At 64.2% G+C, this 53,637-nt stretch carries 36 protein-coding genes and 1 pseudogene; 29 read left to right on the plus strand and 8 right to left on the minus strand.

Translation table 11 applies throughout. The features are described 5' to 3' along the window. Nucleotides 1-59 precede the first annotated feature (59 nt). The 3 genes and pseudogenes from rpmG to trxB all read right to left on the minus strand — a co-directional run. Nucleotides 60-173, minus strand: a pseudogene (gene rpmG, locus Q7J58_RS00785) (50S ribosomal protein L33); the annotation flags it as partial. Nucleotides 174-185: 12 nt separating this feature from the next. Next, the gene (rpmB, locus tag Q7J58_RS00790) at nt 186-419 is read right to left on the minus strand and encodes a 50S ribosomal protein L28 (protein WP_056269541.1); all 234 of its coding nucleotides are present in this window, start codon (nt 417-419) and stop codon (nt 186-188) included. Between the two features lie 215 nt (nt 420-634). After that, nucleotides 635-1,582: a thioredoxin-disulfide reductase gene (gene trxB / locus Q7J58_RS00795; protein ID WP_304822026.1), complete on the minus strand. Its 948-nt coding sequence runs from the start codon at nt 1,580-1,582 to the stop codon at nt 635-637. 158 nt (nt 1,583-1,740) lie between these two features. Between trxB and Q7J58_RS00800 the strand changes: the two genes are divergently transcribed. From Q7J58_RS00800 to lysS, 9 genes are all read left to right on the plus strand, one after another. Further along, a complete protein-coding gene (locus Q7J58_RS00800) occupies nt 1,741-2,415 on the plus strand; it encodes a Crp/Fnr family transcriptional regulator (protein WP_304822029.1) in 675 nt (224 codons plus the stop codon). A gap of 114 nt (nt 2,416-2,529) precedes the next feature. Next, a complete protein-coding gene (locus tag Q7J58_RS00805) occupies nt 2,530-4,890 on the plus strand; it encodes a DNA translocase FtsK (RefSeq protein WP_304822032.1) in 2,361 nt (786 codons plus the stop codon). Between the two features lie 43 nt (nt 4,891-4,933). Then, nucleotides 4,934-5,572, plus strand: a complete 639-nt coding sequence (gene lolA, locus Q7J58_RS00810) for an outer membrane lipoprotein chaperone LolA (protein WP_304822035.1) — start codon at nt 4,934-4,936, stop codon at nt 5,570-5,572. 25 nt (nt 5,573-5,597) lie between these two features. Beyond that, nucleotides 5,598-6,893, plus strand: coding sequence for a replication-associated recombination protein A (locus Q7J58_RS00815; protein ID WP_304822037.1), 1,296 nt, complete (start codon nt 5,598-5,600; stop codon nt 6,891-6,893). Between the two features lie 229 nt (nt 6,894-7,122). Next, the gene (locus Q7J58_RS00820) at nt 7,123-8,052 is read left to right on the plus strand and encodes a branched-chain amino acid ABC transporter permease (RefSeq protein WP_304822040.1); all 930 of its coding nucleotides are present in this window, start codon (nt 7,123-7,125) and stop codon (nt 8,050-8,052) included. A gap of 13 nt (nt 8,053-8,065) precedes the next feature. Then, complete coding sequence (locus tag Q7J58_RS00825) at nt 8,066-9,151, plus strand: ABC transporter ATP-binding protein (protein ID WP_304822042.1); 1,086 nt, start codon at nt 8,066-8,068, stop codon at nt 9,149-9,151. 14 nt (nt 9,152-9,165) lie between these two features. Next, nucleotides 9,166-9,936 (plus strand): ABC transporter ATP-binding protein, encoded by a 771-nt coding sequence (locus Q7J58_RS00830; protein ID WP_304822046.1) that lies wholly within the window; start codon nt 9,166-9,168, stop codon nt 9,934-9,936. A gap of 12 nt (nt 9,937-9,948) precedes the next feature. Continuing rightward, entirely contained in the window at nt 9,949-10,665 is a 717-nt protein-coding gene (locus tag Q7J58_RS00835; protein ID WP_304822049.1) for an ABC transporter ATP-binding protein, read from the plus strand. Between the two features lie 146 nt (nt 10,666-10,811). Continuing rightward, a complete protein-coding gene (lysS, locus tag Q7J58_RS00840; protein WP_304822052.1) occupies nt 10,812-12,389 on the plus strand; it encodes a lysine--tRNA ligase in 1,578 nt (525 codons plus the stop codon). Nucleotides 12,390-12,402: 13 nt separating this feature from the next. Here lysS and Q7J58_RS00845 read toward each other — a convergent pair whose 3' ends face one another. Next, nucleotides 12,403-14,058 (minus strand): 7TM diverse intracellular signaling domain-containing protein, encoded by a 1,656-nt coding sequence (locus Q7J58_RS00845; protein WP_304822055.1) that lies wholly within the window; start codon nt 14,056-14,058, stop codon nt 12,403-12,405. 308 nt (nt 14,059-14,366) lie between these two features. Next, a complete protein-coding gene (gene rpoH / locus Q7J58_RS00850) occupies nt 14,367-15,323 on the minus strand; it encodes an RNA polymerase sigma factor RpoH (RefSeq protein WP_304822058.1) in 957 nt (318 codons plus the stop codon). Between the two features lie 293 nt (nt 15,324-15,616). Here rpoH and Q7J58_RS00855 point away from each other — a divergent pair, with 293 nt between their 5' ends. From Q7J58_RS00855 to Q7J58_RS00880, 6 genes are all read left to right on the plus strand, one after another. After that, complete coding sequence (locus Q7J58_RS00855; RefSeq protein ID WP_304822061.1) at nt 15,617-21,508, plus strand: DUF4011 domain-containing protein; 5,892 nt, start codon at nt 15,617-15,619, stop codon at nt 21,506-21,508. 272 nt (nt 21,509-21,780) lie between these two features. Then, nucleotides 21,781-23,925, plus strand: a complete 2,145-nt coding sequence (locus Q7J58_RS00860) for a diguanylate cyclase (protein WP_304822064.1) — start codon at nt 21,781-21,783, stop codon at nt 23,923-23,925. Then, nucleotides 23,922-25,016, plus strand: a complete 1,095-nt coding sequence (locus tag Q7J58_RS00865; RefSeq protein WP_304822067.1) for an ABC transporter substrate-binding protein — start codon at nt 23,922-23,924, stop codon at nt 25,014-25,016. The genes Q7J58_RS00860 and Q7J58_RS00865 overlap by 4 nt, the downstream gene beginning before the upstream one ends. Next, a complete protein-coding gene (locus Q7J58_RS00870) occupies nt 25,013-27,391 on the plus strand; it encodes a PAS domain-containing sensor histidine kinase (protein ID WP_304822070.1) in 2,379 nt (792 codons plus the stop codon). Before Q7J58_RS00865 ends, Q7J58_RS00870 begins: the two co-directional genes overlap by 4 nt. Before the next feature lie 109 nt (nt 27,392-27,500). Next, nucleotides 27,501-27,803 (plus strand): hypothetical protein, encoded by a 303-nt coding sequence (locus Q7J58_RS00875; RefSeq protein WP_304822073.1) that lies wholly within the window; start codon nt 27,501-27,503, stop codon nt 27,801-27,803. Continuing rightward, nucleotides 27,800-31,189 (plus strand): EAL domain-containing protein, encoded by a 3,390-nt coding sequence (locus Q7J58_RS00880; RefSeq protein WP_304822076.1) that lies wholly within the window; start codon nt 27,800-27,802, stop codon nt 31,187-31,189. The genes Q7J58_RS00875 and Q7J58_RS00880 overlap by 4 nt, the downstream gene beginning before the upstream one ends. A 79-nt stretch (nt 31,190-31,268) precedes the next feature. Here the strand turns inward: Q7J58_RS00880 and Q7J58_RS00885 are convergent, their stop codons facing one another. Both Q7J58_RS00885 and Q7J58_RS00890 read right to left on the minus strand, forming a co-directional pair. Continuing rightward, the gene (locus tag Q7J58_RS00885; protein ID WP_304822079.1) at nt 31,269-33,974 is read right to left on the minus strand and encodes a GGDEF and EAL domain-containing protein; all 2,706 of its coding nucleotides are present in this window, start codon (nt 33,972-33,974) and stop codon (nt 31,269-31,271) included. An 11-nt stretch (nt 33,975-33,985) separates the two neighbouring features. Continuing rightward, nucleotides 33,986-37,030 (minus strand): CheR family methyltransferase, encoded by a 3,045-nt coding sequence (locus Q7J58_RS00890; protein ID WP_304822081.1) that lies wholly within the window; start codon nt 37,028-37,030, stop codon nt 33,986-33,988. Between the two features lie 539 nt (nt 37,031-37,569). Here Q7J58_RS00890 and Q7J58_RS00895 point away from each other — a divergent pair. From Q7J58_RS00895 to Q7J58_RS00935, 9 genes are read left to right on the plus strand one after another with little or no spacing between them, the layout of a single operon-like run. Then, nucleotides 37,570-39,168 (plus strand): AAA family ATPase, encoded by a 1,599-nt coding sequence (locus Q7J58_RS00895; RefSeq protein WP_304822084.1) that lies wholly within the window; start codon nt 37,570-37,572, stop codon nt 39,166-39,168. Continuing rightward, on the plus strand, nt 39,165-41,045 hold the full coding sequence (locus Q7J58_RS00900) for a type II and III secretion system protein (protein ID WP_304822087.1): 1,881 nt from the start codon (nt 39,165-39,167) through the stop codon (nt 41,043-41,045). The genes Q7J58_RS00895 and Q7J58_RS00900 overlap by 4 nt, the downstream gene beginning before the upstream one ends. Continuing rightward, nucleotides 41,042-42,406 (plus strand): tetratricopeptide repeat protein, encoded by a 1,365-nt coding sequence (locus Q7J58_RS00905; protein ID WP_304822089.1) that lies wholly within the window; start codon nt 41,042-41,044, stop codon nt 42,404-42,406. The genes Q7J58_RS00900 and Q7J58_RS00905 overlap by 4 nt, the downstream gene beginning before the upstream one ends. Continuing rightward, nucleotides 42,403-44,145 (plus strand): type II/IV secretion system protein, encoded by a 1,743-nt coding sequence (locus Q7J58_RS00910; RefSeq protein WP_304822092.1) that lies wholly within the window; start codon nt 42,403-42,405, stop codon nt 44,143-44,145. The genes Q7J58_RS00905 and Q7J58_RS00910 overlap by 4 nt, the downstream gene beginning before the upstream one ends. A 13-nt stretch (nt 44,146-44,158) precedes the next feature. Then, complete coding sequence (locus tag Q7J58_RS00915; RefSeq protein WP_304822095.1) at nt 44,159-45,358, plus strand: type II secretion system F family protein; 1,200 nt, start codon at nt 44,159-44,161, stop codon at nt 45,356-45,358. A gap of 7 nt (nt 45,359-45,365) precedes the next feature. Then, nucleotides 45,366-46,865, plus strand: coding sequence for a hypothetical protein (locus Q7J58_RS00920; RefSeq protein ID WP_304822098.1), 1,500 nt, complete (start codon nt 45,366-45,368; stop codon nt 46,863-46,865). Further along, entirely contained in the window at nt 46,862-47,467 is a 606-nt protein-coding gene (locus Q7J58_RS00925; protein ID WP_304822100.1) for a hypothetical protein, read from the plus strand. Before Q7J58_RS00920 ends, Q7J58_RS00925 begins: the two co-directional genes overlap by 4 nt. 10 nt (nt 47,468-47,477) lie before the next feature. After that, entirely contained in the window at nt 47,478-47,984 is a 507-nt protein-coding gene (locus Q7J58_RS00930) for a hypothetical protein (RefSeq protein ID WP_304822103.1), read from the plus strand. A 49-nt stretch (nt 47,985-48,033) separates the two neighbouring features. Beyond that, the gene (locus Q7J58_RS00935) at nt 48,034-48,984 is read left to right on the plus strand and encodes a prepilin-type N-terminal cleavage/methylation domain-containing protein (protein ID WP_304822106.1); all 951 of its coding nucleotides are present in this window, start codon (nt 48,034-48,036) and stop codon (nt 48,982-48,984) included. Nucleotides 48,985-49,754: 770 nt separating this feature from the next. Here Q7J58_RS00935 and Q7J58_RS00940 read toward each other — a convergent pair. Beyond that, nucleotides 49,755-49,883 (minus strand): hypothetical protein, encoded by a 129-nt coding sequence (locus Q7J58_RS00940; RefSeq protein WP_304822108.1) that lies wholly within the window; start codon nt 49,881-49,883, stop codon nt 49,755-49,757. Between the two features lie 8 nt (nt 49,884-49,891). Between Q7J58_RS00940 and Q7J58_RS00945 the strand changes: the two genes are divergently transcribed. From Q7J58_RS00945 to Q7J58_RS00965, 5 genes are all read left to right on the plus strand, one after another. Beyond that, a complete protein-coding gene (locus tag Q7J58_RS00945) occupies nt 49,892-50,416 on the plus strand; it encodes a hypothetical protein (RefSeq protein WP_304822110.1) in 525 nt (174 codons plus the stop codon). Between the two features lie 67 nt (nt 50,417-50,483). Continuing rightward, nucleotides 50,484-50,750 carry a hypothetical protein gene (locus Q7J58_RS00950; RefSeq protein WP_304822112.1) on the plus strand — a complete coding sequence of 89 codons (267 nt, stop codon included), beginning with the start codon at nt 50,484-50,486 and terminating at the stop codon, nt 50,748-50,750. Then, the gene (locus Q7J58_RS00955) at nt 50,737-51,432 is read left to right on the plus strand and encodes a response regulator (protein WP_304822115.1); all 696 of its coding nucleotides are present in this window, start codon (nt 50,737-50,739) and stop codon (nt 51,430-51,432) included. Before Q7J58_RS00950 ends, Q7J58_RS00955 begins: the two co-directional genes overlap by 14 nt. Next, nucleotides 51,429-52,643 (plus strand): ATP-binding protein, encoded by a 1,215-nt coding sequence (locus Q7J58_RS00960; protein ID WP_304822117.1) that lies wholly within the window; start codon nt 51,429-51,431, stop codon nt 52,641-52,643. Before Q7J58_RS00955 ends, Q7J58_RS00960 begins: the two co-directional genes overlap by 4 nt. 82 nt (nt 52,644-52,725) lie before the next feature. Further along, nucleotides 52,726-53,430 carry a prepilin-type N-terminal cleavage/methylation domain-containing protein gene (locus Q7J58_RS00965; RefSeq protein WP_304822120.1) on the plus strand — a complete coding sequence of 235 codons (705 nt, stop codon included), beginning with the start codon at nt 52,726-52,728 and terminating at the stop codon, nt 53,428-53,430. The last annotated feature ends 207 nt before the right edge of the window (nt 53,431-53,637 follow it).

Here is a 53,637-nt window from a genome sequence, read left to right on the forward strand (position 1 = left end):
AATTACTTCAGCTTGATTTCTTTGTAGTCCACGTGCTTGCGAGCTTTTGGATCAAACTATTTGATCAGCATCTTTTCGGGCGTGGTCTTTTTGTTGTTGGTGGTGGTGTAGAACTGGCCGGTTCCAGCGGTGGATTCCAGCTTGATTTTCTCGCGTGCGCCGTTGGTTGCCATGGTCGGTTCTCCTTAAGCCTGGCCGCGTGCGCGCAGGTCTGCGAGCACGGCATCGATGCCGTTTTTGTCGATCAGGCGCAGAGCTGCACCGGAGACGCGAAGACGCACCCAGCGGTTTTCGCTCTCAACCCAGAAACGGCGGTATTGCAGGTTCGGCAGGAACCGGCGCTTGGTTTTGTTGTTGGCGTGGGAAACGTTGTTCCCAACCATGGGCTTCTTGCCCGTTACGTCGCAGACGCGTGCCATGAGGACACTCCAATCATTTTCTAACAGCTGTTTGCCGTGGACCTGCCACCGTGTGTCGGCAGGCCGTGTCTGGCATTTCAGCCTCACCTCGCCAGAATAGGGTGGCGGTAACCCGGGTCTTGCTGCACAGAGCGAAGCCAAAGCCCAACGTCTGGGAAATTGCAGCAAAGCCTTGAATTATAGCCTTGGGTTGCAAACCACCCAAGCACGCGCTCTTACAGATTGTTTTGTTCGAGGTAGCGCTGGGCATCCAGAGCCGCCATGCAGCCGGTGCATGCGCTGGTGATGGCTTGGCGGTAGATGTGGTCTTGCACGTCGCCTGCAGCGAATACGCCAGGCACGCTGGTCATGGTGGCCATGCCTTTGAGGCCCGACTGGGTGACGATGTAGCCGTCTTGCATCTCCAGTTGGCCTTTGAAAATATCGGTGTTGGGGCTGTGGCCGATGGCGATGAAACAACCCTTGACGGTCACGTCTTCGGTGGCGCCAGTTTGCACGTTTTTCAAGCGAATGCCGGTGACGCCGGTGTTGTCGCCCAGCACTTCGTCCAGGGTGCTGTGCAGTTTGAGTTCGATCTTGCCTGCGGCCACTTTTTCCATCAGTTTGTCGATCATGATGGCTTCGGCCTTGAACGTGTCTCGGCGGTGGATCAGGTACACCTTGCTGGCGATGTTGGAGAGGTACAGTGCCTCTTCCACGGCGGTGTTGCCGCCGCCCACCACGCTACAGATTTCGTTGCGGTAGAAAAAGCCGTCGCAAGTAGCGCAGCCCGAAACACCCTTGCCCATGAACGCTTCTTCAGACGGCAAGCCCAGGTATTTGGCCGAGGCGCCGGTGGCGATGATCAAGGCGTCGCAGCTGTACTCGCCGCTGTCGCCTTTGAGGACAAAGGGACGCTGTGAAAAGTCGACGGTGTGGATGTGATCGAACACGATCTCGGTTTTGAAGCGCTCGGCATGCGCCAGGAAGCGTTGCATGAGATCGGGGCCTTGCACGCCGTCCACGTCAGCTGGCCAGTTGTCTACTTCGGTGGTGGTCATGAGCTGGCCGCCTTGGGCGATGCCGGTGATCAACACAGGGTTCAAATTCGCGCGTGCCGCATACACGGCTGCCGTGTAACCTGCCGGGCCTGATCCAAGAATGAGAACTTTAGTGTGCTTCATGATGCAAAACCCGGCGTTTATTCGGGTTCATTGGGTTAGAGTAATAGGATAAAAGATTGCTGGCAACGCCATTCAAGCCATTCCTTTGGGCATGGGGTGGTCTGTATGGCATTGTATGAAACAGCGCTGCTGATGCAGTCTGACCAGAGGAAAAACGCATGTCCATTCTCTCCAATCTGGATTTGATCCGCCGGGTTCCCTTGTTTTCAACCCTCACCCAGGCTCAGGCAGAGTCTGTCGCTGCGGCCGTGGTCAAGCGCCGCCTCAAGCGCGGTGAGTGCATCGTGGAGCAGGACAAAAAATCCAACTTTTTGGCTATTGTGCTGACAGGGCGCGCCCGTGTGGTGACCACCGATGCCCGTGGCCGAGAGGTGATTCTCGCCACCCTGAAGCCCGGCGACTACGTGGGTGAAATGAGCTTGATCGACAACCAGCCGCACTCGGCCACGGTGCGTGCCGAGGTGCAGACCGATGTGTTGATTTTGGGGCGCCCCGAGTTCGCCCGTTGCCTGCCAGAGAACTCATCGATGGCTTATGCGGTGATGAAAGGCTTGGTGCAGCGCCTGCGCCATGCCGACCGCAAGATCGAATCGCTGGCGCTGATGGATGTGTACGGCCGTGTGGCGCGCGCCCTGCTGGAGTTTGCGCAGCCTGGCAAAGACGGTCAGTTGACGATCCGCGATCGTGTGTCGCGCCAGGATGTGGCCAAGATGATCGGTGCCTCACGTGAAATGGTCAGCCGTGTGATGAAGGACCTGGAAGACCGCGGATTCATTGAGTTGGCCGAAGACGGCAGCACGATCATCAAGGACCGTCTCAATACACTGGGTTGATATCTGGTGAGGGTGGGTTTCGTCGTTCGACGCTTTATGGCTTTGGGCCCACGTGTGCCTCAGAGACGGTCCAAAGCCTTGGGTTAAGCTTGCTTCAGGAAGATTCTGAAGCATATGACCTATTCATTGAATACGCTCAACGCCGACCGCGCCAGCGCTGCACCGGTGGGGGTGGCCCGTTTTGCCCAGGAAATCGGGTTGGTGCTCGGAGCGGCTGCGTTGGCATTTTGGCTGTTGGCACTGCTCAGCCATTCGCTTGCTGATCCGGCCTGGAGCACAACCGGTACGCAGTTGGAGGCGGGCAACTGGGGCGGGCGTCTGGGGGCGTTGCTGGCCGACGGTAGCTATTACATGCTGGGTTTCTCGGTGTGGTGGTGCTTTTTCGCTGGTCTGCGCGCCTGGTTGTCCTCACTGGCTCGCTGGATTCGCGGGCAACAGGGCCGTGATGGTGGAGACGACGGTGCTGCCGTGGCCTTGGTCACGCGATGGGGCCGATTCTGGAGTCGCCGGAGCGCTTTCTGGATGGGGCTGGTGGTGGTGGTGGTGGCCAGCGCGGTGCTGGAGTGGACCCGCATGTACCGCCTGGAAAGTGTGTTGCCTAGCCATGCTGGTGGTGTGATCGGTTACACGTTGGGACCGCTGGCGATGCGCTGGCTTGGGTTTACCGGTTCGGCGTTGGCCATGCTCGCGTTGCTGGTTTTGTTTTTGCCTCGGGTGTTTCGATTCTCGTGGGGTCATTGGGCTGAGCGGGTCGGCTCCACGCTCGATGGTTGGTTTGAGTCCCGACGTGAGAAGCGCGAGGCGGTGGAAGACCAGCGCATTGGCGAGCGTGCCGCCCGCGAGCGTGAAGAGGTGGTGGCTGTGGAGCGGGTGGAGATCGAAGTTCATCACCCCATGCCGGTGGTGATTGAACCCACGCCGGTGGCCGTGCCCAAGAGCGAGCGTGTGGCCAAGGAGCGGCAAAAACCGCTGTTCCAAGAAATCACCGACAGCAAGTTGCCGCAGGTGGACTTGTTGGACAGTGCGCCGCTGAACCAACCCGGTGTGGACAGCCAGACGCTGGAGATGACCAGCCGCCTGATCGAGAAAAAGCTCAAGGATTTTGGCGTCGAAGTGCGTGTCGTGGCGGCAGCACCTGGTCCGGTGATCACACGTTATGAGATCGAGCCCGCCACGGGTGTGAAGGGCTCGCAGATCGTGAACCTGGGCCGTGACCTGGCGCGCTCGTTGTCGCTGGTGTCCATTCGGGTGATCGAGACCATTCCCGGCAAAAATCTGATGGCACTGGAGTTGCCCAATGCCAAACGGCAGATGATCAAGCTGAGCGAAATTCTGGGCTCGGTGGTGTACAACGACGCCAAGTCGCTGCTGACCATGGGGCTGGGCAAGGACATTGGTGGCCAGCCGATCGTGGCCGATCTGGCCAAGATGCCGCACTGTCTGGTGGCCGGCACCACCGGCTCGGGCAAGTCGGTGGGCATCAACGCCATGATTTTGTCGTTGCTGTACAAAGCCGACGCCAAAGACGTGCGCCTGCTGCTGATCGACCCGAAGATGCTGGAGATGAGCGTTTACGAGGGCATTCCGCACCTGCTGGCGCCTGTGGTCACCGACATGAAGCACGCCGCCAACGGCCTGAATTGGTGCGTGGCCGAAATGGAGAAGCGCTACAAGCTCATGAGCAAGATGGGTGTGCGCAACCTGGCGGGCTACAACGCCAAGCTTGACGAAGCCAAGGCCCGCGGTGAGATCATTGGCAACCCGTTCAGCCTCACGCCCGAGCAACCCGAGCCGCTGGAGCGCCTGCCCTACATCGTGGTGGTGATCGACGAGCTGGCCGACCTGATGATGGTGGTGGGCAAGAAAATTGAGGAGCTGATTGCCCGCTTGGCGCAAAAGGCGCGCGCGGCTGGCATCCACCTGATATTGGCCACACAGCGCCCCAGCGTGGATGTGATCACAGGTCTGATCAAGGCCAACATTCCCACCCGCTTGTCGTTCCAGGTCAGCAGCAAGATCGACAGCCGCACCATCCTGGACCAGATGGGCGCCGAGAGCCTGTTGGGCATGGGCGACATGCTCTACATGCCGTCGGGCACCGGTTTTCCGATCCGGGTGCACGGCGCTTTTGTGAGCGACGACGAGGTGCATCGCGTGGTGGCTTACCTGAAACAGCAGGGCGGAGAGCCCAATTACATCGATGGTGTGTTGGAGGCGGCGCCCGGTGAGGGCGATGGGTCTGATGCATCCGGCGAAGGCGGCGAGGGCGGCGGTGAAAAAGACGCGCTCTACGACCAGGCGGTTGAAATTGTCCTGAAGGACCGCAAGGCCAGTATTTCTTACGTACAGCGCAAGCTGAAGATTGGCTACAACCGGGCGGCCCGCCTGCTCGAAGACATGGAAAACGCCGGCCTGGTGAGTGCGCTCACCTCCAGCGGCCAGCGCGACATTTTGGTGCCTGGGCGCAACGAATGAGGCGCCGATGCAACCTTGTGAATGCCAGTGGGTCTGACTTGCCATGATCAAAACATTTATCACCACCGCCGCGCTCGCGCTGACCAGCTTCACAACGCAGGCCGATGGTCTGCAAGATCTTGAAAAATTCCTGCGCGAAGTCAACAGCGCGCAGGCCAGCTTCACCCAGGTGGTCACCTCGCCCAAGCGCACCGGCGAAACCGTGGCACGCAGCAAGACGTCCAGCGGACGTTTTGAATTTTTGCGGCCCAACCGGTTCCGGTTTGAATACACCCAGCCGTTTGAACAGACCATCGTGGCCGATGGCCAGACGCTGTGGCTCTACGACGTGGACCTGAACCAGGTGACGGCCCGCCAGCAGCAAGAGGTGTTGGGCAGCACGCCCGCCGCCCTGATTGCAGCGGGCACCGACATGCGGGCCTTGTCGCAAGCCTTCGAGCTGAAGGCGGCGCCTGCGCACAACGGCATGGAGTGGCTGGAAGCCCGTCCACGCGCCCAAGATGGCCAATTGCACAGCGTGCGTGTGGGTTTTCGCCAAGGTCAGCTGACGGCGCTGGAGATTGCTGACAGCCTGGGGCAGCGCTCGGTCTTGACCTTCAGCCAGTGGCATGGCAATGCACCGCTGACGGCCGAGCGCTTTCGCTTCCAGGTGCCTGTGGGCGCCGATGTGATCCGGCCCTGAGCATGCCGCTTTTTTCTTTTTCACTGTGAGTTCGGCCGCACCCCAGCACACGCCCCTGGCCGAGCGCCTGCGCCCGCGCACGCTGGCCAGCGTCATCGGGCAGCAGCACCTGCTGGGCGAAGGCATGGCGCTGCGGCTGGCGTTTGAATCGGGCCAGCCGCACAGCTGCATCCTCTGGGGCCCCCCGGGTGTGGGCAAGACCACCATAGCCCGGCTGATGGCCGATGCGTTTGATGCCCAGTTCATCACCATCAGCGCGGTGCTGGGCGGTGTGAAAGACATCCGCGAAGCCGTGGACAAGGCCGAGGCCGCGCGTGATGGCCTGCACCCGCAGCGCACCATCGTGTTTGTGGACGAGGTGCACCGCTTCAACAAAAGCCAGCAAGACGCCTTTTTGCCGCATGTGGAAAGCGGCCTGTTCACCTTCATTGGCGCTACCACCGAAAACCCCTCGTTTGAAGTGAATTCGGCCTTGCTTTCCCGGGCGGCGGTGTATGTGCTGCAGCCCATGGGCGAGGAAGATCTGCGCCAGATCATCGGGCGGGCGCAGGCCATTGACGCTGTGCCCCCGCTGCAAGCGGCAGCCGCCGACCGCCTGATGGCCTACGCCGACGGCGACGCCCGGCGCCTGCTGAACACGCTGGAGACCCTGGCCGTGGCCGCCGGGCGCGAGAAACTGGTCGAGGTCACCGACGACTGGCTGCTGCGCGTGCTGGGCGAGCGCATGCGGCGCTACGACAAAGGCGGCGAGCAGTTTTACGACACCATCAGCGCGCTGCACAAAAGCGTGCGCGGCTCCGACCCCGACGCCGCGCTGTACTGGTTCGTGCGCATGCTCGACGGCGGTGCCGATCCGCGCTACATGGCGCGCCGTTTCATCCGCATGGCGAGCGAAGACATTGGCCTGGCCGACCCCCGTGCGCTGCGGCTGGCGCTGGACGCGGCCGAGGTGTACGAGCGCCTGGGCACGCCCGAGGGCGAACTGGCCCTGGCCGAGTGCGTGGTGTATCTGGCTGTGGCGCCCAAGTCCAACGCGGTCTACAAAGCCTTCAAAGAAGCCCAGGCTTTTGTGAAAAAGGATGGCACCCGTCCGGTGCCCATGCACCTTCGCAATGCACCCACCCGGCTGATGAAGCAGTTGGACTACGGAAAAGGCTACCGCTATGCCCACGATGAGGCCGACGGTTTTGCCGCAGGCGAAAACTACCTGCCCGAAGGTATGGCTGCACCGGGTTTTTACCGTCCGGTGGAGCGCGGCCTGGAGATTCGCATCGCCGATAAGCTGCGCGAACTCAAAAAACTGAACAATCAAAAAAACTAATGCAAGCCCAATCGCACTGATGCAGAGCGATTTGAAATCTGGAAACCAGGGTAAACCCGTGTGTCATAAGGGCTTACACGCATGGGGCCCCTCAAAACGCCTAGATACAATCCGGCACCAACCCGCAGCCTGCCCTGTACCAAGGTCGAGCCTGGCGGGTTTTTTGCTAAGTTGAAACAGGCCAGTCCGGGCAATCCGCCCGTGCCTGTCAAATACACGGAGAAACTTCATGGAAACCTTGCTACAGCAGATCATCAACGGTCTGGTGTTGGGCAGCATGTACGCGCTGGTGGCGTTGGGCTACACCATGGTGTACGGCATCATCGGTCTGATCAACTTTGCGCACGGCGATGTGCTGATGATCGGCGCGCTCACGAGTTGGACCATCATCGCGGGCATGCGTGAATCCATGGTCGGCGTGCCCGGCTGGCTGATGCTGCTGATGGCCACCATCATCGCCATGGTGGTGTGTGCGGCGCTGAACTTCACCATCGAGAAACTGGCTTACCGACCGCTGCGCAACTCATCGCGCCTGGCCCCTTTGATCACCGCCATCGGTATGTCCTTGCTGTTGCAGACGCTGGCCATGATCATCTGGAAGCCCAACCCCAAGTCGTATCCGTCCATGCTCTCCTCGGAACCGTTCCACCTGGGTGGCGCGGTGATCTCGGTGACACAGGTCACCATCCTGGCGGTCACGGCGATCACCCTGGCTTTCCTGATGTGGCTGGTCAACCGCACCAACCTGGGCCGGGCCATGCGCGCCACGGCCGAAAACCCCCGCGTGGCTGCGCTCATGGGCATCAAGCCCGACGTGGTGATTTCCGCCACCTTCATCATCGGCGCCATGCTGGCCGCCATCGCGGGTGTGATGTGGGCGTCCAACTACGGCACGGTGCAACACGCCATGGGCTTCATGCCCGGCCTCAAGGCTTTCGTGGCCGCGGTCATGGGCGGTATTGGCAACCTGGCCGGTGCCGTGGTCGGCGGCATTGCGCTGGGCCTGATCGAGTCGCTGGGTGCTGGTTACCTGGGCAAGCTCACCGGTGGCGTGCTGGGCAGCCAGTACACCGACATTTTTGCCTTCGTTGTGCTGGCCATCGTGCTGACCCTGCGTCCTTCGGGTCTGCTGGGCGAGCGTGTGGCGGACCGGGCCTGAGCAGGAGATCACCATGATGAATTCCAAAATCGGCAAACTGATTGTTTTTCTGCTGGCCGCCGCAGCCTTGCTGCTGCTGCCTATTTTGTTGCAGGCCACGGGCAGCAACTCGTGGGTGCGCATTCTGGACATTGCGCTGTTGTATGTGTTGCTGGCGCTGGGCCTGAACATCGTGGTCGGCTATGCCGGCCTGCTGGACCTGGGCTACATCGCGTTCTTTGCGGTGGGTGCCTACATTTTTGCCCTGCTGGGCTCGCCGCACCTGGCTGAAACCTTCCCGGCCATCAAGGCCATGTTCCCGAACGGCCTGCACTACAGCATCTGGTGGGTGATGATCCTCGCCGCGGTGGTGGCGGGCATTGTCGGCATGATTCTGGGTGCGCCCACGCTCAAGCTGCGCGGCGACTACCTGGCCATCATCACGCTGGGTTTCGGTGAAATCATCCGGATCTTCCTGCTCAACATGGACCGCCCGGTGAACATCACCAACGGCCCCAAGGGCATCAGCCAGATCGACACCATTTCGGTGTTCGGCCTGGACCTGGGACAGCGACTGACCATCGGCGACTACACCTTTCAGCCGGTTACGCTGTATTACTACCTGTTCCTGTTCTTTGTGGTGCTGGCGGTGATCATTTCGTACCGCCTGCAAGACTCGCGCATTGGCCGCGCCTGGATGGCGATTCGCGAAGACGAAATTGCCGCCAAAGCCATGGGGCTGAACACCCGCAACCTGAAGCTGCTGGCTTTCGGCATGGGCGCCTCGTTTGGCGGCGTCTCGGGCGTGCTGTTTGCTTCGTTCCAGCGTTTTGTGTCGCCCGAATCCTTCTCCCTCATGGAGTCGGTGATGGTGGTGGCCATGGTGGTGCTGGGCGGCATTGGCCACATTCCCGGCGTGATTCTGGGGGCCTTGCTGCTGGCCGGTCTGCCCGAATTGCTGCGCCATGTGGCGCACCCGCTGACGGCCATGACCGATGGCCGTCTGGCCCCCGAAATCTTGCGCCAGCTGCTGATTGCGCTGGCCATGGTGGTGGTGATGCTGATCCGTCCAAAGGGTCTGTGGCCGGCGCCTGAGCACGGCAAGTCCTTGTCCAAATGAGCGGAGTTGCTGACATGTCTGAAACCATTCTCAGGGTGGCCAACGTTTCCAAGCGTTTTGGCGGCCTGCAAGCCCTCAGCGATGTGGGTATGGAAATCAAGCGCGGCCAGGTGTACGGCCTGATCGGTCCCAACGGCGCCGGCAAAACCACTTTCTTCAACGTGCTGACCGGTCTGTACACCCCCGACGGTGGCACGTTTGAACTGGCGGGCAAGCCCTACACCCCCACGGCGGTGCACGAAGTGGCCAAGGCCGGTATTGCCCGTACCTTCCAGAACATCCGCCTGTTCGCCGAAATGACAGCACTGGAAAACGTGATGGTGGGGCGCCACGTGCGCACCCATTCCGGCCTGATTGGCGCGGTGCTGCGCACGCCCGGCTTCAAGCGCGAAGAGGCCGAAATCAGAGCCCGTGCGCAGGAGCTGCTGGACTATGTGGGCATTGGCAAATTTGCCGACTACAAATCGCGCACGCTGAGCTACGGCGACCAGCGTCGACTGGAAATCGCCCGAGCGCTGGCCACCGACCCGCAATTGATCGCGCTGGACGAACCCGCCGCCGGCATGAACGCGACCGAAAAAGTCATGCTGCGTGAACTGATTGACCGCATCCGCAACGACAACCGCACCATTTTGCTGATCGAACACGACGTGAAGCTGGTCATGGGCCTGTGCGACCGCGTGACTGTGCTGGACTACGGCAAACAGCTCTCGTCGGGCACGCCTGCTGAAGTGCAGAGCGACCCCAAGGTGATTGAAGCCTATCTCGGCACCGGCGGAGCTTGAGGAAAGAACAACATGGCAAACACATTACTCAAAGTCAGCGGTCTGAAGGTCTCCTACGGCGGGATCAAGGCCGTTAAAGGTATCGACCTGGAGGTGCGCGAGGGCGAACTGATCTCGCTGATCGGTTCCAACGGTGCCGGCAAGACCACCACCATGAAGGCCGTCACGGGTTCGCTGGTGTTCGAAGGTGGGGATATCGAATACCTGGGCCAAAGCATCAAGGGCAAGGGCGCCTGGGACCTGGTGAAGCAGGGCCTGGCCATGGTGCCGGAAGGTCGGGGCGTGTTCACCCGCATGACCATCACCGAAAACCTGCAGATGGGCGCGTACATCCGCACCGACAAGGCGGGCATTGCCAACGACATCGAGCGCATGTTTGGCATTTTCCCGCGCCTGCGCGAACGCAAAGACCAGCTGGCCGGCACCATGAGCGGTGGCGAACAGCAGATGCTGGCCATGGCGCGTGCGCTCATGAGCCAGCCCAAGGTGTTGTTGCTCGACGAGCCGTCCATGGGCTTGTCCCCCATCATGGTGGACAAGATTTTTGAAGTGGTGCGCGACGTGTCGGCACAAGGCGTAACGGTGTTGCTGGTGGAGCAAAATGCCCAGCGCGCGCTGCAAATTGCCGACCGCGGCTACGTGATGGATTCGGGCGAAATCACCATGACAGGCAGTGGCAAAGACCTGTTGGTCGATCCGAAGGTGAAAGAAGCGTACCTGGGGCACTGAAGCGCCTTGGGACGGCGTTGGCGTCTGTGTCGGCAGCGCAGGGCCAGGGAACTAAAATGCAGGGTTTTGTGTGATGTCTGCGCGGCACGCCTTCTGTGTCGCCGCTCCACCCCGATCTGCCCGCCGGGCTTCCACCTGCTCTTTTTATGTCCCAAGCCACACCCAACAGCCCTGCCGCCGACACCGCCGTGAGCGGTGCCCACCCCGCGTTTGATGACAACCAGCTGATCATTGAGCGCCGTGAAAAGCTCAAGGCCCTGCGTGAAGCGCAGCAGCAGGGTCAGGGCGTTGCGTTTCCCAACGACTTCAAACCGTCTGACAAAGCCGAGGGGTTGTTTGCGTCGCACGGCGAAGCCACCAAGGAAGACTTGGAGGCCAACCCGTCGCGCGCCCGTGTGGCCGGTCGCATGATGCTCAAGCGGGTGATGGGCAAGGCCAGTTTTGCCACGTTGCAAGACGCCTCGTTCGGCCCATCGGGTGGCCGCATCCAGATTTACCTGAACAACGACAGCGTGGGCGAGGCGCTGCACAACGCGTTCAAGCACTGGGACCTGGGCGATATCGTGGCCGCCGAGGGGGTGCTGTTCAAGACACGCACCGGCGAGCTGACCATCCACGCCGACAGCATTCGCCTGATCACCAAGAGCCTGCGCCCGCTGCCCGACAAGTTCCATGGTATCCACGACCAGGAAATCAAGTACCGCCAGCGCTACGTGGACCTGATGACCGACGAAGCCGCACGCCGCCGCTTCGTCACGCGCAGCCAGGCCCTGTCCAGCATCCGCGAATACATGGTCAGCCACGGCTTTCTGGAGGTGGAAACGCCCATGCTGCACCCGATCCCCGGCGGTGCCAACGCCAAGCCGTTCAAGACGCACCACAACGCGCTGGACCAGGAGATGTTTTTGCGCATCGCGCCCGAGCTGTACCTCAAGCGCCTGCTGGTGGGTGGGTTTGAGCGGGTGTTCGAAATCAACCGCAACTTCCGCAACGAAGGCATCAGCGTTCGCCACAACCCCGAGTTCACCATGATGGAGTTCTACGCGGCGTACTGGAATTACCACGACCTGATGGATTTCAACGAGCAACTGATCCGCCACGTGGTGCGCCAGGTGCACGGCGACACGCCGCTGACCTACAACGGCCAGCCGGTGGATGTGTATTCCCCGTTTGAGCGCCTGACGATCCGCGAAGCGATCCTGAAATACACCGAGGCCGGCGAGGGCGTGGACAGCACCGAGTGGCTGATTCCCGCGCTCAAAAAACTGGGCATGACCGAGGCCAAGCACCAGTTGAGCACGCGCAGCCTGGCCAGCCTGCAGGTGCTGTATTTTGAAGAGACGGTGGAAGAAAAGCTCTGGAACCCGACCTTCATCATGGAGCACCCGACCGAGATTTCGCCGCTGGCCCGCGCCAACGACGAGCGCCCGGAAGTGACCGAGCGCTTTGAGCTCTACATCACCGGCCGCGAGTTCGGCAACGCGTTCTCAGAGCTGAACGACGCCGAAGACCAGGCCGCGCGTTTCCACGCGCAGGTGTCGGCCAAGGACGGCGGCGACGAAGAAGCGATGTACTACGACGCCGACTTCATCCGCGCGCTCGAATACGGCATGCCGCCGGCCGGCGGCTGCGGCATCGGCATTGACCGTTTGATGATGTTGCTGACCGACAGCCCCAGCATCCGCGATGTGATTTTGTTCCCGGCGTTGCGCCGCGAGGCTTGATCGAACCAGGCTGTTAAAAATTCAGCGTCTGGATGCTCTTGCGCTTGTTTTTGCGCAGTTCATCCAGGCTATTTCGCAGCCAATTCAGGTGGGCTTGGGCGTCTTGTTGCAGGTCCTGACCTTCTGCAGGCAGCAAAGCCAGCACCACTTTGAACCGCAATGTTGCGCCCACGGGCAGTTGATCCGACGGGCGCAGGCCGCCGGCCACGATGCTGGTGGCCGCAGCCACCACTTGTGCGGCCCGCACCGGGCCTTCCATCAGCAGCGTGAAGCTGCGGTTGTCTACCCGGGCGGCCGTGTCCACGTCGCGTGCCACCGAGCGCAGCAGCGAGCCGGTGAGCACCAGGGCGCGGTCGGCCACTTCCCGTCCGTGCTCCTGTTCAAACCAGGCGTGGTTGTCCAAGTCAATCAGCAGCAGTCCCATGGAGTGCCTGTAACGCTGGGCGCGCACCAGGCTGTCGTGCAGGCGCAGCATGCCGTTGTGGCGGTTGGTCAGGCCGGTGAGCGGTTCGGTCAAGGCCAGTTCGTTGGCGCGGGTCTGCGCTTCGTGCTGCATGGACGAGCGTTGTAGCAGGCCGTAGATCAGCAACGGCGCTTCAATGGCCGCCGCGATCACCATGCCGTATTGCGACAAGAAGCCCGACGACATCAGGCCCAAGTTGCGCAAGATGGGCAGTGTGCCGGCCATCAATACCGGCAGAATGCCCAGCGCAATCCAGTGCACCCAGCGCTCACCCGTGCGCCAGGCGGTCCAGAGCATGGCGTAGACCAACACCATGGTCAGGGCGCCTGCGGTGGTGATGGCTTGCAGGGTGACGCTGCTGGGACGGAGCAGGTCCCAGGCGGTCAACACCATCAGCACACCGGCCAGGGTGAGCGACAACCGGTCCAGCCAGCGCCCGATGCGCTGTGCTTGCACCACATGCCGCACAAACAGCAAGCCCACCACGGCCACCAGGGGCAGCAGCACAAATTCGGCCATGCCGTTCCACCTGGCGGAATGGGGCCAAAGAAACTGACCACCCACCCCCAGCGAAGCGGCCAGCGCCAGACCCAACACCGAGGTGTAGATTGCGTAGGCGGCAAAGCTGACTTCGCGAAACACCAGTGCATTGACCACGGCCACCACCGTCAGCAGCAGCGCCATGCCGAAATACGCACCCAGCAAAAACTGCTGGGTCATGCGCTGTTCGCGCAGATGGCTGTGGCGGTGCACAAAGAGTTCGCCCGAAAACGGCACCCGGGTATGCTGGATACGGACCCAATAGGTCACGGGCGTATCGGCCCGCGTGTCCAGTGCAAACACCGGGTAGCGGTCTGGCGACGCCCAGTCGCGCACCGGAATGCTGTCGCCCGCGTGCTGTGCTTGCCAACTGCCGTCTGCGCGCTGTTCGTACAGACTGATGAGGTCGATGCCCGATTGCGTCAACTCGACTTCCCAGTGCGCACTGGTGTCTTTCACCCAGGCGTCAAAGCGCACCCAGAGCACGGCTTGCGGGTTGATGAGCAGACGGTGCTTGGGGCTGCGTACCGCCCACGGCAGGCTGTCTTGCCGTTGTGCTACGTCCTGTGCCGTCAGTTGACCGGAGAGGTCAACCCAGAACAGGCTGCGCTGGGCCAGCGGCACATGGTCTTGTGCCGTGTCAAGCAACACCGGTGGCAGTTTCAAGCGTCCGGTTGTGTCGGTCGCGTGTGCACTGCCAGTCCCGATCACCGTCCACAAGAGAAGTCCGATGAGGCCCAGCAGCCGGAACCGGTGGAACAGCGCCGTGCTGCAGTGGGGCGGGCGGTGGAGTTGAAAAATGCGCATCGCCTATTTTGGCTTGTGCCGCCGTCCATTCTTCGGACGCCAACGGCAACGCAGAGGTTGATCCCGGTAAGCTGCAAGCGTTATTTCCGCAGCCGGCCACAGGCGGCAAAAAGCCCCGGCTGAGGCTTCAGCCGGGGCTTTTTGCGTGAAGGGCGGAGGCCCCAGGTTCAGGCGTAAACCGCCAAGGCCTTGCGCATTTTTTTCATGGCCGCCACCTCAATCTGGCGCACCCGCTCGGCGCTCACGCCGTATTCGGCCGCCAGTTCGTGCAGCGTCATGCCACCCGAGCCGTCGTCGTTCACCTTCAGCCAGCGTTCGCTGACGATGCGGCGCGAGCGCTCATCCAACTCGCTCATGGCCAGTGCAATGCCCTCGGTGGCCAGCGCGTCGCGCTCGGCCGACTCCAGCACCGCCGTGGGCTCGTGGGTGGCGTCGGCCAGGTAGGCAATGGGGCCAAAACTGTCTTCGCCGTCGTCGCCCGGGCCGGGGTCCAGCACCACATCGCCGCCCGACAAGCGGGTTTCCATTTCACGCACCTCTTCCGGCTTCACCTTCAGCTCGCGCGCCATCGTGCCCACTTCGGTGTCGGACAACACGTCGCGGTGCGTGTCACCGTCCAGCGCGTCGGCGCGGAAACCTTGCTTGCGCGAGCGCAGGTTGAAAAACAGCTTGCGCTGCGCCTTGGTGGTGGCCAGCTTGACCATGCGCCAGTTTTTCAGGATGTACTCGTGGATCTCGGCCTTGATCCAGTGCATGGCGTAGCTCACCAGGCGCACGCCCTGATCGGGGTCGAAGCGTTTCACGGCCTTCATCAGGCCCACATTGCCTTCCTGAATCAGGTCGCCGTGGGGCAGGCCGTAGCCCAGGTATTGGCGGGCGATCGACACCACCAGGCGCAGGTGCGACATCACCAGCCGGCCCGCAGCGTCCAGGTCGTTGTGGTCGCGCAAACGGCGCGCGGCGCTTTGTTCCTCTTCCAGCGTCAGCAGAGGCATGCGGTTGACGGCAGAAATGTAGGCGTCCAGATTCCCCAGCGGGGGCAGGGTGAGCGAGCGGCTGGCCCATGGGCTGGCCACAGCCAGGGTGGCGGTGGGCAAGGCGGCGGGAGCAAGTGATACGGACATGTGAAGAACCCTCCTCAGGTTGGCTTTCATAAATATTAGCACTCTCTATGAGTGAGTGCTAATGGAATGGTTCCATGGGTGTGGGTTCGCATGGTTTTGTGGCGTTACAAAAGCAAGAAAAAGTGATGGGCGCCTGCCCCTGCGCACGTTTGGCGATGCTCGCGTGGGCTTGGCCTGTTGGCCGATGCCGGTTGTGTTCGATAGACGAGGGTGGTAGGCGGGAGGGGAAAGTTGTCCATGCTTGTTACAACACACCGGTCGCGCGACACAATAGGTCGAAATGGAGAATATGCATGACAGTGGAGCCCGGTCGGTTGGCCGATGAAGAATCCAGCAGGGATGCCACCCTGGCTGAAGCGCAACAGACCCACTCGGTTCGTTTGCAGGTCAGCGCGGCCGACAAGCTGAACCTGGCGGCTTTTCAAAATGCGGTCCCTGTGTTGCACGCGCTGGCCGTCGTCAATGCATCGGCCACAACGTTGAGTGACCTGACGATTCAACTGCGCAGCGAGCCTGAGTTCGTCAAGCCACGCGTCTGGCGTCTGGCGTCAGTGGCATCCGGTGAAACCTACCACCTGCGCGATCTGGATGTGCAGCTCCAGGGCGCTCTGTTGTCGCGGTTGACCGAGGCCGAGCCGGCCTCGTGGCACTTTGAATTGCGCAGCAGCCAGCAACCCGATGTGGTTCTGGCCACGCACAGCTGCACGGTGGAACTGCTGGCCCGCAACCAGTGGGGTGGCCTGGGGCCGTTGCCTGAAATGGTGGCCGCCTTCGTTCAGCCCAACGATCCGGCGGTGGATCGTTTGCTCAGGGATGCGGCGCTGGCTTTGCAGTCGGCGGGCAAGTCGGGGTCGATCGACGGCTACACCCAGGGTGCCAAGCGGGCCTGGGAGCTCGCTTCGGGCCTCTGGACGGCGGTGCTTCAGCGCCGACTCACTTACGCACTCCCGCCGGCCAGTTTCGAGCACACCGGCCAGAAAGTGCGCAGCCCCGGGCAGGTGCTGGACGCGGGGCTGGCCACGTGCCTGGACCTCACGCTGCTGTTTGCGGCCTGCCTGGAACAGGCCCACCTCAACCCGTTGCTGGTGTTCACCCGGGGCCATGCGTTGGTGGGCGTGTGGCTGCACGACGAGCAGTTTGCCACCGCGGTGGTGGACGACATCACCGCTCTGCGCACGCGGGTGAAGCTGCAAGAGGTGTTGGTGTTTGAAGCCACCCTGGCTGCCCGAGGCCAGGCTGTGGCGTTCAGCCAGGCCATTGCCAGCGCCAACCGCCAGCTGGAGGAGGCTGCGGCGGACACGTTCGAGCTGGTGGTGGATGTGAAGCGCGCCCGCATGTCCCGCATCAAGCCGCTGGCGTTGGCCCAAGGTGTTGAGCCCGTGTTGCCGGCCGAACAACCCGAGCCCGGCTGCGCGGTGGAAGATGCGCCGGACGTACCGGACCGCACAGCGCCCGCCGCACCGAGCGCCGACCTCGACCCGACAGACCGGCTGGAGCGCTGGCAGCGCAAGCTGCTCGACCTGTCGTTGCGCAACGCCCTGCTGAACTTCAAGCCCGGCAAGAAAACCTTGCCGCTGGAGGTGGCCGGTGCCGCCCTGGAAGACGCACTGACCCAGGGGCACACCCTGAAGCTGCTGCCCAGCCCCCCAGGGATGCAGGGCGACGACCCGCGCAGCCAGCCCCTGCACGAGGCACGCAGCCTGGAAGACCTGCGCCAGGCGCAAGCGGCCGAGGCGCTGATGCGCCGCGAGGTCTTGATTCCGCTTGAAGCCGAAGAGCTCGAAGGGCGCCTGGTCGATCTGTACCGGGGCGCGCGCCAGGCCATGCAAGAGGGTGGGGCCAACACGCTGTTTGTGGCGCTGGGCTTTCTGGTCTGGAGCCGGCGCGACAAGCCCGAGCTGCGGCTCCAGGCGCCGCTGGTCTTGCTGCCCGTCACGCTGAACCGCAAGAGCGCGCGTTCGGGGTTCACACTGCAGGTGCAAGAGAGCGAGCCGCTGTTCAACCCCACCCTGGTTGAAATGCTGCGCCAAGACTTTCAGCTGGAGCTGGGTGTGTCCGTGGCAGACGCACCCAGCGACGGCGTGGGCCTGGACATACCCGGCATCTGGGCACGCGTGCGCGCCGCCGTCAAAGACATTCGCGGCTGGGAGGTCAGCGAAGACGTGGTGCTGTCGATGTTCTCGTTTGCCAAATACCTGATGTGGAAGGACCTGACCGAGCGCACCGGCGACCTGCGCAAGTCGCCCGTGGTGGCCCACCTGATGGACTCGCCGCGCGAGCCCTACCGCTCCAGCATCGCGTTTCCCGACGTCCGCCGACTTGACACCGACTTTGCGCCCCAGCAGGTGTTTTGCCCACTGCCGGCCGACTCGTCGCAACTCTCCGCCGTGATGGCGGCAGCCCAGGGCAAAGACTTTGTGCTCATCGGCCCGCCCGGCACGGGCAAGAGCCAGACCATTGCGAACCTGATTGCGCAGTGCCTCGCCGAGAACAAGCGGGTGTTGTTTGTTGCCGAGAAAATTGCCGCGCTGGAGGTGGTTTACCGCCGCCTGCGCGAAGTGGGCCTGGGCGAGTTTTGCCTGGAGCTGCACTCCAACAAGAGCCGCAAGCTCGATGTGCTGGGCCAGCTGCAGAAGTCGTGGGATGCGAAGGGCGAGGTCGATTCGGCCGCCTGGCTGGCCCAAGCGCAGCAGCTGGGCCGCTTGCGCGAACAGCTCTCCACCTACGTGGCCCGCCTGCACCACCGCCACGGCAACGGCTGGACGGTGTACCAGGCCATCGGTTGCGTGGCCGCCCACGGCGATGTGCCCGACCTGCACCTGAACTGGCCATCGCCGTCGGCGCACAACGAAGCCGACTTGGCCAGGCTGCGCGAACTGGCTGGCCGGCTGCAAGCCAATGCCTCAGCCGTCGGCCCCCACAACCTGCTGGCAGGCCCTTGGGTGCCGGTGCACGCCACCGATTGGTCGGTCCGCTGGCAGCAAGACATGGTGCGCGCCGCGCAAACCCTGCAAGCGGTCGTTGGCCGCTTCTCCCAGGCCGTTGAACACCTGGGCCAGTCACTGGGTCTGGAATGGCCGGCGTTGAACATGCAGACCCGCTTGGCGGTTGCGGTGCTGGTCAAGGCCTTGCCGCAGGCCGCCCACGGGGCGTGGAGCTTTTGTGCCTTGCCCGACAGCCGAGCTCTCAGCGTGGCGCTGAAGGCGGGCACGGTGTTGCTGCACCAGCACCGCGATCTTTCGGCACAAATGTCCACCCCATGGCCGGTGGAGTTGCTGGAGTTGCGCCGGCGCCTGCAAACGGAACTGGGCACGCCGTGGCCCAGTGGCGTGAGCGACGACCTGGAGCGCGGCGTGCAGTGGATCGAAGAAATCACCGAACTGCGCGCGGGCCTGTCGGTGCGGTACGGCGCAGGCGTGGGCCAGCTCCCTGTGGTGCAACTGCAGCGCGATTGGACCCAGGCCCAAGGGGCGTTCTGGCCGCTCTCGTGGCTGGGGCAGCGCCGGGTGCGGCGCGCGCTCGAAGCGGTGACCCAGGACGCCGGTGTACCGCGCATCGCCGAGGATCTGACCTTGCTCGTGCGCATCCAGCGCTTGCACGACGAGGTGAACCAACTGGACCTCGGGGGCGCGGGCGAAGGGTTTTGGGCCGGCGTCAAGACGCGCACCGACCACGCGCGAAGCGTGCTGAAAGCCAACGCTGCGCTGCGCGCCGCACGGCTGCACAAGCCCTTTTCGTTGGAGGGCCTGGGCGCCGTGCTGGACGGCAGCTGTGGCGAACGCTGGGCCCAGGAGGGGCAACGCCTGAAGACCTGGCTGGAGCTGGAGCAGCGTCTGACCGAAGCCATGGCGATCGGTGAGGCCAGCCACGCCACAGCGCCGGGCCAAGACGCCTCGATCCTGCGGTCTGCGCTGGCTTTTGAGCGCGAACGCATGGGTTTGCGGCACCGGGGCAGCCTGAAAGCGCCGCACCCCGATGTGGCCGAAGGCCGCTGCGGCCCCGTGCTGCAGCAGCAGCACGCCCTGCTGCAGGCGCGCAGCGCCCTCGAAGTCCGGCTGTTGGCCATGGACTCCCTGCGTGACCCGTGCCCAGACGTCTGGCGTGGGCTGGACACCGACGGCGAGGTCGTCACCCACGCACTGCGGTTCCATGCGTTGTTGCATGCCGGTGTGTCGGGGCTCGGTCTGTCACCCGCCGCAGAGGCGCAGCTCATGGAGCGGCTGCTCCCGTTGCTGGGCGCGCGCTGCCACGAACTGGGGGAAACGGGCCCCATCGGCCAGAGCTGCCAGCAGGTGCTGGCGCTGCTGACCGAGCTGAGCAGCGCCACCGACCACTTCAGCACCACGGCGGCGCAGCCCGAGCCGGTGCGCCGCGCCCTGTCCGATCTGGCGCCCGCTGCGCTGGCCGAAGTCGCCGCGCGGCTGGAGGCGCACCACCCCGGACTGCACGCCTGGTGTGCCTGGCGCCACGCCCAGGCCAGCGCCCGCAGCGCCGGGTTGGCGCCGCTGGTGGACCGCATCGAGGCCGGTGCCGTGGCGCCGGCCCAGGCAACGAACGTGTTGGAGGTGAACTACGCCCGCTGGTGGCTGGCCGAAGCGGTGGACGGCGACGAAGTGCTCAAGCGCTTCGTCTCCGCCGAGCACGAGCTTCGCATTCAGGCGTTCCGAAACCTGGACGACGAATTCACCCAGGTGTCACGCGCGTGGATACGCGCCAAGCTGTGCGCCGACCTGCCCGCGGCCGACAGCATCCAGCGCAACAGCGAATGGGGCATCTTGCGCCGCGAAATCACCAAGAAGCGCCAGCACCTGCCGCTGCGCCAGCTGTTGCAAGAAATTCCGTCGGTCGTGCTGCGCCTGACGCCGTGCCTGTTGATGAGCCCGCTGTCGATTGCGCAGTACCTGTCGGCCGACGCCAGCAACTTCGACCTGGTGGTGTTCGACGAAGCCTCGCAAATTCCGGTGTGGGACGCCATTGGCGCCATGGCGCGCGGCAAACAGGTGGTGATGGTGGGCGACCCGAAACAGCTGCCCCCGACCAACTTCTTTGCCCGGGCCGACAACGGCGACGATGACCTGGAAGAGGCCGATCTGGAAAGCATTCTCGACGAATGCCTCGGCGCCAGCCTGCCCACGCGCCACCTGTCGTGGCACTACCGCTCGCGCCACGAAAGCCTGATCGCCTTCAGCAACCACCGCTACTACGGTGGCGGTCTGGTCACCTTCCCATCGCCTGTGACCGACGACCGCGCCGTCAGTTTCCACTGGGTGGACGGCCGTTACGGAAAAGGCGGTGCCCGCACCAACCCGCCCGAAGCCCAGGCGCTGGTGGCCGAGTTGGTGCAGCGCCTGCAATCGCCCGGCTTTCGGGCCTCGGGTCTCACCATCGGCGTGGTCACCTTCAACGCCGAACAGCAAAGCCTGATTGAAGACCTGCTGGACGAAGCGCGCCGCCAAGACCCCGGCCTGGAGCCGTACTTTGCCGACGGCGAGATCGAACCCGTGTTCGTAAAAAACCTGGAAAGCGTGCAGGGCGACGAGCGCGACATCATGTACTTCTCCATCACCTACGGGCCCGACCTGGCCGGTGCCGTGTCCATGAACTTCGGTCCGCTCAACCGCGACGGCGGCGAGCGCCGCCTGAACGTGGCCGTCACACGCGCCCGGCACGAACTGCGCGTGTTCAGCAGCCTGCGCGGCGACCAGATGGACCTCTCACGCACCCAGGCCGCTGGCGTGCGCGACCTCAAGCACTTTCTGGAATTTGCCGAACACGGGCCGCGCGCGCTGGCCCAGGCGCACCGCGGCAGCCAGGGCGACTTTGACAGCCCGTTTGAAGCCAGCGTGGCCGCCGCACTGGGCCGCAAAGGCTGGCAGGTGCACACCCAGATCGGCGCATCGTCGTTTCGCATTGATCTGGGCGTGGTGCACCCCGACTTTGCCGGCCGCTACCTGGCGGGGGTGGAATGCGACGGCGCCACCTACCACCGCTCGGCCACCGCGCGCGACCGCGACAAACTGCGCGAGCAGGTGCTGCGCGGCCTGGGCTGGGAGATTGTGCGCATCTGGTCCACCGACTGGTGGGTCAACCCGGATGGCACGCTGGAACAGGCGCACGCCGCGCTGAGCGCGTTGCTGGAACGCGACCGCAGCCAGCGGGCTGGTGCCGTGGCGGCAGATGGTTAGGACTTTTTGACCTGAAAACCGCAGTTGAGCGCCAATTGCCCGCTGGAGATCTTGATGAAACTTGGCTTTTGTTGCTTCGAAGTGGCGCACCCGTTGGGACCGCAGCACCACGGGCAACCCTTTCGCCACCCCAAGCCCGACAGGCGCCTGCTTCGGGTGCGGTTGTCGGCACCCCGAGGGGCGTTTGCTCGGTTGGGGGGCATCCTGCCAACCACCGATGCTGCAAGGTGTTAGAGAATGTACTTACATTTACTCCGCTCCCATGCGTTGCCATGCCTCACCATTCTCCTCACAAGACGGTTGCCCTGTCATCGTTGGTCAACCACGAGCCGGTCACCATCGCACCCGACACACCGTTGGCCGAGGTTTTGGCCATCATGGAACATCGCAAGATCGGGTGTCTGCTGACGGTGGATGAACAACACCGGCCTGCAGGCATCTTCACCGAGCAAGACGCGGTGCGGTTGTTGGTCGGCACGTTGGGTGAGCAACGACAGCCACAGACCATGGCTGACGTGATGCAACGGCCCGTTTTTGCACTGGCCGCCACGGTGGACTGCCGCGATGGCTTCCGTGAAATGATCTCGCGGCGCTTTCGCTATTTGGCGGTGGTTGATGCATTGGGCAAGCTGGTGGGGGTGGTCAGTGAAGGTGACTTCATGCGCTACCTGGGTTTTGAGCGCATGTTCGAACTCAAAACCGTGGCCAGCGCCATGACCCTGAACCCCTTGGCACTGGACGGCACCGAGACCCTGGACCGCGCAGCCCGCCTGATGGCCGACAAGCGCATAGGCTGTGTGTTGGTGACCCAGGGTGGAGCGCCTGTGGGTCTGGTGTCTGAGCGTGACATGGTGCGGTTCTCGCGCATGGGGCCTGCGCAGCTGCAGCGCCCGTTGGCCGAGGTGATGTCTGGACCCCTCCAAACCGTGCGCCCCGACATGCCGCTGCAAGAGGCCGCGCACCACATGGAAGCTTTCCATATTCGCCGTTTGGGTGTGGTGGAAGAGGGCCGGCTCGTGGGCATCCTCACCCGGCACGATGTGGTCAAGGCGCAGCAAGGGCGCTACATCGAATACCTGCACGAAACCATCCAGCGCCACCACCACGAGGTGCAGAAAGCCCATGCCGAAATGGGTTTGCTGAGCCAAAAGCTCAAGGCCTACAAGCTGATGGAGCATGTCAGCGACGCCATTCTGGTTGCGCAGGCCGACACGGGCCAGGTGGTGGAGGCCAACGCCAGTGCCTGCCGCTTGCTGGGCTACGAGCACACGGCTTTGCTCCGGGTCAGGCTCGACAGGTTGCTGCGCCCCAACCGCCCTGACAAGGGATGGGCCAGCCTGGGCGACAGTTTGCCCCCACACGGTCGGGGTACGTTCCACCTCGATCTGCTCACCAGCGACGGCCGCTCGGTGCCGTGCCAGGTCGATATCCGTCAGGTGAGTGAAGACGGATCCGATCACATCGTTCTGGTGGCCCGCGATATGTCCGACCTGATGGCGCAGAGCGATCAGATTCGCCTCCAGATCCAGGCGCTCAATGCCCTGGATCACGCGGTGGTGATCACCGACATCACGACGTCGGTGGTGTGGGCCAATGCCGCCTTCACCCGGTTGACCGGCTACGAATTGGCCGAGGCGGTGGGCCGCAAGCCCGCCGAACTGGTCAAATCAGGGAAGCAAGACAAAGCGTTTTACGAGCGCATCTGGTCCACCATTCTGGCGGGCAACGTGTGGCGCGGTGAGTTGATCAACCGACGCAAAGACGGGCAGTTGTACGACGAAGAAATGGCCATCACCCCCATTTATGCGGGAGCGGACGGGGTCATTACCAACTTCATTGCCGTCAAGCAAGACATCACCGAACGCAAGGCGCAAGAAGCGAAGTTGCGGCAGCTGTCGATCACCGACCCCTTGACCGGGGTTGAAAACCGCCGGGGTTTTATGGTGCAACTGGAGCGGCTGCACGCCCGCCAGCGCCGCCACGGACATCCGTTGTCGGTGCTGATGTTTGACCTCGACTGGTTCAAGCGGATCAACGACCAGCACGGCCACGCCGTGGGCGATGAGGTGCTCAAACGCGTGACTCAGCTGGTGGGGCAGCGTTTGCGCCGCAGCGACCACCTGGGCCGCCTGGGCGGCGAAGAGTTCGCGGTGCTGCTGCCCGACACCCACCTGGACGGCGCCCACGCAACCGCCCTGGAGCTGTGTCAGAGCGTGGCCATGGAACCGGTCATGACCGCGGGGGGGCCGATACCGGTCACGGTCAGCGTGGGGGTGGCCGAGGTGGGGTCGACCGACGCCAACCCGGAAGATGCCCTGGTGCGTGCCGACCTGGCGCTCTACCGGGCCAAGGCCCAGGGACGCAACCGGGTGGTCATGGCCGAGCCCGAACTCACCGCCGAACGGTTGACACCATGAACCTGCGTCTTCGGCGGCCGTTGTGGCAGACCCGCTGGCCGAGGGTGGTCTGGGTCTTGTTGGGCGCGCTGTGGCTGGTCTCTTGCAGCCCCGCTCCCCCAGCCGCTCTTTGGCGCATTGCCGTCAACCCCTGGGTGGGTTACGAGCCTTGGGTGTTTGCGCAGGAAATGGGCGCGTTGCCCCCCGCCGTGCGCGTGGTGGAGCTGGCTTCCAACACCGAAACCAAGCGCGCTTTTCGCAACGGGCTGATTGAGGTGGCCGCCCTCACGTTGGACGAAGCGCTGCGCCTGGCCGATGAGGGGCAGGCGCTGCATATTGTGGCGGTGCTCAGCGACTCGGCCGGGGCCGATGCCGTGCTGGCCAGGGCCGATGTTGCCGCCAGCCTTGCCGCATCCACGTCCACATCGGCTCCCTCGAAGGCCATGCAGCCGTTGCGCATTGGGCTGGAGCGCACCGCGCTGGGTGAGCTCATGCTGGCGCACTGGCTGGACAAGGCACGCCTCACCCTGGCCGATGTGCAGCCTGTCCACATGGAGGCGGCGGACCATGAAAATGCCCTGACCAGCCGCCAAGTGGACATGCTGGTGACCTTTGAGCCCATGAAAACCCGTCTGGAGCAGCGCGGTGCTGTCAAGGTGCTCGATACCCGCGAACTGCCCGGCGAGGTGGTCGATGTGTTGGTGGCACGCCCCGGCCTCGACACCACCCGGCTGGCGGAATTGCTGCTGGCCTGGGACCACGCACGCCAACGTCTGACGCTCGTTTCGGGCCCGCCGCCGTGGCTGGCTGCGGGTGTGGACTTGACCCCCACGCAGTACCTGCAAACCTTGGAAGGTTTGCGGTTTTTGTCGCTGGCCGACATGCTCCAGCGCCTGCAGCCCGACCTGTCCCAGACGGGCCCAGCCGCTGCGCCGCTGGCTCAAGGCGGTCAGGCCATGAGCACCGTCTTGCAAAGCCTGGGGCTGATCCGCCAGCCACCCGATTGGGTCAGCCTGCTCAACCCCGCTCCGTTGGCATTGGCGTTGACGCGGGCGCCGCAGTCGGCCACCGCCGCAGCGGACCATCCGTCGGTGTCTGGAGGGCGGCCATGAGCGCTGCGCGCGCCCCAGATGTGCCTGCCCATGGCGCCGCGCCGCCCGCACGGCCCTGGATCGTGCGCTGGTTTGCACACTGGCCCTCGCGCTATTCCATTCCGTTGATCGTGGTCTGCGTGGTGCTCCCGGTATGGCTGTGGATCAACGTCCTGAGCTGGGCGTCCGTGCGCCACAACGTGGTGCAGGACGCACAGGCGACCTTGCGGGACCGGCTGCACCTGGAGCAAACCCGGCTGGAAACCCAGCTGGGTAGCGATACCGCCCAAGGCAGTTGGCTCGGCGTGCGCCGGCTCGTCGGTGCCTGGGGTTTGTATCCCGGCGTCACCCACGTCTGGTTGGTGGACGCGCACGGTCGGGTGCGGGCTTCCTTGTCCCGCCGCGATGTGGGGCAGCCGCTGGCGTCGGTGCTTCAGGCCATGGCCGATCCGACACTGGCTTCCGCCTGGGGTCTGCACCGGAATGGGGCCGCCAGCGCCGCTGAGCATGCCGCCCAAACCCACGTTTTGTCGGATGAAAAGACGGTGTTGCTCGGGCATGTCAGTGTCTATCCGCAGCACCAGTTGTTGGTGCAGGTGGACAGTGCCGGCGCCGTGGCGCAGGCCTGGAACATTGCGCGTGTGCGCACACTGCGCGAAACGGCAACGGTGTTGCTGTTGTTGGCGTTCATCACCTGGCTGGTTCACCGCACCTGGATACAGCGCATGGAGCACCTGAAGGCCACGGCCACGGCCTTGGGTCAGGGCCATTGGTTGGCCCGCACGGGCATGCACGAATCGGACGAACTCGGTGGCATTGGCCGGGCGATGGATCACATGGCCGAGGCCTTGCAGCAGCAACACCAGCACCTGCACACGGTGGCCAATGCATCGCCGGCGTTGCTGTGGACGTCTGGACTGGACAAAGGTTGTGACTGGTTCAACGAGCGCTGGTTGGCTTTTACCGGGCGCACGTTGGCGCAAGAGCGGGGCAACGGGTGGGCCGAGGGTGTTCACCCCGAGGATTTCGCCCGATGTCTGGCCGTGTATGTCGCGTCGTTCGATGCGCGCGAGGCGTTTTCAAGGGAGTACCGGCTGCGTCGCCACGATGGTGAATACCGGTGGATGCTCGACCAGGGCACGCCCCGCCTGGACGCACAGGGGGTGTTTGTGGGTTTCATGGGTTCTTGTCTGGACATCACCGACATCAAAGCGCTGGAAGCCCAGCTGCTGGCCCAGGCCGACTTCTTCCGCGTGCTGGTTGAGCGGGCCACCAGCTTCATCACCGTGAACGACATTCAGGGCCGCCGCCTGTACGCCAACCCCGCCTACCGCGAATTGCTGGGCGACGAGCGTGCCCAGCCTGGCCGGCTGTCGTGGGACGATGTCCATCCCGATGACCGGGCCGCTTTGCAGTGTGTCTTTGACGAGACGGTGCGCACCGGCGTGGGGCAGACAGCGCGTTTTCGGTTGATCACCGCTCAGGGCGAGGTGCGCCATCTGTCGTCGCATGGCGGTGTGATCCGCCTGCCCGATGGCCGTGTGAGCCAAGTGGTGGTGTCGCACGATGTCACCGCACAGGTCCAGGCCGAAGAGAACTTGCGCCAAGTCAACGCTGGTTTGGAGCAGCGCGTGGCCGAGCGCACGGCCGAGTTGCAGGCCGTCAACCAGTCGCTGGAGAGCTTTGTGTATTCCGTCTCGCACGACCTGAAAGCGCCGCTGCGCGGCGTGGACGGTTACAGCCGCCTGCTGGAGCACGACCACCTGACCCAACTCGATGCCGAGGGGCGCTTGTTTGTGGCGCAAATCCGCTCGGGCGTGCACCGCATGGAGCAGCTGATTGACGATTTGTTGGTCTACTCGCGCATGGAGCGCCGCCACCTGGAGCTGCGCCCGCTGCCGCTGGCAGAGCAGCTCAGCGACGCACTGGCGTTCTCGCAAGCCGCCCTGGAGGCCCAGCACTGCAGCGTCAGCACCGCCTGGGACGACAGCGTGGTGTGGGCCGATGCCACCGGCCTGGCCATGGTCCTGCGCAACCTGCTGGGCAACGCCATCAAGTTTTCCGCCCAGGCTGCGTCGCCGTGTATGGAGGTGGGTTGCCAGCGCGGCAACGGTGTGGCCCGCGTGTGGGTGCGCGACAACGGTGTGGGCTTTGACATGAAGTACCACGACCGCATTTTTGAGATGTTCCAGCGCCTGCACCGCCAGGAAGCCTTTCCCGGCACCGGCATTGGGCTGGCGCTGGTCAAAAAAGCGGTGGAGCGCATGCACGGCCGGGTATGGGCCGAGAGCCAGCCCGGCGCTGGCGCCACCTTCTGGCTGGAGCTGCCACTGGCCAGCCCATGCGCTGCGGATGCCGGACTCGGCCAGGGGCCATCCGGTGCGCAGCACCCCTGACGCCGATGGCCCTGCCAACGCGCCCATCTGTTGCATTCGTTACAACAGTTGTATCTGTTGCATTTTTTCACCAAGTCCATGCAGGCCAACCCACCCCGCTGACCCACCCATGTTCCTGGTGGAAGACAACCCGGTTGACTTGGTCTTGACCCTGCGCGCCTTCAAAACCGACCCGGTGGTCCGCCGCGTGCCGGTGGTCATGCTCAGCACCTCGCAAGAGGTGTCCGATGTCAATATCGCCTATGACAATGGGGCCAACTCCTATATCGTCAAGCCGGTGGGTTTTGACGATTTCATGGCCGTGGCCCAGCGCATTGAGCGCTATTGGTGCGGTGATAATCTGCCACCCGAGCCTCCGCTGCTGGGTCGTGCCAGCGCCCATGAAGAGCACACCTATCGAATGCCGTCATGACCCTGAAGCACATCCTCTATCTTGAAGACTCGCAGGCCGATGCCGACCTGGCTCGCCTCTATCTTCAGCGCAGCCTGCCCAGCGTGGTGTTGACGCTGGTGCACGCCCAGCACGAGGCACTCGACCTGTTGTCCCAGGCGGCCAGTGGCCAGCGCGTGCCGTTTGATCTGTTGTTGACCGATGTGGCCCTGCCCGATGGCTCGGGGCTGGACCTGTTGCGTGCCGTGCGCGATGCCGGCTGGCCCATGGCGGTGGTCATCGTGACCGGCCACGGCGACCCCGAGGCGGCCGTGTCGGCCATCCAGGCCGGGGCCAACGATTACCTGGTGAAGCGGGACGACTACCTGGAAACTCTGGGTGCCCACCTGCAAGCCGCCTGGGTGCGGTACCAGCAAATGCAGGTGACGATTCGCCACTCGTTGCGGGTGTTGCTGGTGGAGCACAACGCTTTTGGCTTGGACCTGGCCCTGCGCCACATGCAAAAGCACGCGCCGCACATCCACATGACGGCGGTGTCTTCGGCACACCAGGCGTTGAAACGCCTGCCCCTGAACGAGCAGCAGCCTTGCGAGTGGGATGTGCTGGTGGTCGATTGCCACATGCCCAGCATGGACGGACTGGAACTGCTGGATGTGGTGCGCCAGCAGCGCAAGCTTGACCTGCCCGTGGTGCTGGTGACCGACCACGGCAGCGAAGACATGGCCGTGCTGGCCCTGCTGCGCGGGGCCAGCCACTACATGGTCAAGCACACCGGTTACCTGTACGCCATGCCCACGGTGCTCGACAGCGTGCACCGCCAGCACCTGCTGGTGCACGAGCGTGCGGCGCTGTGGGCGGCCCAGCAAAAACTCGACCACCTGTTGGTCGCCGGTGCGGTCGTTCTGTTCAGCATGGCGTGGGATGGCCCCAGCCTGTCTATCCACTGGGTCAGCAGCAACATCCAGCCCTTGCTGGGCTTTACCGTGGCGCAGACGTTGGCACCCGGCTGGTGGACCCAGCATGTGCACCCCGACGATCTGGGTGTCATGACCCCCACCGCGGAGTGGTTGCAACAGCCCCGCCCCTGGGTTCGGGAATACCGGATGCAGTCCCATGGGGGCCACTGGGAATGGGTGCGTGAAGAGCTCAACGTGGACCACGGTGCCGAAGGCACGTTCAACGAGGTGACGGGCACCTGGGTCTTGGTGACGGGCGACAAACGCACCCAACTCATGGAGCACGCACGCACCGAGCTGCTCACCAAGTTGCTGGCCGGGGCCGATCTGCTGGCGTTGCTGCGCCAGATTGCGTTGGGCCTGGAAGGGCTTGACCCCAGCATGCGAGCCTCCATTCTGCTGCGCGATGAGCACACGGGCAGCCTCCGGCTGGCGGCTGCCCCCAGCATGCCCGAGTCGGTCAACCGGGCCATTGACGGTTTGCACCCTGCCGATGGCGAGGGGGCTTGCGGCACGGCGGCTTTTACAGGCCAGCCCGTGTGGGTGAGCGACATCAGGACACATCCTTTCATGGCGGCCTACCGCTCGCTGGCCAGCGAGGAAGGGCTGCTGGCCTGCTGGTCCGTGCCTTTCAAGGGTGGTCATGCCAACGCCCCCGACCAAGTGGGTGGCACCCTGGCGGTGTACTTCGACACCGTGCGCACGCCCACCGCTCCCGAGCAGGCGATGCTGCACGAGTTTGCCAACCTGGTGGCGCTGGCCGTGCAGCGCACCCGTGCCCGCGACGAGCTGCAACGCGCCGCCGCCGTGCTGCAGTCCACCCGCGATGCCGTCGTCGTCACCGACCTGACCCCGGCCATCGTCAGTGTCAACCCCGCGTTCGAAACCGCGTCGGGCTACAGCGCTCAGGAGGTGCTCGGCCAAAACCCGAGCCTGATGTCTTCAGGGCGGCACGACGTGGCGTTTTACCGTGCTCTGTGGTCCAGCCTGCTGGCCCACGGCAGCTGGGAGGGCGAGTTGTGGAACCGGCGCAAAAACGGGGAAATTTACCCCCAGTGGCTCACCATCCACCGCCTCAACAACCCGCAAGGCGAAGCCACCCACTACGTGGGCGTGTCCACCGATCTCTCCCGCCTGCGCCGCACCGAAGCCGAATTGGCCCACCTGACGCACCACGATCTGCTCACCGGTTTGCCCAACCGCCTGTTGACCTTGTTGCGCCTGGACGAAATGGTTGAACGCTGCACCAAGTACGGTCAGCGGGTCGCGGTGCTGCACCTGGACGTGGTCCGCTTCAAACTCATCAACGACAGCCTGGGCCACCCGGCCGGTGACGAACTGCTGCAGCAGGTGGCGCGTCGGCTGCAAGCGGTGATAAACCCCGACCACCTGCTGGCTCGGCTGGGGGGTGACGACTTTGTGCTGTTGATGGAAGCGGTGAGCACCCCCCGCGAAGCCGCCTTGATGGCCCGCCAACTCACGCTGCAAATGGACATGCCCTTTGTGCTGGCCGGCGAGCATGAAGTGTTTGCCGATCTGAGCGCGGGCATCAGCCTCTACCCCGACGATGCCGACTCCCCCCAGACCCTGATGGCCCATGCCGAGGCGGCCATGTTCCAGGCCAAGCGGCAGGAGCGTCACGCCTTCCGTTTTCACACCCGCGCCCTGACCGACTCCGCCCGCCAGCACCTGGCCCTGGAAGCCCGTCTGCACCGCGCACTGGAAGGCGATGAAATGGTGCTGCACTACCAGCCGCTGGTGGATGCCGCCTCGGGTCGCATCAAGGGTGTGGAGGCGCTGGTGCGCTGGCAGCCACCGGGTCAGGCCTTGGTGCTGCCCAGTGAGTTCATTGCGCTGGCCGAAGACTCCGGCCTCATCGTGCCGCTGGGCAACTGGGTGTTGCGCACGGCTTGCCGCCAGGCCAGGCAATGGCTGGATGCAGGCACGCCCCTGGTGGTGGCGGTCAACCTGTCGGGCCGGCAGTTTCAGGCCACCGATGTGGCTGTGCTGGTGGCCCAAGCCCTGACCGAGGCCAGGCTGCCGGCCCAATGGCTGGAGCTGGAGCTGACCGAAAGCATCATCATGGACAGCGCCGAACGCTCCATCGTGGCCTTGAAAGCCTTGAAAGCCCTGGGCGTGCGTCTGGCCATCGACGACTTCGGCACCGGCTATTCATCGCTGAGCTACCTCAAACGCTTCCCGCTGGACAAGCTCAAGATCGACCAGAGTTTTGTGGCCGGCATGTCCTCCGACGCCAACGACCTCGCCATCGCCACCGCCGTGGTGGCGATGGCCCACAGCCTGGGTCTGGAAGTGCTGGCCGAGGGGGTAGAGACGGCGATGCAACTCGACATGCTGCGCACCCTGGGTTGTGAAACCGTGCAGGGCTACTTGCTGGGCCGCCCCGTGCCGGCCGAGCAGCTGAACCCTTCGGCGATTTTGATGGGTTGATGTTGCGCGAACCTCACCCAAACTGTGCGGCATGCACGGTGTCGAGTGATGGCGGGGTAGGTTCCGCCGCCCGCCCGGGTCATGCCACGGTGGGTGGTGCCAGGTAGCGTTGAGCAAACTCGGTGCTCGGCATGGGCGAGCTGTGCAGGTAGCCCTGACCCCGCTCGCAGCCCAGGTGGTGCAGCAGCCGGCGTTGGGCATTGTTTTCCACCCCTTCGGCCACCAGGGTGTGGCCCAGTTTGTGGGCCAGGGCAATCATGGCCTCGATCAGCACGCGGCCGCTGCTGTCCAGGTGCCGCGGTGGGTCCAGCACCAGGTCGCTCACAAAACTCTGGTCGATTTTGATCACCGTGATCGGCAGCGACTTCAGGTACGACAGGCTGGAGTAGCCGGTACCGAAATCGTCGATGGCCAGATCCACACCCAGATCGCGCAGCGCTTGCAACCGCTCCAGCATGCTGGGGGTGGGTTGCAGCAGGGCGCTTTCGGTCAGTTCAATTTGCACCAGGCTGGCCGGCACCTGGTTGTCCACCAGGTTTTTTTGCAGATCGCTCAGCCAGTGGGGTTGCAGCAAGTCGCTGGCGGTCTGGTTGATGGCCACCGTCCAGTGCGCGGGCCAGCGGCCTTCGGTGTGCCATTGGCCCAATTGCGTCACCGTTTCGGTCAACATCCAGCGGTCAATCAGCGGCAGCAAACCCACTTTTTCGGCGATGGGAATGAACTCCGCCGGGCTGGTCAGGCCATGGATGGGGCGTTCCCAGCGCACCAAGGCCTCCGCTCCCACCACCGACATGTCCGCCAGGCTGAATTTGGGTTGCAGGTACAGCCGCAGCTCGCCGTGTTGCATGGCATTGGACAGTTCGGTCTGGATGGCAAACACCCGCGCGCCTTCTTCGCTCATGGCGCGCGTGTACACCTCGGCGCGGTCGCGCCCACCGGTCTTGGCCACGTACATGGCGGTGTCGGCGTTGCGCAGCAGTTCATCGCTGGTGTCGCCATCTTCGGGGTACATGGCCACACCCACCGAGGCGCGGGGGCGGTAGTCGTGCGTGCCCGACAGGCTCAGGGGCTGGCGCAAGGCCTCTTGCAGCTTGTGCGCCAGGTTCAAGGCGTCGGCACCCCGGGTCATGGGCAGCAGCATCACAAATTCGTCGCCCCCCATGCGGGCCACGGTGTCTTGCGAGCGCACGTTGTCGCGCAGGCGCTGGCCGATCGCACACAGCAATTCGTCGCCCACCAGGTGGCCCAGCGAGTCGTTGACTTCCTTGAAATGGTCCAGATCGGCAAACAGCACGGCAAAGGTCTGGCTCTGGCGTTTGGCCAGGGCCAGCAGCTGGTGCAGCCGGTCCATCAGCAACGCCCGGTTGGGCAGGCCCGTGAGGCTGTCGAAATGCGACAGGCGCTGCACCGCGGTTTCAGCGGCCTTGAGTTGAGAAACGTCGGTTTGTACTGCCACATAACCGGTGAGCTCCCCCGTGGGGCTGCGCAAGGCGCTGATGCTGCAATGCACGGTGTACAACGAGCCACTGACGTTGCGGTTGATCAGCTCTCCCTGCCAGTGGCCACGCTCACCCAGCGCCGTCCACATGTCCTTGTACACAGCCGCTGCCACCCGGCTGGAGCGCAGCAGACTGGGCTTGTGCCCCAGCACGGAAACCGACGAAAATCCCGACATTTTTTCAAACCCGGCGTTGACGCGCACGATGTGACCATCCACATCGGTGACGATGATGGCCTCGGTGGCGTGTTGGAACACGCTTTCGCTGAGCAACTGGGCTTGCTGGGCGACCCGCTCGGCAGAGATATCGTGCGAAATGCCCCCCACACCCAGAACGCGGCCCTCGGGATCGCACAAGGGGAACTTGCTGCTCATGAACACCTGCACCGGACGGCCGGGCTGACCGTGCATTTCTTCCACAGTGTTGATGGGTTGCCCAGTGAGCAGCACCTGCTGGTCGTTGGCATCTTGAACGATGGCATCGCGCAGCGGCATCACGGTTTCGCGGCGCGTGCCCCGGGCCCGGTCCGGGTGGATCTTGAGCCGCTCCAGCACCGCGCGGTTGGCCAGCATCAGCCCGCCCTGAAGATCGGTGGCGTAAATCAGATCACGGCTGCTGTCGAGCAAGCTCTGGTACAGGTGGCGGTCTCGTTCGCGTTGCTTTTCAGGCGTTCGGTCCACCAGCAGCACCAGAAAACGGGTGTCACTGTGGTAGGCCAGTGGCAGGCTGAGCAGGTGCATGTCAACGTGGTGCAACTGGCCGCTGTGGGTGGTCAGAGAAACAGCCTGCAGGCATTGGGCTTCTTGGCGCTGCCCAGCCCGCAGCGCTTTGAGCAGCTCGGTTTTGCTGGCCTGCGGCAGAGCGTGCAGCAAGGCCGTGGCGTGGGGGGTGTGCCGGTTGGCACGCTTCACCTCCGGTCCCATTCCCAGCCACTGGCGGGCGCTGAGGTTGGATTCGTACAAAAAGGCGTGCTGATCGATCACCAAGGCGGGCTGCGGCATGTGCTCGAACAGCAGTTGGTAACGGCTGCTCGCCAGTTCGGCCCGAAATTGCGTCTGGCGCAACTCTTCGTTCTGGATTTCCAGCTCTATCTGGTGCGTGCGCAGCGCTTCCTGAAGGTGTTCTGTGTCCCGGTCCTGCGCGTTGTCTGGTGGTGCGCTGGCGCCGGGTGCCTGGGGTCTGGCCTGGGCCTGTTGGTGCAAGTCTGGCGTTTGTGCCGTGTTGGGTGCGGCAGCCTCTGTGGCTTCGGGGGTGCCAACCGAGGGGGGCTGGGGTGGGTGTGTCATGGGTGCAACGGTCACAGAGGGGTTGCGGTGCGGGTCGGATGCCAGGCGGTGATGTCGATGTGGCTGACGACAGCGCCCGGCCGGTCCGGCTGGTGTGGCAGCTGCAGCGGCGCAGCGTGCATCACAAACCAGCGCGGCTCGGTGGTGCTGTTGCAGGGGTATTCCATGCAGAACTGCGCGCTTGAGCCCGACAACACCGCCCGCAGCCCCGATGCGGCCCGCTGGGCGTAGTCGGCATCCGGGCCTGTGGCCTGCTCGCAAATGCGCAGGTAATGGCTGCCCACGGCGGTGTTGGCGGGTGTGAGCACGCTGTTGTCTGTGGTGAACCCGTTCCAGGCGCGGTTGGTCATGGTGATCACGCCTTGGTGGTCCAGCACCGCAATGTGGGCGGTCATGGCGTCCAGAATGGTTTGCAACAGGTTGAGCCTGTGAACCGTGCTCATGTCCATGAAGCTCACCACCACGCCGTGCGAAGACGACGACGGAATGCGGTAAGGCAGCATCTTGACCAGGTAGTACCGCGGCTCGGGGTTGCGCAGTTCCCGCACTTCTTTTTCGCTGGGCTGGCTGCGCAGCAAGGCGCTGCGCAGGTCGTCCATGAAGTCGGGGTAGTCCAGCGAGTGGGTCAAATCCTCCAGCGGACGGCCAATGTCGGTGGTGCGCAACCGGAAAATCTGTGCCGCATCGGGGCTGAAGCGGGTGAGTTGCAGGTGCTCGTCCACAAACACCGTGCCCGACGACACCACGCGGGCCAGGTTGTCGAGGTCGGCGTTCACGCGGTTGAGGATGTCGATTTTTTCCTGGTACTCCGCGTTGACGGTGTTGAGCTCCTCGTTCACCGATTGCAATTCTTCGTTCGAGCTTTGCAGCTCTTCGTTGGAGGCCATCATTTCCTCGTTGGTGGCCTGCAGCTCCTCGTTCGAGGTTTCCAGCTCTTCAATGGTCGCTTGCAGACTCTCGCGGGTGGCCGCCAACTCGTGCTCCAGCACCTCCAGCCGCTCCGAGGTTTCGGAGCCAATGTCCACCTGCGTGGGCCTGTCGGTGCGCTCCGGGCTGTTGACGGGTTCGAAGGTGAGCAGCGTCAGGCGCTCGCCGTCCACTTCGCCCACCGGCCAGGCACTCAGGCGCAACGGCGTCTTGACCGGCTCCTGGTTGGGCTGCCCCGGGTTGGGCGGCAGGGTGAGTCGGACCACATCCGATGTCACGCTGGTGTTTTCGCGCGCACTTTTGAACAGCAGCGCCGCCGCCACCGGAATCAGTGCGTCGGGCAGGATGCGGCTCAGGTCCAGGCTGGGCTGGCCTTCGCGGATACGCAGAAACGCATGCACCTCGCCGTAAGAGTGCACCAGTTGGTGGCTGCTGTTGACCAAAATGGCCACCGGCGGGGCAAATGCCTTGAGCAAAGTGGCATAACCTCGATCAACCGCCCCTTCACCCAGGCGCGAGAGGCTGTTGCCGACCGATGGGCGGCGTGCCAACGCCAGTGCCGACACATTGCTGGCGGTGCCCCGCGATAGGTCCATCGGCAGCGAACTCGGCCGCAGCACCTGCCAGATTTTGTGGCGCATCGACAGGGTCTGAAAGTCCAGTTGCAAGTCACCCAGCGACTCGCTGGAGCCCAGAAACAGGTAGCCCTTGGGGTTCAGCGCGTACTGCATGCGCCGCAAGGCCCGTTCTTGAGCGGTGTTTTTGAAGTAAATGAGTGCGTTGCGGCACACCACCAGATCCATCTTGGTGAAGGGTGGGTCGTTCAGCAGGTTGTGGCGGGCAAACACGATGCATTGGCGCAGCTCGTTTTTGACCACAAAGCTGTTGCCCCTCTTGATGAAAAACCGCTCCAGCTGCTGGGGCGGCACTTCGGCCACGATGGACTCGGGGTACACGCCCGCCCCGGCGGTCTCCATGTTGAGCTGCTCCACATCGGTGGCAAAAATCTTCAGCGCGGGCCAGCGTTTCACCTGGTCAAACGCCTCCAGGAACAGCATGGCAATGGAGTAGGCCTCTTCGCCCGTGGACACGGCAGCGCACCACACCCGGATGGTCTGACCGGCCTCTTTGCCCGCCACGATGGGATCGACCACCTGGCGCATCAGTGCATCGAACGATTCGGTGTCGCGAAAGAAACGGGTCACCGGGATCAGCAGCTCGCGGCGCAGGGTCAGCACCTCGGCGCGGTCCTGGTTCAGCAGGGCCAGATACGCCTCCAGGCCACCCACCTGCCGCACGGCCATGCGGCGCTCAATGCGGCGCATCACCGTGCCAAGCTTGTATTCCTCGAAGTTGATGCCACCGAGCTGCAGCAGCAGATGCAGGATGCCCGAGAGGGCCGCCTCCGGCCCCACCGCCAGCGCCTGCCCGAGCGGGTGGCGGGCGGCATCGCTCAGCGGTGGCTGGTTGGTGATGTGGGCCACGATGCGCTCGGCCATGGCCTCCACGGGCAAGATGGCATCGACCAGACCGGTGGCAATCACGCTGCGGGGCATGCCGTCGAACTTGGCGTTTTCGGGGTCCTGGGCCAGCAGAAAACCGCCCGCCTCGTTGATGGCGCCGGCCCCGCGTGTGCCGTCCGAACCGGTGCCCGACAGCACCACGCCCACCGCGTGGTCGCCGTGGTGGGTGGCCAGCGACTGGAAAAACACGTCAATGGGCAGCGTCAGCGTGCGCGGGTTCTTCGGTGTCAGCCGCAGCAGCCGACCGTCCATGTGCATGATCGAGCCGGGCGGGATCAGGAACACCTGGTTGGCGGCAATCGGCAAGTTTTCTTCCACCACCACCACCGGCATGCGCGTGCGGCGGGCCAGCAGGCTGGCCATCATGCTTTTGTGGTCGGGCGAGAGGTGCTGAATGACCACAAAAGCCGCGCCAGAGTCGGCCGGCAAGCTGGCAAACAACTTTTCCAGCGCATCCAGGCCGCCGGCCGATGCACCAATGGCCACCACGTGCAGCGGCTTGTCAAGGTGTTCGTCCGGCGCCGAGTCCGGCATGTCCCGGTTGTCTTCCCACTGAAACGGGTGGGCCGGTGGGCTGAGGCTGAACGGGGTGAGGCGTGTGGGCATGGGTGCGTTTTGACGGGGGTATTGGCGCGGGGTACGTTCAGCGCCCATTGTCCATTGGACGCCGTTCCGGTGCTCGTGCCGAAGAGGGGGAAAAACGTTCGCGCCACGGCATCCACCCGCCCTGCCAACCCCTCCAGTTCCAACGAACAACCTCAGTGCCACTTTGGCGGGAGGGGCTGAGGCCACTTGGTGCCCGAAGCGGCGTGTGCTGGCGGTCCTGCCCGAGAGATCCCGAGCGGGCATCCAGGGTACGGACAGGTTGGTGCACTCCACACATGCCATACTTAAACGCCGTGCGCGCGGTTCTAGATTCTATTTTCCAGCCCGTTAATATTTGCCAGCCAAAAGGCCCTCTGCACTTGACTCACTTCAGAAACTTGTTGGTGCAACCGCAATTTTTCCCGTACCCGCTTGTGCGCCTGGGCATTCCGGCCAAGCTTTTTGTTCAACCACCGCCTGCGTTCGTGGCCCATCGCCATGCCGCCGGCGGTTTTCACGCAGCGGTCCGGCAACGGCGCACTTGACTTCGAGAGTCCACCTTGTCCTCCCTCTATCTTGAACATTTCCGCTTGAGCGAACCGCCGTTTGGCCTCACGCCCAACGGCAGGTTTTTTTTCGAAGGGTCTGCCCGCAGAGCCATTCTGGAGGCCTTGCAGCACGCGGTGCTGGACGACGACGGCATCATTGTGGTGGTGGGCGAGGTCGGCAGTGGCAAAACCATGCTGTGCCGTGTGCTGGCCGATCGCCTGCCACGCGACAAGGTGGAGCTGGTGTACCTGGCCAACCCGTCCTTTGGGCCGGGTGAAATCCTGTACTCGCTGCTGGCCGACTGGGGTTTGCAGGCGCCCGCGGGCAAGCCGCCGTTGCTCGTCATTCAGGAAGCCCTGATGGAGCGCCATGCCCAGGGGATGCATGTGGTGGTGCTGATCGACGAGGCACAGGCCATGTCGCCCGAGTCGCTGGACGAAATCAAGCTGCTCTCCAACCTGGAAACCTCGCAGCGCAAGCTGCTGCAAATCGTGTTGTTTGGCCAGCCGGAACTGGACCAACTGCTGGCCCTGCCCCGGCTGCGCCAGGTGCGAGACCGGGTGGTTCACCGCTTTGACCTCACGCCGCTCAACGACGACGATGCCTGCGCCTATGTGTACCACCGCCTGCGCCGGGCCGGCTGGCAGGGTGGGGCGCTGTTTGAGTCCAAAGCCTTGCTGCAGCTGGTCAAGGCTTCGCATGGGCGTGCCCGGGCCATCCATCTGCTGGCCGACAAGGCTTTGCTGGCCGCCTTTGCCCAGGGCGCGCAGCAGGTGAGCGCCAGCCATGTGCAGCGGGCCATTGCCGATTTCAAGCTGCTCGCAGCCCCCGAACGGCTGGCGGTGGGGCCGCGTGGCGCGGCTGCGCTCTGGAGCGGCCACGGCCTTTTGTTGGGCGTGGCAGCGGTGGGCGCGTTGTTGGTGCTGGGTATGGGGTTGGGCTACGTTCTGAGCAAGACCCAACGGCCCAACCCGGTGGCGCTGGTGTCACCAACCCCGAACAGTCCCTCTGTGCCCGCCGTGACCGGGGTCGTGACGCCTGCTGCCGTTCTCGCGCCCGCCGTGTCGGCCCCGGCGCCGGATGCGGCGGCTGCACCCACGCCCAACCCGGCTCCGGTGGAGACATCGGCACCTTCGGCCGCTGCCTCGCCCGCCGTGTCGGTGGCGGTTTCTGCCCCACCCGCAGCCCCGGCCGCTCCCGCCGTGGCCTCCGATGCGCCCACCGGTGTTTCGGCATCTGACGACCTGGCCAACCGCTACGCGCTTCTGCCAGCGGCTTTGCGCGACGGAGTGCTGCGCACCCGCCAGGTGTTTGACAACACGGCTGAAGACGGCTGGACCGTTCAGATCGGCATTGCCACCGACGTGCCCGCCGCCATGCGCCTGCTGAACAGTCTGAAAACCCAGGCACCCGTGTGGGTGCATGACCGCCAGTACGCCAACCAGCAGACCCCCAGCTGGGCCGTGTATGCGGGGCTTTATGCGTCCCGCAATGAGGCTGCGCAGGCGGTACCCGAGTTTGTCAACGTGGCGGCCAAAGCCGGCCGGCCCATGGTGCGAAGCTTGCAACGCATCCGCACCGAAACCTACCCCGAGCGCGCTCCGTCATGATTCCACGCCACCTCCCCGCACACCGTTGGTTCCGCTGGAGCCGTGTTGGCCGTATCCCCAGCCCTCAGCACGCTGAAGGTGCGGGGCCGGCCGCCGCGGTGGTGCCCGCTGGCCAACCCCGTGCGGGCGCCTGCGGGCCGCTGCAGACGCTCCTGTTGGCCGTGAGCCTGGCCGTGTCGGCCTGCGCAGCCCCGCCCCGAGAGCCCGGTTTGGGCCACCTGCGACCCGACGCCCAACCCCAGGGCAAGCCCCCCGAGCTGGTCGATGCGCCCCTGCTGCCCCCGCAGCCGCGCCCGGGCCGCACGAAGGCCGAGGTCTATTCGGTCAGCGTCCACAACCTGGCCATTCGCGACCTGCTGTTTGCACTGGCCCGCGATGCCCGGCTCAACCTGGACGTGCACCCCGACCTGGCGGGCACCGTCAGCATCAACGCCATTGACCAGACCATCACCGAAATTCTCGACCGCGCCGCCATGCAGGTGGACATGCGCTACGAAGTGGAAGGGCGCAACCTGTTTGTGATGCCCGACGCGCCCGTGCTGCGCCACTACCGGGTCGACTACCCCAACGTGTCGCGCGAGGCGCGCAGCAGCGTCAGCGCCAGCAGCAGCGTGGGCGGCAGCGGCGCGGGCAACAGCTCCAGCAGCTCAATGGCCAACACGTCCAACAACCGCTTCTGGGACACCCTCACCCAAAACATCCGGGATTTGCTGCGCGAGACCGACAAACTGCTGCCAGAAGGCACGGCGACCGCAGCCGCTCCAGCGGCCGCCGCCGGCACGCCCAGCACAGTGGGTGGTGGTGCTGTGGCCCCAGCCGCAGCGCGCTTTCGCGAAGCCGCCTCCGTGATCGCCAACCCCGAAACCGGGGTCATCTCGGTGCGGGCCTCGTTCCGCCAGCACATGCGCATCCGCGAGTTCATGGACCGGGTGATGCTCAGCGCCGGACGGCAGGTGATGATCGAAGCCACCATCGTCGAGGTCAACCTGTCCGACCAGTACCAGCAGGGCATCAACTGGACGGTGTTCCGGCGTGGCCTGCCGCTGTTCCAGCTCGGGCCGTCGGGTGGCGACATGCCCTCTGGGGTGCCGATGAGCGGGGTCATTCCCAGCATGGCCGCCTTCACACCCTCCTACACCAGCGCCAGTGGACTCACGCAGATCAGCGCTGCGGTGCGCTTGCTCGAATCGTTCGGCAATACCAAGGTGCTCTCCAGCCCCAAGATCAGCGCACTGAACAACCAGGCAGCCTTGCTGAAGGTGACGGAAGACATCGTGTACTTCACCATCGACACCAACTACGTGGGTGCCACAACCACCTCGGCCGGCACCCTGACCGTGACGTCCCGACCCAATACCGTGTCGGTGGGCTTTGTCATGAGCGTCATGCCCCAGGTGGGTGACAGCGACCAGGTCACACTCATCCTGCGACCCACCCTGTCGCGGGTGGCCGGCTATGTGAACGACCCCGCTGTGTCCATCAACCTGGCCCTGGCCCGAGCCAGTGGCTCCGATGTGCCCGAGGTGGTGAGCCGGGTGCCCCAGATCCAGACGCGCGAGCTGGAGTCGGTCATCAAGGTGCGCTCGGGCGACACCGCCGTGCTGGGCGGCCTGATGCGCGAGAACTTCACCAGCAACACCGACCAGACCCCCGGCCTGGGCAACGTGCCGGGACTGGGCGAATTGTTCAAATACAAAAGCCGCGACAACGGCAAGAGCGAACTGGTGATTTTTTTGCGCCCCACGGTGGTGACCGATGCCAGCCTGGGCGGTGACTACCAGGCGTTTGAGTCACACCTGAGCGAAGCCTTGCGCGCCATGCCCGACCAGGCTGCTTATCCGTCGGGCGCTACCCAACCCACCCGGAGGCAGCCGTGAGCGTGCTGCTGGACGCCCTGCGCCGCAGCGAGATGAGCCTCGCAGCGCCCACCGCATCGGCCCCACCGGACCGGTCTGATGCGCCCGATACACTGACGCTTGGCCCGGGCCGGCTCCCCTCCGAGCCTTCCGATTCGCCGGTGTCGACGGCCCCCCCAGCCATGCCCGAGCAGCCTGAGCAGCCCGGGCCGCTGGACATGGGCACGGCACCTGCCGGTGCCCCCAGCCCTGCGCAGGCGGCGCGCAACCTGCTGAACGCTTCGGGGCCCGCTGTGGCCCATTCCGCCCGCCAGCGCAAGCTGTGGCTGGGCGCGGGCGCAGCCGTGCTGTTGCTGCCCATGGCGGGCTGGCTGGGCTGGATGGTTTGGGAAGATGCTCAGCCCACCAGCACCCTGGCCTTGGCGCCCCCGCCGGATGTGCCCGCCCTCCCTGCGGGCGAACCGCTGCCAGACAACGCCCCCCCCGCGGCGCCCATGCCTCCAGCCGGCGATGCGGCTGCCGTGGCTGAGCCGTCCCCAGCCGTGCCACTGGAAGCCCCCCGGGCCGTCGCAACCCCTTCCGCGCCGGCCCCTGCGGTTGCGGCCCCTGCCAAGGTGGAGCGAGCACCCGTTCAACCCGCCAGACCGGCTGCGCCCTCACCGTCCGCAGCACCCGCCGCGGCTTCGGCCTCTGCAAGCGCTGCAGCGGCTTCAACACCGACCAAACCGGTGGCTGCGCCGCCGGCCCGGGGCGCGGCGGCCCGTGCGCCGGTCGCTGCGCCGCCCACCGCCCAGCCCCTGCTGGTGCGTTCCGAAGCCAACCGCCAACTGCAAGACGCCTGGACGGCACTGGGCCAGGGCGATGCAACGCGCGCTTTGAGTCTGTACCGCCAGGTGCTTACCGAGCGCCCCGACGACCCCGACGCCGCCCTGGGCGTGGCGGTGGCGTTGCACCGGCAAAAAAACCTGCCCGAAGCCTGGGTGGCTTACCAGCGCAGCCTCAAGCTCTGGCCCGACAACGCCACCGCCCGCACCGGCTTGCTGGCCATCCTGTCCGAGTCCGATGCACAAACCGCCGAAAGCCGTCTGAACGAGTGGGTGCAGGCCCGCCCCCGCGACGCCGCCGCACAGGCCGCGTTGGGCAACCTGCTGGGGCGCCAATCCCGCTGGGCCGAGGCCTTGCCGTGGCTGGCCCGAGCCCAGTCGCTGGAACCCATGCAGGCCACCTACGCCTACAACCTGGCGGTGGCACTCGACCAGTCGCGCCGCTACACCGAAGCGGTGCAGCACTACCAACTGGCGTTGCAACTCGGCGGTGCGGGCGTGCCTGTGCAGCACATCAGCAGCCGGCTGCGCGAATTGGCCTACCTGGGCACGCCATGAGCACGCAGACCACAGCCAACCCATCGGCAGCGGTTCGCCGCCCCATGCGCCTGGGCGAACGCCTGCTGCAAATGGGCCTGGTCTCGGCAGACCAGATTCAGATTGCCCTGCTGGAGCAGCAAAAAACCGGCAAACAGATCGGCGACGCGCTGATCGCCATGGGTTTTGTCACCGAAGAGGCCATGCGCGAGGTGCTGGGCGCCACGCTGGGCCAGCAGACCATTCTGCTGCAGTCGGTGTTGGCCGAGCCCGAAGCGCTCAAGCGCCTGCCCAAAGACCTGGCCAGTCGCTTCCAGGCGTTTCCGGTGTCGTACAACCCTGAAACCAAAGAACTGGTGCTCGCCAGCCCCAAGCCCAACGACATCATTGCCGCCGACCAGATTCGCGCCCAGGCCGGCTTGGGGGTGCGCATTGCGTGGCGGCTGGCCAGTTCCGCCGATGTGCTGGCCGCCATCGACCAGTTCTACGGCTACGAACTGTCCATCGACGGCACCATCCACGAGATTGAAACCGGTCAGATCGACCTGCTGGCTCTCACGCAAGGGCGGGGCGGCTACAGCCACCCGGTGGTGCGCCTGGTCGATGCCTTGTTGTCCGACGCGGTGCACAAGCTGGCTTCCGACATCCACTTTGAACCCGAAGGGCAGTTCTTGCGCATCCGCTACCGCATCGACGGCGTGCTGCGCCAGGTGCGGGTGCTGCATGGCCGTTACTGGTCGGCCATGCTGGTGCGCCTGAAGCTTGTCTCCAGCATGAACATTGCCGAGAGCCGGGCGCCGCAAGACGGGCGCGTGTCGCTGTCCATTGGTGGACGCACGGTGGACTTTCGGGCCGCTGTGCAGCCCACCATCCACGGCGAGAACTTTGTGCTGCGCGTGCTCGATGCCAAGCGCGGCATTGTGGACTACGACAAGCTCGGCCTGACCGAGCGCCAGTACGGCTTGCTCAACCTCATGCTGGCCCGTCCCGAGGGCATTGTGCTGGTGACCGGGCCCACCGGCTCCGGCAAAACCACCACGCTGTATTCGGTGCTCAACCACCTCAACACCGAAAGCGTCAACATCATGACGCTGGAAGACCCGGTGGAATACCCCATCACCCGCATCCGCCAGACCTCGGTGGCCGACGGCAGCAAGATCGACTTCTCCGAGGGCATCCGCTCCATGATGCGGCAAGACCCCGACATCATTCTGGTGGGCGAGGTGCGCGACAAAGACACCGCCGAAATGGCCTTTCGCGCCGCCATGACCGGGCACCAGGTGTTTTCCACCTTGCACACCAACTCCGCCATCCGCAGCATTCCGCGTCTGAAAGACCTGGGCGTGGCGCCCGACGTGATCGCTGGCAACATCATCGGCATCGTGGCCCAGCGCCTGCTGCGCCGCCTGTGTTTGCACTGCCGCGAGCCGGTCGAGGTGGTCGCTGGCAGCCCCGAGGCCCGCATTTTGGGCGATGCGCACGCCGGCCACACCATTTACCAACAGCACCGCGGTGGCTGCGTGGCCTGCGACTACCAGGGCTACAAAGGGCGGCTGGCCATCATGGAGCTGCTGCGTTTTGACACCGAACTCGACGAACTCATCACCCGCAACGCCACCCTGGGCGAACTCACCGCGCACGCCCTGGCCCATGGTTTCATACCCATCGCCGAAGACGGTTTGCGCCGCGTGCTGGAAGGCATCACCAGCATCGACGAAGTGGGCCGCGTGGTCGATCTCACCTTGCGCTTGACGCGCTGAAAGAGCAACACCCATGGCCCGCTACAGTTACCGCGCCATCAACGCCCTGGGCGATGTGGTCAAGGGCGAGCTCAGCGCCCTGCACCTGCCCGACATGCAGGCCCAGCTCAAGGCGGCGGGCTTGTCGCTGATCAGCTCCAAGGAAGTCAAGCGCCGGGTCATCAAGCTCTCGGGGCTGCCCCAGCGCGAGCTGATCAACCTGCTGTTCCACATGCAAATGCTGTTGCGTGCGGGCGTGCCCATCGTGTCTGCCCTGGAAGATTTGCGCGACGGGGCCGACAGCGTGGAGCTGCGCCAGGTGGCCGCCAGCCTGATCGACCGCATCCAGAACGGCAGCACCCTGGCCGATGCCATGGCCGCCGACCCCGGCATTTTTGCCGAGGTGGTGGTGCACCTGATCCGCTCGGGCGAAGTCACCGGGCAGCTGCCCGAGGTGCTGGAGGCCTTGGTGCGCTCCCTCAAATGGCAGGCCGAGCTGGCCGCCCAAACCAAAAAACTGCTCATGTACCCGGCCTTCGTCACCATCACCATTTCGGGGGTGGTGGTGTTCCTGATGGTGTACCTGGTGCCCCAGTTGGTCGGCTTCATCGTCAACATGGGGCAGGAAGTGCCCCTCAACACCCGCGCGCTCATCTGGCTGTCCAACGCGTTCGTCAACTACTGGTGGCTTATCCTGCCCGCGCCGGTGGTGTTGGGTTTGGCCGTATCGATTGCAGCCCGAACGAGTGAGCGGCTGCGTTTCCGGTTGCACCAGGCCTTGCTGGACTTGCCCGGTGTGGGGCCGGTGATCAAAAAAATCATCCTGGCCCGGCTGGCCGACAGCTTCGGGCTGATGTACCGCACCGGCATTCCCGTGATCGAAGCCCTGGGCTACTGCGAAAAACTCAGCGGCAGCCTGCCCATCCAGCGTGCGGTGGCCCGGGTGCGCGAACGCATTGCCACCGGCACCCCCATCAGCGATGCGTTTGCGGTTGAAAACCTCTTCCCTTCGCTGGTGGTGCGCATGCTCAAGGTGGGCGAGGCCACGGGCGCGCTGGACGATGCCCTGGCCAATGTCAGCTACTTTTTCAACCGCGACATTGAGGAGTCCATTGGCCGGGTGCAGGCGCTCATCGAACCCGTGCTCACCGTCACGCTGGGGTTGATTCTGGGCTGGATCATGCTGGCCGTGATGGGCCCGATTTACGACACCATTTCCAAAATCAAGGCATGAAGCTGCGATGAAGCTGCGCATTCCGTCACCGCTGAAAGCCTCTTCTGCCACCCAGGCGTCGTCTGCCGCAGGCGTGTTGCTGGTGCAGCCCCTGCAGTCGCAATGGCTCAGCGCCGCCGGGCAGCCCTTGCCGGAGCCCCCGCCGGCAGAACAACCCACGCGCGTGGTGGCCGACCTGATTGAAGAAACCCATGTGCAGGTGGACGTGCCCGCCCTCATGGGCTCCGACCGCACCGGCTTCATTCAGCAGCAGATGCAAACCCTGCTGCCCGATGTGCCCCTGCGCGCCACCTGGCAAACCGCGGCCAGCCAGCCTTTGCTGCCCAAGGCGTTTCAGATTCACGCGGTGGGTGTGGCGTCGCAAACCTTGCAAACCGCTCTCGACCAGGCCGTGGCCCAGAAGCGCCCGGTGCAAGGGGTGTGGTCGCTGAGCTACCTCATGGCGCAGTGGGCCGGCAAGCAGCCCAGCCTGAAACCCGTCGCCTGGCTGCTGTTGTGCCTGAGCTTGCCGCACGGTTTGCGCATGGTGTTGCTCAAGCAAGGCGTGCCGGTGTTTTCGCGCCTGCTGCTCGACCTCGATCCCCAGCAGCAAGCCATCGAAATCAGCCTTACCCTGAAGTACCTGATCGACAACCGCATGCTTGACCGTGGCGCGCAGCCCGGCATCGTGCTCATGCAGCCCAGCACCGGTCTGGCCGAGGCCCTGCAAGAGGAGGGTGTGGGCGTGCTGCCACCGGTGCTGGCCCAGTCGGCCCACGGCGTGCTGGCCGATGTGCTGGCGCTGGCCGGCAGCAAAACGCCGGGCCAACTGGCCCCAGCTCCCGTGCGCCGGTATTTTTTGGCCTACCAGGCGCGCCAAGGGCTGGTGCTCGCCACCGCTGTGCTGGCGCTGGGCGGTTTGTGGATGGTGGTCGGCCAGGCCCAGGCCGTCATGGACCAGATGGACCAAACCCGACAATGGCAGCAACAGGCCAACAACATGACGCAAAGCGCGCAATCCATCCAGCAAAGCATTGCCGCCAGCGGTGTGGACACCAGCCTCATGCGCCTGGCCATTGAGGTGAAGCAGCGCGAACTGCAGGCCGGCATTGACCAGCCGGCGGCCTTGATGCGCCTGGGCCAGTTGATGCAGGCCCAGCCGCAGGCCGAACTGCTGCGCTCCGAACTGTCGCTGGTGCCCAGCGCCTGTGGCGGCGCGCAACCCGCAAGCGGGGCGGCTCCCTTTCAGCCCCCCCCCGCCGATGGGCAGGCAGGAGCCGAGACCGCCCAGGTGGAGTGGCAATTTGAAATCCGCCCCGCCATCGGCCTTTCGCCCCGCACCCGCCAGCAGGTGCTCGACGCGCTGGGCAAAGCCGTGCGCGACTGGCCCGATTGGCAGGTGCGCCAAGACCCTGTGCAATCGGCCAGCGGTGCCGTCATCGCCAGCAACCAGGCCGGTGGTGGGCCGGGCGCCGAGTGGCGTTGGTGCCTGTCGCCAGCGCCCCCACCACCGGAACAACCCTCATGAACGTGTTGTGGCCCCTGCTGCTGCCGCTGCTGCGGCCCTTGCTCATCAAACTGGGTGCCCTGCTGGGTGTGCTGGTTCTGGTTTGGGGTGGCCTGTATGCGCTGCAGCAATCCCTGTTGCCCGACTGGCAACAGGCGCAAGGCCAGCAGCAAGCCGCCCAGGCCCTGCTGGCCGAAGCCCAGGCCGACCAGATCGATCTGGACACCCACCGCCGCACCTACGAACAGCTCAAAGCCAGCGGCCTGCTGGGTGGCGAGCCCCGCGCCGTGTGGGTCGAAGACCTGCTGCGCACCTCTGCCAGCCTGGGCTTGCAGGCCCAGGTCAGCTTCACCCTGGGCAGCCCCCAAGCCGTTGAACTGCCGCAGGCCCAGGCCATCGGAGCCCGCGTGACCCGCCACACCCTGGACTACACCATGACCGGTGTGCACGAACTCGAGGTGTTGCAACTCACCGACCAATACATGCAGGCGCACCAGGGCGTGGCCCGGCTGATGGGCTGCGCGCTGGAGCAACCCACCCCCGAAGGCCTGGGCGCCCGCTGCCGTGTCAACTTTTTGCACATTGAACCGCCCGCCACCCCCAGCCACAATGCGGGCAACTGAGCTCCACCCCATGCGTCCGTTTCTTGCCACCCCACCCCGGTCTGGTCACAGGCCCCACTGGCCCGCCTGCGCGGTGCTGGTGGCCGGGTGTGTGCTGGGTGGCATGGCCAGCGCTGCTCCCTCCACCCCCAACATGGCCGAAGCCGCCACCCTGTGGCCGCGCCTGTTCTACACCCCCGCCCAGCGCGCCGCCATCGTGCGTGCGCGCTACGCGGGCGACGCCGCACCGGCTCCCGACGCCGTGGGCCTCAGCCCCGAACAACCACCGCCCCCTTTGACCACCTTCGTGTTGCAAGGCCTGTCCCAAGGCAGCCAGGGCGCCAGTGCCTGGATCAACGGCCTGACGCTGCGCCACGGCGACGTGCTGGGCGGTCGCACCATCCTCATCGAACAACAGAGCGTGCGCCTGCGCCAACAAGGCCTGCCCGATCTGGTGCTGCGGCCCGGCCAGGCCAGCCTGGACCCCGACCAGCCGGTGGTGGACGTGGTGCCTGCGGGCACTTTCAGAAAAAAATAAGGCCTTCGTGCGGGTCGCCATCGGCACAAACAGCATTCAAATGAAACCCATGAACCCAAGCACCGTTCCGTCAACAAACCACGCCCGGCGCCAGCAAGGTTTCTCGCTGGTGGAACTGGCCATGGTGCTGCTGGTGGTGGGTTTGCTGGCGGCCCTGTTCTTGCCCGCCACCAGCACCATGATGGACAACAACCGCCGCAACGAAACCCGCACCAAGCTGGAGGCGCTGGAAGCGGCCATGACCCGGTTTGTGATGACGAACCAGAGACTGCCTTGTCCGGCGGATGGCAGTTTGGGGCCTAGCGATGCCGACTATGGACGTGAGTTGCGCACAGCTGCCACGGGTTTGTGTACGGCACTCTCCACAGGCGTGGTGCCCTGGGTGACATTGGGTGTGAGCCAGACGGATGCATTGGACGCGTGGAACTCGGTCATCACTTACCGGGTGCGTGGTGACTTGCCTTCGGCAGCCACAAGCCTTGGTCTGACATTGGATGCCGCATTGGATATGACTGTGTGCGATGTAGCAGGAACGAGCGCTGCTGTGGCACAGTCGTTGGGCGTAACTCCTCACAACAGGCTGGGCTGTAATCCAGCCTGTGTTTCACCGTCCCCTCCAGCTGCAAGTTGTACGCCGCCCAATTTATGGTTGGCAGATCGGGGTTTGCGGGTGGATGCTGACGCCGCTGGAACCATATTGATGAATCCAGCGAGCCCGGCACTTACAGGGGCGGCTTACTTGCTTATCAGCCATGGGAGCAACAAAGCTGGAGGCTACAACGTGAATGGAGGGGTTCCTCAGCCCGCAAACGGCCCTGGTCCTGGCACATTGGAACTTCAAAATGCCAACAACACAGCATTGCGCTTGCCCCCTGATTTTTATATTGATACCGATCTGAACGAAACCCCCGATGTCAATTCCTATTACGACGACATCGTGCTACGGCCCACGGTGATGAAAGTGGTTTTGGACGCAGGCCTCGGACCACGTAGCCACTAAGGTAAGAAGTCAAGCTATGCGCCACCTCCCACCCATGCCGCCTTGCCCTCCACCGCCAGGCTTCCCGCAGCGCGGTGCCATCGTCATGCCCATGATCGTGACGGTCTTGGTCCTGGGTGCCTCCACACTGGCTTTGCAAGCCGCCAAACAAACCCGAAGGCCATTGGCCGAGTTGCGAACGACCGAGCAACGGTTGGACCGGATTGAGCAAGCGCTTAGGGCCTATGTACTGATTCATCAGGAACTGCCTTGTGCTGCTGATGGCACGCTAGATATCGGGCTGGCTGATCCAATTTCTGGAGCTTGCAATACGCCCGGTGGCACGGTGCCGTGGGCTACATTGGGTTTGCAAAAAGACGATGCCTTGGATGCGTGGAGCCGGAAAATTTCTTACCGGATTTTTGCTGGTAACACCCCATTGCCACCTGTGCCACCAGGGTTGCAAGTCAATGATTCAGGTTCGTCTGAGGCTGATTTGGCTTGGGTTTTGATCAGTCACGGCCCCACAGGTTATGGTGCTTGGTTGTTGAAAGGAAATTCAACTTTTCCTGCACAGCGGATGCCGTTGCCCTCTGGTGTGGCCGTCCCTCCTTTCGATCCGGATGAACACAGCAATACGCAATCCGACCCGATAGCAACGATCTTTGTAAAAAAACCTTTCAACACAGTTGATTTGCTGCCTACGCAGGTGGCCTTCTTTGACGATGTGGTGCGTTACAAAACCTTGAAAAAGTTGGCAGCTGAAACGGGGTTGCCGGGTATTGATCCAACTACAGGACCACCGCCTCCACCACCGCCTCCACCACCGCCTCCACCTCCACCTCCACCTCCACCTCCACCTCCACCTCCACCTCCACCTCCACCTCCACCTCCACCTCCACCTCCACCTCCACCTCCACCCGATGTTGTGGATGTGGTGCTTGATCCGAGCATCACGCCCGTCATTGACACCAAGGGCAATGGGTCTGGTGTGTCCACCATCAACATCGATGGTGGTGCGCTGCTCGGCAACATCCGCATTGCCGCCACCGGCGGAGACATCAGCACCGACGGTGCCTACCAAGCCCTGGGTGTGTGCAGCACCGGATGCGGTGCAGGCAACGACAGCGCGCGAGCCATGGACTCTTCTGAGTCGATCAGCTTTGGGTTGACCGACGCAGGCAAAACCGCCCAAAGTTTCGCGCTGGGGCTGCTGGGGATAAACACCTCTACGGTGGCTGTGTCTATCACCTACAGGCTCAACGGTGTTTTTGTCTCCAACGAGATCCGGTCCGTCAGTGTGTCCACCGCGTTGCCGTCCAGCCCACAACTGACCAGCTTGGCACCCAGCCCGGCTCAGTTGTTCGACGAGGTGGTCTTTCGGCCCAGCGGTACAAGCCGATTTTTCTTGTCCAGCTTCCGGTTTTGTGCCAGCAGCACCACATGCAACTGAACGCGTATGAACCCAACGAAGCCAACTGCTGCGCGCTGTGCCGCTTCGCTTTAGGAGCAGGCAGTTCATGAAATCCGACTTCCACCAAACCGACTTTGCCGAGACCACCTTCGGGCAAGTCGCCAAGCGGCGCAAGTCCAAGCGCCGTGGGCAGCAGATCGCGGGTGTTCTCATGCTGATGGCCGGATACATGAGCCTGGCGGTCACGGCAGACACCGATTCCGGGTGGCTGTTGATTCGTGTGGTGGGGGGCTTTGCCTTGCTGTTTGCGGGTTTTGCGGTGGCTATCGGCCCCCTCATTTCCTCCATTTTGGGCACCCATGACCAAGACTGAGGGCATGCCTGCGGCCAAAGCCACCCAGCCTTTTCCCCTGCTCTGGGTGGAGGACGATCCGGCACTCTCTGCCTGGCTGGCCGACTCGCTGGCCGACGATGGCTGGCAGGTGCTGGTGGCCCACGACCGGCTGCAGGCCCTGCAGGCGCTGGAGCCGGCCGTGCCCAAAAACCAGGCCTGCGTGGCCATTCTGGACATGGGTTTGCCGCCCAGCCCCAGCCTGCCGGAAGAAGGCTTGAAGCTGCTGGCCCACCTGGTGCGCGAATGGCCGCTGCTCAAGGCCATTGTGTTGACCGGGCAGCACGACCAGGCCGTGGGCCAGCAGGCGGTGCGGCTGGGCGCGTTCGACTTTTTGGCCAAGCCCGTCAGCCTGCAAACCCTGCGCCAGGCCCTGCAGCGGGCCAGCTGGTTTGCCCTGCGCGACCAGGAGCTTTTGGCGCAGGGCAGCTTGCACCTGTCGCTCTCGGCCCAGCTGAACGAAGGCCCGCGCGAAGTGGGCGATGGCGTGGCCGAGCAGCTCATTCGCCACGTGCTCAACATCTGCGGCTTCAACGTGACCGTGGCCGCGCGCACCCTGGGGCTGGAGCGTGAGCAGCTGTATTACCACATGAAAAAATTCGGTATTCAGCGCCCACCGGGGGCGGCCGAGGCGGCGGCCGACGCACCCGGCAAGCGCGCATGAGCCTGCTGCCGTTGCTGTTTGTGGGGCTGGGCGTGGTGCTGCTGCTGGCGGCCTGGGCCGTGTGGCACCAGGGGCGGCGCATCCGCGAATGCGTGCGCGATTTGCTGGCCCTGCCCGATGACATGCACCCCATGGACTGGCCCCAACGCGCCAGCACCGTGCTGCGCCGGGCGGGCATTGGCGGCATGGCCTGGCGCGGCCAATGGTTCGGCGACCCGGTGCAAGGCCATTGGGGCCAGCCCGCCCAGCCCGACTGGACCCACCTCAGCCTGGATGCCGGCCCCGACTGCCGCATTGAACTGAGCTGGGCCGGCCTGGCCCGCACCAACGAGGCCAAGGCCCTGGCGCTGGTGGTGGTGGACGTGTTTGTGCAAAGCTGGTTGTCGCGCATGCGCGAGCGCACCCAGGCGGTGGCGGTGGCGCTGGCCCAGCGCGCCCATGTGCATTTGTACTGGCAGCACGACATGCGCAACCTGGCCCAGTGGGTGGGCCTCATGGCCGACGAGTTCGGCTCGGCCAGCCCCGAGAAATTGCCCCGGCTGGCCCAACGCCTGCAGCAACAGGCCCCGCTGGTGCTGGCCAAGGCGAAAAAGCTGCTGGAAGCCACCCAGGCCGGTGCACCCCTGGCGCCACCGCCTTCGCCAGCGTTTTCGCCTGTGTTTTCACCGCCACCCGCGCCCATGCCATCACCGCCGAGCCCTGAGCCGGGCCGGGCTGCCCAAGCAGAACCGCCCCCGGTGCCGCCCGTGCCGGACCCGCAGCCCACGGTTCCGGTGCTCGGTGTGGTGGCCGGCGCGGCCCAGCTGGCCGGTTTGTCGTTGCAGTGCGAGCCTGCCCACGGCACCTCGCTCACCACCCCGCACACCACAGCGCTGCACGCCCGCGCGCTGGAGCGCACGCTGGACAACATTTTTTCCAACATCGCCCGCGACGGCGGCGCCCGGGTGCAGGGCCGGGCGCTGCGCCTCACCTGGGCCGTGCAGGGCGAGCAGTTTCAGGCCCGCCTGCTCACCCCGCACCTGTCCACCCCCTGGCCCGAGCGCCCGTTTGAGCCCATGCAGACCCACACCGGCACCGGTTCCGGTTTGGGCCTGTACCAGGCCCGCCGCAGCCTGCGCGATGTGGGTGGAGATTTGACAGCCCAGCCCACCCCCGAGGGCATTGCCTTTGAGTGGCGTGTGGCCTTGTGCGCACAGCGTCAAATTTTTTGACATGACCACAGCACCCAATCGGTGCACAATGACCAACGAAAGGTGACCAAGGGGGTTGCCTGAATGCTGAAAAGGTATTTTTATGAAATCCAAATCACTGCGCAGTTCCCGCAAGGGCCAAGCCGGCTTCACGCTGGTTGAAATCGCCATCGTCCTCGTCATCATCGGTCTGCTGCTGGGCGGCGTGCTGAAGGGCCAAGAGCTGATTGAGCAGTCGAAGATCAAACGTGCGGTGAATGACTTCAACAACATTTCTGCTGCGTTTTCCACTTACCAAGACCGTTACAAGGCACTGCCTGGTGATGATCTGAATGCAGCAACACGTTGGACCACCATCATTGGTGGCGCTAACCCTGCCACTTCCGGTAATGGTGACAACATCATGACTGCAACCTTGGCGCAGGTATTCACTGGTGGGGTTGGTAACGAAGGCGGCTTGGCTTGGCAGCATCTGCGTGCATCCGGTCTGGTGTCTGGCGACATGGGCACCGCTGTTACATCCACCACGCCAGAGCAAACACCTTTCAACTCCAGTTACGGTTTTGGCGTGAGCGCTACCGCTTTTGCTTTGGGCATTGCCCCGACCTTCTGCGCCAGCCTGCCACCGAAGGCCGCTGAGCAGTTGGACCGTCAGTTGGATGATGGTCGCCCAGGTACCGGCAAAATCCGCGCTGGCGTTGCTACCGCTGTCAAGAACACTGCGCCTGTTGCTGGTGCGCAAGGCGCTGCAGCCGTATATGTTGACGATGCAGCTTTGCCATGGGTCACGGTGTGTAAACAACTGTGATGACCTGTCGCACTTGTTGTGCGTAAAAAAACCGCCTTCGGGCGGTTTTTTTATGGTGCGCCCAGCATGGGCGCACTCCTGCGGGTGCAAGTCCCGCCGCAAGTTGACCAAGACGAGCGAAGCGAAGCGCAACCGCATGAGGGCGACCGAGTGTGGGAAGGAAGCGTGGAGCGCAAATCATGAGCCGATGGACAAGAACCACATAGA

It is taken from the genome of Hydrogenophaga sp. (genome assembly GCF_030656115.1).
Taxonomy (GTDB): domain Bacteria; phylum Pseudomonadota; class Gammaproteobacteria; order Burkholderiales; family Burkholderiaceae_C; genus Hydrogenophaga.

Coding starts and splice junctions, on each gene's coding strand:
- Q7J58_RS00825 (WP_304822042.1), top strand. CDS start 8,066: ATGATGAATTCCAAAATCGGCAAACTGATTGTTTTTCTGCTGGCCGCC.
- Q7J58_RS00865 (WP_304822067.1), top strand. CDS start 23,922: ATGAACCTGCGTCTTCGGCGGCCGTTGTGGCAGACCCGCTGGCCGAGG.
- Q7J58_RS00900 (WP_304822087.1), top strand. CDS start 39,165: ATGATTCCACGCCACCTCCCCGCACACCGTTGGTTCCGCTGGAGCCGT.
- Q7J58_RS00860 (WP_304822064.1), top strand. CDS start 21,781: ATGCCTCACCATTCTCCTCACAAGACGGTTGCCCTGTCATCGTTGGTC.
- Q7J58_RS00935 (WP_304822106.1), top strand. CDS start 48,034: ATGAACCCAAGCACCGTTCCGTCAACAAACCACGCCCGGCGCCAGCAA.
- Q7J58_RS00880 (WP_304822076.1), top strand. CDS start 27,800: ATGACCCTGAAGCACATCCTCTATCTTGAAGACTCGCAGGCCGATGCC.
- Q7J58_RS00830 (WP_304822046.1), top strand. CDS start 9,166: ATGTCTGAAACCATTCTCAGGGTGGCCAACGTTTCCAAGCGTTTTGGC.
- Q7J58_RS00890 (WP_304822081.1), bottom strand. CDS start 37,030: ATGCCCACACGCCTCACCCCGTTCAGCCTCAGCCCACCGGCCCACCCG.
- trxB (WP_304822026.1), bottom strand. CDS start 1,582: ATGAAGCACACTAAAGTTCTCATTCTTGGATCAGGCCCGGCAGGTTAC.
- Q7J58_RS00805 (WP_304822032.1), top strand. CDS start 2,530: ATGACCTATTCATTGAATACGCTCAACGCCGACCGCGCCAGCGCTGCA.
- Q7J58_RS00920 (WP_304822098.1), top strand. CDS start 45,366: ATGAAGCTGCGCATTCCGTCACCGCTGAAAGCCTCTTCTGCCACCCAG.
- Q7J58_RS00965 (WP_304822120.1), top strand. CDS start 52,726: ATGAAATCCAAATCACTGCGCAGTTCCCGCAAGGGCCAAGCCGGCTTC.
- lolA (WP_304822035.1), top strand. CDS start 4,934: ATGATCAAAACATTTATCACCACCGCCGCGCTCGCGCTGACCAGCTTC.
- Q7J58_RS00925 (WP_304822100.1), top strand. CDS start 46,862: ATGAACGTGTTGTGGCCCCTGCTGCTGCCGCTGCTGCGGCCCTTGCTC.
- rpoH (WP_304822058.1), bottom strand. CDS start 15,323: ATGTCCGTATCACTTGCTCCCGCCGCCTTGCCCACCGCCACCCTGGCT.
- Q7J58_RS00875 (WP_304822073.1), top strand. CDS start 27,501: ATGTTCCTGGTGGAAGACAACCCGGTTGACTTGGTCTTGACCCTGCGC.
- lysS (WP_304822052.1), top strand. CDS start 10,812: ATGTCCCAAGCCACACCCAACAGCCCTGCCGCCGACACCGCCGTGAGC.
- Q7J58_RS00820 (WP_304822040.1), top strand. CDS start 7,123: ATGGAAACCTTGCTACAGCAGATCATCAACGGTCTGGTGTTGGGCAGC.
- Q7J58_RS00950 (WP_304822112.1), top strand. CDS start 50,484: ATGAAATCCGACTTCCACCAAACCGACTTTGCCGAGACCACCTTCGGG.
- rpmB (WP_056269541.1), bottom strand. CDS start 419: ATGGCACGCGTCTGCGACGTAACGGGCAAGAAGCCCATGGTTGGGAAC.
- Q7J58_RS00960 (WP_304822117.1), top strand. CDS start 51,429: ATGAGCCTGCTGCCGTTGCTGTTTGTGGGGCTGGGCGTGGTGCTGCTG.
- Q7J58_RS00930 (WP_304822103.1), top strand. CDS start 47,478: ATGCGTCCGTTTCTTGCCACCCCACCCCGGTCTGGTCACAGGCCCCAC.
- Q7J58_RS00800 (WP_304822029.1), top strand. CDS start 1,741: ATGTCCATTCTCTCCAATCTGGATTTGATCCGCCGGGTTCCCTTGTTT.
- Q7J58_RS00835 (WP_304822049.1), top strand. CDS start 9,949: ATGGCAAACACATTACTCAAAGTCAGCGGTCTGAAGGTCTCCTACGGC.
- Q7J58_RS00955 (WP_304822115.1), top strand. CDS start 50,737: ATGACCAAGACTGAGGGCATGCCTGCGGCCAAAGCCACCCAGCCTTTT.
- Q7J58_RS00910 (WP_304822092.1), top strand. CDS start 42,403: ATGAGCACGCAGACCACAGCCAACCCATCGGCAGCGGTTCGCCGCCCC.
- Q7J58_RS00885 (WP_304822079.1), bottom strand. CDS start 33,974: ATGACACACCCACCCCAGCCCCCCTCGGTTGGCACCCCCGAAGCCACA.
- Q7J58_RS00855 (WP_304822061.1), top strand. CDS start 15,617: ATGACAGTGGAGCCCGGTCGGTTGGCCGATGAAGAATCCAGCAGGGAT.
- Q7J58_RS00870 (WP_304822070.1), top strand. CDS start 25,013: ATGAGCGCTGCGCGCGCCCCAGATGTGCCTGCCCATGGCGCCGCGCCG.
- Q7J58_RS00915 (WP_304822095.1), top strand. CDS start 44,159: ATGGCCCGCTACAGTTACCGCGCCATCAACGCCCTGGGCGATGTGGTC.